This window comes from Pseudomonas sp. NPDC087817, assembly GCF_044742875.1.
Taxonomy (GTDB): Bacteria; Pseudomonadota; Gammaproteobacteria; order Pseudomonadales; family Pseudomonadaceae; genus Aquipseudomonas.
The window spans coordinates 1-57,671 of sequence record NZ_JBIUVJ010000017.1 but is presented as its reverse complement, the minus strand read 5'-3'; the positions used below and the strand labels follow the sequence as shown (position 1 = coordinate 57,671).

At 60.2% G+C, this 57,671-nt stretch carries 42 protein-coding genes (1 of these 42 running past the window's edge); 13 read left to right on the top strand and 29 right to left on the bottom strand.

All coding sequences use genetic code 11. The features are described from left to right. A protein-coding gene (locus tag ACIONG_RS14310) for a PsiF family protein (RefSeq protein WP_003221193.1) crosses the window boundary here: on the top strand, window positions 1-281 show its 3' portion. It extends 25 nt beyond the left edge of the window; the window shows 281 of its 306 coding nt (coding positions 26-306); its start codon lies beyond the left edge, outside the window; its stop codon occupies window positions 279-281. Between the two features lie 216 nt (window positions 282-497). Next, complete coding sequence (locus ACIONG_RS14305; RefSeq protein WP_103304706.1) at window positions 498-1,511, top strand: AI-2E family transporter; 1,014 nt, start codon at window positions 498-500, stop codon at window positions 1,509-1,511. A 134-nt stretch (window positions 1,512-1,645) separates the two neighbouring features. Here the strand turns inward: ACIONG_RS14305 and ACIONG_RS14300 are convergent, their stop codons facing one another. Further along, window positions 1,646-2,920, bottom strand: a complete 1,275-nt coding sequence (locus ACIONG_RS14300) for an Hsp70 family protein (RefSeq protein ID WP_401300333.1) — start codon at window positions 2,918-2,920, stop codon at window positions 1,646-1,648. Window positions 2,921-3,212: 292 nt separating this feature from the next. On the opposite strand from ACIONG_RS14300, the gene ACIONG_RS14295 reads away from it, so the two are divergent. Together ACIONG_RS14295 and ACIONG_RS14290 are read left to right on the top strand one after the other, a co-directional pair. Next, window positions 3,213-4,163: a DnaJ C-terminal domain-containing protein gene (locus ACIONG_RS14295; protein ID WP_315446348.1), complete on the top strand. Its 951-nt coding sequence runs from the start codon at window positions 3,213-3,215 to the stop codon at window positions 4,161-4,163. Window positions 4,164-4,186: 23 nt separating this feature from the next. Then, window positions 4,187-4,492 (top strand): chaperone modulator CbpM, encoded by a 306-nt coding sequence (locus ACIONG_RS14290; RefSeq protein ID WP_315446349.1) that lies wholly within the window; start codon window positions 4,187-4,189, stop codon window positions 4,490-4,492. 185 nt (window positions 4,493-4,677) lie between these two features. Here the strand turns inward: ACIONG_RS14290 and ACIONG_RS14285 are convergent, their stop codons facing one another. The 24 genes from ACIONG_RS14285 to cbiE form a co-directional block, all read right to left on the bottom strand. Then, window positions 4,678-6,105, bottom strand: coding sequence for an urease subunit alpha (locus ACIONG_RS14285; protein WP_401300329.1), 1,428 nt, complete (start codon window positions 6,103-6,105; stop codon window positions 4,678-4,680). Window positions 6,106-6,244: 139 nt separating this feature from the next. Then, entirely contained in the window at window positions 6,245-6,550 is a 306-nt protein-coding gene (locus ACIONG_RS14280; RefSeq protein WP_401300326.1) for an urease subunit beta, read from the bottom strand. Next, on the bottom strand, window positions 6,550-7,083 hold the full coding sequence (locus tag ACIONG_RS14275) for a GNAT family N-acetyltransferase (RefSeq protein WP_315446351.1): 534 nt from the start codon (window positions 7,081-7,083) through the stop codon (window positions 6,550-6,552). The genes ACIONG_RS14280 and ACIONG_RS14275 overlap by 1 nt, the downstream gene beginning before the upstream one ends. 5 nt (window positions 7,084-7,088) lie before the next feature. Further along, window positions 7,089-7,622, bottom strand: coding sequence for a GNAT family N-acetyltransferase (locus ACIONG_RS14270; protein WP_401300323.1), 534 nt, complete (start codon window positions 7,620-7,622; stop codon window positions 7,089-7,091). A gap of 9 nt (window positions 7,623-7,631) precedes the next feature. Then, window positions 7,632-7,934, bottom strand: a complete 303-nt coding sequence (ureA, locus tag ACIONG_RS14265) for an urease subunit gamma (protein ID WP_011332234.1) — start codon at window positions 7,932-7,934, stop codon at window positions 7,632-7,634. A gap of 226 nt (window positions 7,935-8,160) precedes the next feature. Then, on the bottom strand, window positions 8,161-9,000 hold the full coding sequence (locus ACIONG_RS14260) for an urease accessory protein UreD (protein WP_401300318.1): 840 nt from the start codon (window positions 8,998-9,000) through the stop codon (window positions 8,161-8,163). A 43-nt stretch (window positions 9,001-9,043) separates the two neighbouring features. Continuing rightward, window positions 9,044-9,742, bottom strand: coding sequence for an urea ABC transporter ATP-binding subunit UrtE (gene urtE, locus ACIONG_RS14255; protein WP_103306101.1), 699 nt, complete (start codon window positions 9,740-9,742; stop codon window positions 9,044-9,046). Window positions 9,743-9,884: 142 nt separating this feature from the next. Continuing rightward, a complete protein-coding gene (urtD, locus tag ACIONG_RS14250) occupies window positions 9,885-10,754 on the bottom strand; it encodes an urea ABC transporter ATP-binding protein UrtD (protein WP_103306102.1) in 870 nt (289 codons plus the stop codon). Beyond that, window positions 10,751-11,830 carry an urea ABC transporter permease subunit UrtC gene (urtC, locus tag ACIONG_RS14245; RefSeq protein WP_401300314.1) on the bottom strand — a complete coding sequence of 360 codons (1,080 nt, stop codon included), beginning with the start codon at window positions 11,828-11,830 and terminating at the stop codon, window positions 10,751-10,753. The genes urtD and urtC overlap by 4 nt, the downstream gene beginning before the upstream one ends. Continuing rightward, window positions 11,830-13,332 carry an urea ABC transporter permease subunit UrtB gene (gene urtB / locus ACIONG_RS14240; RefSeq protein ID WP_401300311.1) on the bottom strand — a complete coding sequence of 501 codons (1,503 nt, stop codon included), beginning with the start codon at window positions 13,330-13,332 and terminating at the stop codon, window positions 11,830-11,832. The genes urtC and urtB overlap by 1 nt, the downstream gene beginning before the upstream one ends. Before the next feature lie 159 nt (window positions 13,333-13,491). Beyond that, window positions 13,492-14,757: an urea ABC transporter substrate-binding protein gene (gene urtA, locus ACIONG_RS14235; RefSeq protein ID WP_401300308.1), complete on the bottom strand. Its 1,266-nt coding sequence runs from the start codon at window positions 14,755-14,757 to the stop codon at window positions 13,492-13,494. A 327-nt stretch (window positions 14,758-15,084) separates the two neighbouring features. Beyond that, a complete protein-coding gene (locus tag ACIONG_RS14230; RefSeq protein ID WP_103306106.1) occupies window positions 15,085-16,095 on the bottom strand; it encodes an iron ABC transporter permease in 1,011 nt (336 codons plus the stop codon). Continuing rightward, window positions 16,092-17,039, bottom strand: a complete 948-nt coding sequence (locus ACIONG_RS14225) for an ABC transporter substrate-binding protein (protein WP_401300304.1) — start codon at window positions 17,037-17,039, stop codon at window positions 16,092-16,094. Before ACIONG_RS14225 ends, ACIONG_RS14230 begins: the two co-directional genes overlap by 4 nt. Further along, window positions 17,036-17,824 carry an ABC transporter ATP-binding protein gene (locus tag ACIONG_RS14220; RefSeq protein WP_315446359.1) on the bottom strand — a complete coding sequence of 263 codons (789 nt, stop codon included), beginning with the start codon at window positions 17,822-17,824 and terminating at the stop codon, window positions 17,036-17,038. Before ACIONG_RS14220 ends, ACIONG_RS14225 begins: the two co-directional genes overlap by 4 nt. 169 nt (window positions 17,825-17,993) lie before the next feature. Continuing rightward, complete coding sequence (locus tag ACIONG_RS14215) at window positions 17,994-20,117, bottom strand: TonB-dependent receptor (RefSeq protein WP_401300300.1); 2,124 nt, start codon at window positions 20,115-20,117, stop codon at window positions 17,994-17,996. A gap of 150 nt (window positions 20,118-20,267) precedes the next feature. Continuing rightward, window positions 20,268-21,647: a PepSY-associated TM helix domain-containing protein gene (locus ACIONG_RS14210; protein ID WP_401300297.1), complete on the bottom strand. Its 1,380-nt coding sequence runs from the start codon at window positions 21,645-21,647 to the stop codon at window positions 20,268-20,270. Window positions 21,648-21,810: 163 nt separating this feature from the next. Further along, on the bottom strand, window positions 21,811-23,931 hold the full coding sequence (locus tag ACIONG_RS14205) for a TonB-dependent copper receptor (RefSeq protein ID WP_401300294.1): 2,121 nt from the start codon (window positions 23,929-23,931) through the stop codon (window positions 21,811-21,813). Window positions 23,932-24,015: 84 nt separating this feature from the next. Then, window positions 24,016-24,462, bottom strand: a complete 447-nt coding sequence (locus tag ACIONG_RS14200) for a DUF2946 domain-containing protein (protein WP_401300291.1) — start codon at window positions 24,460-24,462, stop codon at window positions 24,016-24,018. Window positions 24,463-24,483: 21 nt separating this feature from the next. Further along, entirely contained in the window at window positions 24,484-24,963 is a 480-nt protein-coding gene (locus ACIONG_RS14195; protein ID WP_401300288.1) for a copper chaperone PCu(A)C, read from the bottom strand. 48 nt (window positions 24,964-25,011) lie between these two features. Beyond that, window positions 25,012-25,410: a DUF2946 domain-containing protein gene (locus ACIONG_RS14190; RefSeq protein WP_103306114.1), complete on the bottom strand. Its 399-nt coding sequence runs from the start codon at window positions 25,408-25,410 to the stop codon at window positions 25,012-25,014. 47 nt (window positions 25,411-25,457) lie between these two features. Next, window positions 25,458-25,769 carry a hypothetical protein gene (locus ACIONG_RS14185; RefSeq protein ID WP_213027420.1) on the bottom strand — a complete coding sequence of 104 codons (312 nt, stop codon included), beginning with the start codon at window positions 25,767-25,769 and terminating at the stop codon, window positions 25,458-25,460. Window positions 25,770-26,030: 261 nt separating this feature from the next. Then, window positions 26,031-26,753 (bottom strand): cobalt-precorrin-6A reductase, encoded by a 723-nt coding sequence (locus ACIONG_RS14180; protein WP_401300283.1) that lies wholly within the window; start codon window positions 26,751-26,753, stop codon window positions 26,031-26,033. Continuing rightward, window positions 26,750-27,847, bottom strand: coding sequence for a cobalt-precorrin-5B (C(1))-methyltransferase (locus ACIONG_RS14175; protein WP_315446366.1), 1,098 nt, complete (start codon window positions 27,845-27,847; stop codon window positions 26,750-26,752). Before ACIONG_RS14175 ends, ACIONG_RS14180 begins: the two co-directional genes overlap by 4 nt. Further along, window positions 27,840-29,051 carry a precorrin-6y C5,15-methyltransferase (decarboxylating) subunit CbiE gene (cbiE, locus tag ACIONG_RS14170; RefSeq protein WP_401300280.1) on the bottom strand — a complete coding sequence of 404 codons (1,212 nt, stop codon included), beginning with the start codon at window positions 29,049-29,051 and terminating at the stop codon, window positions 27,840-27,842. Before cbiE ends, ACIONG_RS14175 begins: the two co-directional genes overlap by 8 nt. 240 nt (window positions 29,052-29,291) lie before the next feature. Between cbiE and ACIONG_RS14165 the strand changes: the two genes are divergently transcribed. From ACIONG_RS14165 to ACIONG_RS14125, 9 genes are all read left to right on the top strand, one after another. Continuing rightward, window positions 29,292-29,963, top strand: a complete 672-nt coding sequence (locus ACIONG_RS14165) for a hypothetical protein (RefSeq protein WP_213027424.1) — start codon at window positions 29,292-29,294, stop codon at window positions 29,961-29,963. 139 nt (window positions 29,964-30,102) lie between these two features. Then, window positions 30,103-30,927 carry a hypothetical protein gene (locus ACIONG_RS14160; RefSeq protein WP_401300278.1) on the top strand — a complete coding sequence of 275 codons (825 nt, stop codon included), beginning with the start codon at window positions 30,103-30,105 and terminating at the stop codon, window positions 30,925-30,927. Window positions 30,928-30,978: 51 nt separating this feature from the next. Next, the gene (locus ACIONG_RS14155; protein ID WP_401300275.1) at window positions 30,979-31,641 is read left to right on the top strand and encodes a hypothetical protein; all 663 of its coding nucleotides are present in this window, start codon (window positions 30,979-30,981) and stop codon (window positions 31,639-31,641) included. 148 nt (window positions 31,642-31,789) lie between these two features. Further along, window positions 31,790-33,088: a precorrin-3B synthase gene (gene cobG, locus ACIONG_RS14150; protein WP_401300272.1), complete on the top strand. Its 1,299-nt coding sequence runs from the start codon at window positions 31,790-31,792 to the stop codon at window positions 33,086-33,088. Further along, window positions 33,081-33,707 carry a precorrin-8X methylmutase gene (locus tag ACIONG_RS14145; protein ID WP_401300269.1) on the top strand — a complete coding sequence of 209 codons (627 nt, stop codon included), beginning with the start codon at window positions 33,081-33,083 and terminating at the stop codon, window positions 33,705-33,707. The genes cobG and ACIONG_RS14145 overlap by 8 nt, the downstream gene beginning before the upstream one ends. Next, entirely contained in the window at window positions 33,704-34,438 is a 735-nt protein-coding gene (locus ACIONG_RS14140) for a precorrin-2 C(20)-methyltransferase (RefSeq protein ID WP_371919331.1), read from the top strand. The genes ACIONG_RS14145 and ACIONG_RS14140 overlap by 4 nt, the downstream gene beginning before the upstream one ends. After that, on the top strand, window positions 34,438-36,138 hold the full coding sequence (gene cobJ / locus ACIONG_RS14135) for a precorrin-3B C(17)-methyltransferase (protein WP_401300264.1): 1,701 nt from the start codon (window positions 34,438-34,440) through the stop codon (window positions 36,136-36,138). The genes ACIONG_RS14140 and cobJ overlap by 1 nt, the downstream gene beginning before the upstream one ends. Window positions 36,139-36,448: 310 nt before the next feature. Continuing rightward, window positions 36,449-43,606: a TcdA/TcdB pore-forming domain-containing protein gene (locus ACIONG_RS14130; RefSeq protein WP_401300261.1), complete on the top strand. Its 7,158-nt coding sequence runs from the start codon at window positions 36,449-36,451 to the stop codon at window positions 43,604-43,606. Between the two features lie 279 nt (window positions 43,607-43,885). Then, window positions 43,886-50,938, top strand: coding sequence for a TcdA/TcdB pore-forming domain-containing protein (locus ACIONG_RS14125; RefSeq protein ID WP_401300258.1), 7,053 nt, complete (start codon window positions 43,886-43,888; stop codon window positions 50,936-50,938). Between the two features lie 78 nt (window positions 50,939-51,016). Here ACIONG_RS14125 and ACIONG_RS14120 read toward each other — a convergent pair whose 3' ends face one another. The 4 genes from ACIONG_RS14120 to purH form a co-directional block, all read right to left on the bottom strand. Continuing rightward, the gene (locus ACIONG_RS14120) at window positions 51,017-51,613 is read right to left on the bottom strand and encodes a MarC family protein (protein ID WP_064593220.1); all 597 of its coding nucleotides are present in this window, start codon (window positions 51,611-51,613) and stop codon (window positions 51,017-51,019) included. Between the two features lie 62 nt (window positions 51,614-51,675). Beyond that, a complete protein-coding gene (locus ACIONG_RS14115; RefSeq protein ID WP_213027432.1) occupies window positions 51,676-54,453 on the bottom strand; it encodes a hybrid sensor histidine kinase/response regulator in 2,778 nt (925 codons plus the stop codon). Window positions 54,454-54,552: 99 nt separating this feature from the next. Then, the gene (gene purD, locus ACIONG_RS14110) at window positions 54,553-55,848 is read right to left on the bottom strand and encodes a phosphoribosylamine--glycine ligase (protein ID WP_401300253.1); all 1,296 of its coding nucleotides are present in this window, start codon (window positions 55,846-55,848) and stop codon (window positions 54,553-54,555) included. A gap of 156 nt (window positions 55,849-56,004) precedes the next feature. After that, a complete protein-coding gene (gene purH, locus ACIONG_RS14105; protein WP_103306129.1) occupies window positions 56,005-57,612 on the bottom strand; it encodes a bifunctional phosphoribosylaminoimidazolecarboxamide formyltransferase/IMP cyclohydrolase in 1,608 nt (535 codons plus the stop codon). Between the last annotated feature and the right edge of the window lie 59 nt (window positions 57,613-57,671).

The window sequence follows — 57,671 nt, the reverse complement described above, 5'->3', positions numbered from 1 at the left end:
TGATGATTGGTTTGCTCCTGTGTTCTCAGGGTTTCGCCGCCACGGCGCAACAGAACAAGATGACCACCTGCAATGCTGATGCGACCGCCAAAAGCCTCAAGGGCGATGAGCGCAAAACCTTCATGAGCACCTGCCTGAAAGCGGCGCCAGCGGCCAACGACGCCAAGGTCCTGACCCCACAGCAGGAAAAGATGAAAACCTGTAACGCCGATGCGAAAACCAAAGCCCTGACCGGCGATGCGCGCAAGACGTTCATGAGTGATTGCCTGAAGAAAAAATAATCACTCTGGTCCTGTGGCGTCTGGGCTGGCCCCATCGCGGGCAAGCCCGCTCCCACAGGGTTTCGGTTGGGCCACAAAATTTTGTGTACGACCCTTAACCTGTGGGAGCTGGCTTGCCAGCGATGGGGCCCGTGGGGTTGGCCCGCATATTTCTAGTGCTCACCCCGGATCGCTGGCAGACTGCCAATCCTTTTACGCCGTTCGTTTTGAGGCTGTATGCCAACGTTTTCTGAGCGTCATGTAGTGTTCTGGGTCAGTTGCATCATCATTTTCGGCGGTTTGCTGCTGGTGCTGCCGCTGCGCTTGTTGCCCAGTCTGTTGGCCGGGTTGCTGGTGTTCGAGCTGGTCAACATGCTCACCCCACAACTGCAACGCCTGATCGAAGGGCGTCGCGCGCGTTGGCTGGCGGTAGCGTTGCTGGGCACGCTGGTGGTCAGCGTGCTGGCGCTGATCTTTGCCGGGGCGATCAGTTTCCTTCTGCACGAGGCGGAAAATCCCGGGGCTTCGCTCGACAAATTCATGGGCGTGGTCGATCGCGCACGCGGTCAGTTGCCGCCGTTCATTGACGCCTATCTGCCGGCCAGCGCCGCCGAATTTCGCGTCGCGATTGGCGAATGGGCGAGCAAGCACCTGGCCGACCTGCAACTGGTGGGCAAGGACGCGGCGCACATGTTTGTGACGTTGCTGATCGGTATGGTGCTCGGCGCGATCATCGCGTTGCAGCGGGTGCCGGACGTCACCAAGCGTAAACCGCTGGCCGCTGCGCTGTTCGACCGTCTGCACCTGCTGGTGCAAGCATTTCGCAATATTGTTTTCGCGCAAATCAAGATCTCCCTGCTCAATACCGTTTTCACCGGGATCTTCCTCGCGGTGATCCTGCCGATGTTCGGCATCAAGCTGCCGCTGACCAAGACCCTGATCGTGCTGACCTTCCTGCTGGGTCTGTTGCCGGTGATCGGCAACCTGATGTCGAACACGCTGATCACCATCGTCGGCCTGTCGCTGTCGATCTGGGTGGCGCTTGCCGCACTGGGCTATCTGATTTTTATCCACAAGCTCGAATACTTCCTCAACGCGCGCATTGTCGGCGGGCAGATCAGTGCCAAGTCGTGGGAGTTGCTGCTGGCGATGCTTGTGTTCGAGGCCGCGTTCGGCCTGCCGGGGGTGGTGGCGGGACCGATTTATTACGCGTATCTGAAGAGTGAGTTGAAGCTGGGCGGGATGGTTTGAACCGGTAGAGCTGTGTTGTCTGAACTGATGCTATCGCTGGCAAGCCAGCTCCCACAGGTTATGCGCCGCTTTTGAGTGCAGTATCAATTCTGTGGGAGCTGGCTTGCCAGCGATAGGCTCAACGCGGTCTCGGATCAGTTCATGGAGCCGTAGCGTTTCATCGCTTCAATCGCCAAGCCGCTGCCGATGCTGCCGAAGATATTCCCTTCAACATGCCGCGCATTCGGCAGCATCGCCGAAACGCTGTTGCGCAGCGCCGGAATCCCGCTCGAACCGCCGGTGAAGAACACCGTATCGACCTGTTCCACCGCCACGCCGGCATCGTTCAGCAACTGCGTGACGCTGCCGCGCACTCGCTCCAGCAGCGCATCGATGGCCGATTCAAACAGCGCCCGAGTCAGTTCCACGCTCAACCCGGCCTCGATCCGGTCCAGCGGCACATGACGGCTGTCGGTGTGGGTCAGCTGGATCTTGGTTTCTTCGACTTCCATCGCCAGCCAGTGCCCGGCGCGCTGTTCGATCAACTTGAACAGGCGATCAATGCCGCCAGTGTCCTCGATGTCGTAGCGCATGCTGCCCAGCGCCAGGCTGGATTTCTGCGAGTACACCGAGTTGATTGTGTGCCAGGTCGCCAGGTTCATGTGGTGGCTGGTCGGCATGTAGGCGCCGCTCTTCATGCGGCTGCCGTAGCCGAACAGTGGCATCAGGCCTTGCAGGCTCAGTTGTTTATCGAAGTCGGTCCCGCCGATGTGCACGCCGCCGGTGGCGAGGATGTCGTCGTGACGGTTATCGAGACCACGACGCTCGGGCGACAGGCGCACCAGCGAGAAGTCGGACGTACCACCGCCGATGTCGACGATCAGTACCAGCTCTTCCTTTTCGATGGTCGACTCGTAGTCGAAGGCTGCCGCAATCGGTTCGTACTGGAACGACACCTCTTTGAAACCGATCTTCTTCGCCACATCGACCAAGGTGTCTTCGGCTTCCTGGTCAGCCAGCGGATCGTCATCGACGAAGAACACCGGGCGGCCGAGCACTACTTGTTCGAATTCCCGACCGGCGGCCGTTTCGGCGCGGCTCTTCAACTGGCCGATAAACAGGCCGAGCAAGTCCTTGAACGGCATCGCCGTGCCGAGCACGCTGGTGTCGTGCTTGATCAGCTTGGAACCGAGCAGGCTCTTCAACGAGCGCATCAGGCGGCCTTCGTAGCCTTCCAGGTACTCGTGCAGCGCCAGACGACCGTACACCGGGCGGCGTTCCTCGATGTTGAAGAAGACCACCGACGGCAGAGTGATCTTGTCGTCTTCCAGCGCGATCATCGTTTCCATGCCGGGGCGCAGCCAGCCGACGGTGGAGTTGGACGTGCCGAAGTCGATGCCGCAGGCACGGGCTGGAGAGGCGTCTTTCATGTCTTTCGGTTCCGGTCAAAAAAACGGCCGCGCAGTGTATGTCAGTGCGCGGCAGAATCGAAGGCCGGTCATCAGCTATTTCGCGACTAGACTGGGTTGAAAGTCCAGGCTTTGCCCCAAACTTGCTGGCATGGGCCGGCAGAACCACCGGCGGTCGCAAGAACCGCCGTCCACTGCCGATAAACTTCTGCTGCGCCACCCGGTCACAAACTTGAGATCGGTCAACCTGGCACGCGCGAATCGGCGCATGCTGGCATCGGCGCGAAATCGATAACGGATGGTGATTCCTTCAATGGACTTCAAAGACTATTACAAGATACTCGGCGTGGAGCCGACGGCTGACGATAAGGCAATCAAGGCTGCCTATCGCAAGCTGGCGCGCAAATACCACCCCGATGTCAGCAAGGAAAAAGACGCCGAGGCCAAGTTCAAGGATGCCTCGGAGGCCTATGAAGCGCTGAAAAGCGCCGACAAACGCGCCGAATACGACGAACTGCGCCGCTACGGCCAGCACGGTCAACCGTTTCAGGGCCCACCGGGCTGGCAGAGCCGTGGCGGTTTTGGCGGCGGCGGTGGCGACACCGGTGACTTCTCGGACTTCTTCAGTTCGATCTTCGGCAATCGCGGCCCCGGTTTCGGTGGCGGTGAAGGTCGGCAACAACGCAGTACAGGGCGCCGAGGGCAAGACGTGGAAATGGAACTGCCAATCTTCCTCGAAGAGACGCTGTCGAACGAGTCGAAGAAGGTCACCTTCCAGGTGCCGCAATACAACGCCAACGGCCAGCACGTCAGCAACACCAGCAAGAGCCTGAACGTGAAGATCCCGGCGGGCGTGACCGACGGCGAGCGCATTCGCCTCAAGGGCCAGGGCGCACCGGGCGTCGGTGGCGGGGCGAATGGCGATCTGTACCTGACCATCCGTTTCGCGCCACACCCGAAATTCGATGTCGAAGGCGAGAACCTGATCATCACGCTGCCGCTGGCACCGTGGGAGCTGGCGCTGGGCGCTGAAGTGGCCGTACCGACCCTGACCGGCAAGATCAACCTCAAGGTCCCGGCCGGCAGCCAGAATGGCCAGCGCATGCGCGCCAAGGGTCATGGTCTGAAAAACAAGGCGGGTGAACGCGGATACCTGTTCGTGCAGCTCAAGGCCGTGATGCCGAAAGCGTCCGACGATGAGGTCAAGGCGCTGTGGCAGGAACTGGCGAAGAAAGCCGCCTTCAATCCGCGAGAGAACTTCTGAATCCGACGACGGAGTAGCCCATCATGAGCAGCCCCCTGATCGTTCAACTGGACATGGCAGAATTCTGTGAGGCGGCCGATTTGTCGGACGTCTACGTGATCGAAATCGTCGAACACGGCATCCTCGAACCTCAGGGCAAGCAGCCCCGGGAATGGCGTTTCACCGATTACGAACTGGCCCTGGCCAAGCGCGCCGCGAAGCTGCGGCGCGATCTGGACCTGGAGTGGGAAGGCGTCGCTCTCGCGCTGGATCTGCTCGAAGAGGTGCGCGAACTGCGTGCCGAGAACCGCATGTTGCGCCAGCGTCTGGGGCGGTTGGTGGGCGAGTAGGTTGTCTGAAGGTTTTGTGGGGCTGATCTGGCCTCATCGCTGGCAAGCCAGCTCCCACAAGTCCTGCGTCGAGTTTAAATCCCTGTTTCAACTCCAAACCCTGTGGGAGCTGGCTTGCCACCGATGAACGAAAACGCGGTGTAATTGATAGACAAGCAAAAGGCCCCGAAGGGCCTTTTTTGTTGTCAGAACAAAAAGTACCGCTGCGCCATCGGCAGCACATCTGCCGGCTCACACCACAGCAACACGCCGTCTGCCTTGACCTGATAAGTCTGCGGATCAACATCAATGTTCGGCAGATAGTCGTTGTGGATCAGGTCGGTTTTCTGCACCTCGCGGCAACCTTTGACCACGGCGATTTTCTTCTTCAGCCCCAGAGCTTGCGGCAATCCGGCTTCCTGCGCCGCTTGGCTGATGAAGGTCAGGCTGGTCGCATGCAACGAGCCACCATAGCTGGCGAACATCGGGCGGTAATGCACCGGTTGCGGCGTCGGAATCGAGGCATTGGCGTCACCCATCAAGCTCGCCGCAATGGCGCCGCCCTTGAGAATCAACGTCGGCTTCACGCCAAAAAACGCCGGACGCCAGAGCACCAGATCCGCCCATTTGCCCACTTCGATCGAACCGACTTCATGGCTGATGCCGTGGGTGATGGCCGGGTTGATCGTGTATTTGGCGATGTAGCGTTTGGCGCGGAAGTTGTCGTTGCCTTCGCCGTCCTGTGGTAGCGGGCCGCACTGCTTTTTCATCTTGTCGGCGGTCTGCCAGGTGCGCGTGATGACTTCGCCGACGCGGCCCATGGCCTGGCTGTCGGAGCTGATCATCGAGAAGGCGCCGAGGGTGGTCTCGACAAAGCCGGATTCGTTGAGGGTGTCGGTGTGGATCGCCACCTGCACGTCGTACTGGTCGGCGACGCTCAGGCAGTTGTCGATGCTCGCCGGCGTGGTGCCCCAGTCTTCGTGCAGCTTGAGGCCGATGGCGCCGGCCTTGACCTGCTCGATCAACGGCTCCGGCAGACTGGCGTTGCCCTTGCCGGTGAGGCCGATGTTCATCGGGAAGGCATCGGCGGCCTGCAGCATGCGCGCCAGGTGCCATGGGCCGGAAGTGCACGTGGTGGCGTTGGTGCCGGTGGCCGGTCCGGTGCCGCCGCCGATCATGGTGGTGACGCCGCTCATCAGCGCTTCTTCGATCTGCTGCGGGCAGATGAAGTGGATGTGCGTGTCGATGCCGCCGGCGGTGAGGATCATGCCTTCACCGGCGATCACTTCGGTGCCGGCGCCAATGGCGATGGTCACGTTCGGCTGCACGTCCGGATTACCGGCCTTGCCGATGGCGGCGATGCGCCCGTCCTTGAGACCGACGTCGGCTTTGACGATGCCCCAGTGGTCGATGATCAAAGCGTTGGTGATCAGCGTGTCGACGACTTCGGCGGCCAGCAACTGGCTTTGGCCCTGACCGTCGCGGATCACTTTGCCGCCGCCGAATTTCACTTCTTCGCCGTAGGTGGTGAAGTCTTTTTCAACTTCGATCCACAGTTCGGTGTCGGCCAGGCGCACCTTGTCGCCGACGGTGGGGCCGAACATGTCGGCGTAGGCCTGTTTAGAAATCTTCATGTGCTTGCCTTGGGATTCAATTGGATTTGAGATCGCTCGCATAGCTCGCTTTCGCGAGCAGGCTCGCTCCTACAGGGGATCGCGGTCTCATGTAGGAGTGAGCCTGCTCGCGATGGCTTTCTTGCAGTCACCCGATGATTTAGAGATCACCCATAACCCGCCCGGCAAAGCCGAACACCCGCCGATACCCGGCGTAATCGACCAGTTCCACCTCGCGGCTCTGCCCCGGTTCAAAGCGCACCGCCGTGCCCGCCGGAATGTTCAGGCGCATGCCGCGACTGGCCGCGCGATCAAAGGTCAGCGCGTCGTTGGTTTCGAAAAAGTGAAAGTGCGAGCCGACCTGGATCGGCCGGTCGCCGCTGTTGGCGACTTTCAGGCTGACGGTGCGGCGGCCGACATTGAGCTCGATGTCGCCGGGCTGGATCTGATACTCGCCAGGAATCATCACTGGGCTCCTTGCAGAATCTTGTAATAGAGGGCGGTCGGTCGATACGTGCCATTCGGGTCGCAGGCGTAATCGGGGATTTCCCCGGCGCGGGTGTAACCCAGGGCCTTGTAGAAATCTTCAGCCGGCGAACCCGCTTCTGTGTCGAGATAGAGCATGCCGCGCTTGTGCTTGGGGGCTTCCTGCTCCAGCGCCTGCATCAGTTGCTGACCGAGACCGCGACGCCGGGCGTGTTCACGCACCAGCAGTTTTTGCACCTCGGCGCGATTGAGGCCGTTGGCCTTCTGGCACAGGCCCAGTTGCACACTGGCCAGCACCTGCTCGTCCTTGACCACCACCCACAGCAACACGCTGCCCTTGTTCACTTGTTGTTGAACGTCATCGAAATAGGCGCGGGCCTGAGCGGCATCGAGGTCGGCCATGAAGCCGACGCTGGCGCCATAACCCACGGCATCCAGCAGCAGGTCAATCAGGCCCTGACGATAGTGCGCAAAACTTTCCGCATTGACGCGTCGCAGTTGGGCAGGGTTCATCGGTGTCACTCCTTGTTGGTATCGGGCGGCTCCGCGCCAGGGTTGAGGGTCAGTTGCATGAAGGTCAGGTCGAGCCAGCGGCCGAACTTGGTGCCGACTTGCGGCATCTGCCCGGTGGTGACGAATCCGGCGCGTTCATGCAGACGAATCGAGGCGGCGTTACCGCTTTCGATGGCGGCAACCATCACGTGTTTGCCGCCGCGTTTCGCGCGGTCGATCAATGCCGTCATCAGCTTGGGCCCCAGGCCATTGCCGCGCTGATCGCTGCGTACGTAGACCGAGTGTTCGACGGTGTGGCGGAAACCGTCAAATGGTCGCCAGTCACCGTAGGAAGCGTAGCCGAGCACGCTGTTGTCGCTGTCGACGATCACCAGGATCGGATAGGCCTGCGCCTGGCGGGCACTGAACCACGCCTGACGATTGCCGAGGTCGACGGCCGACTCGTTCCAGATCGCCGTGGTGTTGAGCACGGCATCGTTGTAGATGTCGCGGATCGCCGGCAGGTCGGCATGTAAAGCATCGCGAATGCTGTAAGTCATGGCGCGGCCTCAGACGATCGGTTGGTGGACGGTGACCAGTTTGGTGCCGTCGGGGAACGTCGCTTCGACCTGGATCTCCGGGATCATTTCCGGGATGCCTTCCATCACTTGCTCACGGGTCAGCAGGGTGGTGCCGTAGTGCATCAGCTCGGCCACGGTCTGACCATCACGGGCACCTTCGAGCAAGGCTGCGGAGATGTAGGCCATGGCTTCCGGGTAGTTGAGCTTCACACCACGGGCCAGGCGCCGCTCGGCGACGAGGCCGGCGGTGAAGATCAACAGCTTGTCTTTTTCGCGTGGGGTCAGGTCCATCGTTTGAAATCCATATGGGCAGATTTGTGTGGTTGTTGCGGTGAGCGCGGTGCCAGTTGGAACCACCCCTCACCCTAGCCCTCTCCCGGAGGGAGAGGGGACTGATCGCGGTTGATTGTGTTAGCCGGTCCAGTCAGCAAAGTTTTTTGAGATAACAAAATTCTTTTCATTCGACTCGGTCAGGCTCCCTCTCCCTCCGGGAGAGGGCGGGGGGTGAGGGTCGCTTTCAGGTGCTCCATATTCTCGGTGACACCGCCTCGCGAGCCAGCAGCACCGGGCGTAGCAATCGCCATAAATCGATGAGCCAGCCACGAGCCAACAGCGCTTCACTGGCCAGGCATCGGGCGACCAGCAAACCCGGCAACTGGGTCAGATCCCCGCGTACCTTGTGATTCAGCGAGCGACAGCGCTCTAGCAGCTCGGCATCGATTTCCCCGGTAACCAGCAGCGTCGCAAACACCGGGTTGCCATCCAGGCCAATCGGCGAATCAAGCAAACCGTCGTCGCCGACAATGCGCTGACGTTCATGCCAGAGCAATCGACCGTCGCGACGAATATCCAGATGCGCTTGAAAATGGCCAAGGTCGAAGCGCTCGCCACTGGCCGGGCGACCCAGCGCCACCACGTCCCAGTAGAACAGCCGGGCGTCGCCCTCCAGGTCAATCGAGGTGGTCAGTTCGGCCTGAGCGGCGCTGTAGACGATGGTCTCTTGCGGCAACCATTCCAGTGTCGCCCCGGCCGCTACCCGCAAGTCGAGCTTCTGATAAGCGGGTCCCCCGGCGCGATACCACTTGGCTGCGCCGGGGCTGGTGATCTGCGCCCAGGCGCCCTCGTCTACGCGCACACTGATATCCAGTCGGTCACCGCCGGCAATCCCGCCCGGTGGGTGGACGATGATGTGTTGGCAGACTTCGGGGCCTTCGGCGTACAGATGCTTTTGCACCCGTAGCGGGCCGAGGTGCCGACGCATGACCGGGCGCGTGCAGTCGTCGAAACGGGCGTAGGCCAGTTCCAGCTCGGCGTGCCAGCTCGGGGTAAACAGGGCAGGTGAAACAGTCGAATTCATGGTTTGTAATTATCGTTAGGAAGCTACAGATTAGTTCGTTGTACTAGATCGTTACCAGCCCGCGCACACCTTCGGCTTCCATATTTTCACCGCGACCCTGCTGCACGATCTCACCCCGGGACATCACCAGGTATTGATCGGCCAGCTCAGCGGCGAAATCGTAGAACTGCTCGACCAGCAGAATCGCCATGTCGCCGCGCGCCGCAAGCTTCTTGATCACCGCGCCGATCTCTTTGATCACCGAGGGTTGAATGCCTTCGGTGGGTTCGTCGAGGATCAGCAAACGCGGACGGCTGGCCAGTGCGCGGCCAATCGCCAATTGCTGTTGTTGCCCACCGGACAGATCGCCGCCGCGACGCTGCTTCATTTGTAGCAGCACCGGGAACAATTCGTAGATGAAACCTGGCACCTCTTTCGCTTCGCTGCCGGGAAAGCGTGATAAACCCATCAGCAGATTTTCTTCCACGGTCAGCCGACCGAAGATTTCCCGGCCTTGTGGCACATAGGCGATCCCGGCGTGCACACGCTGGTGCGGCTTGAACGTGGTGATCGGTTTGCCCTCCCAATTCACCGCGCCTTCCTTGGCCGGGAGCAAACCCATCAGGCATTTGAGCAGGGTGGTCTTGCCGACGCCGTTACGGCCGAGCAGGCAAGTGACTTCGCCGACTTTCACGTCGAAAGAGAGGCCACGGAGGATGTGGCTACCGCCGTAGTACTGATGCAGCTTGTCGACTTGCAGCATTCTCAAATTCCTTCTGTTGCACACAGAACCCTGTGGGAGCTGGCTTGCCAGCGATAGCGGTGGATCAGTCGGCATCAATGCTGGATGTGTCGACCTCATCGCTGGCAAGCCAGCTCCCACAGTTTTGATAAGTGTTTGCAGTTCAGCGGCCGAGGTAGACCTCGATCACGCGCTCGTTTTCCTGCACCTGCTCAAGCGAGCCTTCGGCCAGTACGCTGCCCTGGTGCAACACGGTGACGTGGTCGGCAATCGAGCCGACAAAGCCCATGTCGTGTTCCACCACCATCAACGAATGTTTGCCGGCCAGACTCTTGAACAACTCGGCGGTGAATTCGGTTTCGGCGTCGGTCATGCCGGCCACCGGTTCGTCGAGCAGCAACAGTTGTGGGTCCTGCATGAGCAACATGCCGATTTCCAGAAACTGCTTTTGGCCGTGGGACAACAGGCCCGCCGGGCGGTTGACCGAGGTGGTCAGGCGAATCGTCTCCAGCACTTCGCTGATGCGATCCTTCTGCTCGCCGCTCAGGCGCGCACGCAAACTGGCCCACACCGATTTGTCAGTCTTCTGCGCCAGTTCGAGGTTTTCAAACACGCTCAAGGCCTCGAACACGGTGGGTTTCTGAAACTTGCGACCGATGCCGGCCTGGGCGATCTGCACTTCGCTCATCTGCGTCAGGTCCAGCGTTTCGCCGAACCACGCCTTGCCGTGGCTGGGGCGAGTCTTGCCGGTGATCACGTCCATCAGCGTGGTTTTACCCGCGCCGTTGGGGCCGATGATGCAGCGCAATTCGCCGACGCCGATGTACAGGTTGAGATTGTTCAACGCGCGGAAACCGTCAAAGCTGACGCTGATGTCTTCCAGGGTCAGGATCGTGCCGTGGCGGGTGTCGAGCCCCGGGCCGGCGCTTTGGCCGAGGCCGATGGAGTCGCGGCTGGTGCCGGCATCCTTGTTCGGTTCGACGGGGAAAAAGGCGGGTTCCAGCATGAATTCGGCGCTCGCTGTCACTCTCATTGCTCACCTCGTTTCTTCAGCAGGCCAATCACGCCTTTGGGCAGGTACAGCGTCACGACGATGAACAGCGCGCCGAGGAAGAACAGCCAGTATTCGGGGAAGGCCACGGTGAACCAGCTCTTCATGCCGTTGACCACGCCGGCCCCGAGCAGGGGACCGATCAAGGTGCCGCGACCGCCGAGGGCGACCCAGACTGCCGCTTCGATGGAGTTGGTCGGTGACATTTCACTCGGGTTGATGATCCCGACCTGCGGCACGTACAGCGCCCCGGCCAAGCCGCACAGGACGGCGCTCAACACCCAGACGAACAGCTTGAAACCGCGCGGATCGTAGCCGCAGAACATCAAGCGGTTTTCCGCATCGCGCAGCGCGGTCAGCACCCGACCGAACTTGCTCTGCGCCAGACGCCAGCCGATGAACAGACTGGCCACCAGCAGCAATACCGTGGCGAGAAACAGCACCGCACGGGTCCCCGGTTCGGTGATGCCGAAACCAAGAATCGTGCGGAAATTGGTGAAGCCGTTGTTGCCGCCAAATCCGGTTTCGTTGCGGAAAAACAGGAGCATGCCGGCGAAGGTCAGGGCCTGGGTCATGATCGAGAAATACACGCCCTTGATCCGCGAGCGGAAGGCGAAAAAGCCAAACACCAGTGCGAGCAATCCCGGCGCCAGCACCACCAGACACATGGCCCAGACGAAGCTGCTGGTGCCGGTCCAGTACCACGGCAGCTCAGTCCACGACAGGAAGGTCATGAACGCCGGCAAACCATCACCGGCGGCCTGACGCATCAGGTACATGCCCATCGCATAACCGCCGAGCGCGAAGAACAACCCGTGGCCCAGGGACAGCAAACCGGCGTAACCCCAGACCAGATCCAGCGCCAGAGCGACGATGGCGTAGCAAAGAATCTTGCCGACCAGTGTCAGGGTGTAGGCCGAAATATGCAGGGCACTTTCTGCCGGTAGCAAGGACAACAACGGCAGGGCGATCAGCAGGGCAATAATCACCGCGCCGACCGCGATCGTGACTTTTGGCCCGGCCTTTTGCGTGGCCGTGACTAACAGAGGCTGGTTCATCAGTCGATCACCCGTCCTTTCAGTGCGAAGAGGCCTTGCGGACGTTTCTGGATAAACAGAATGATCAGCGCGAGGATCAGGATCTTGCCGAGCACCGCACCGATCTGCGGTTCAAGAATCTTGTTGGCGATACCGAGGCCGAACGCGGCGAGCACGCTGCCGGCCAGTTGACCGACCCCGCCCAGCACCACCACCAGAAACGAGTCGATGATGTAGCTCTGGCCCAGATCCGGGCCGACGTTGCCGATCTGGCTCAGCGCCACGCCGCCGAGGCCGGCGATGCCTGAACCGAGGCCGAAAGCGAGCATGTCGACGCGCCCGGTCGGCACGCCGCAGCAGGCGGCCATGTTGCGGTTCTGGGTGACGGCGCGAACGTTGAGGCCCAAGCGGGTCTTGTTCAGCAGCAACCAGGTCAGCACCACCACAAACAAGGCGAAGGCGATGATGACGATGCGGTTGTACGGCAGCACCAGGTTCGGCAACACCTGAATCCCGCCGGACAGCCACGCCGGGTTCGCCACTTCGACGTTCTGCGCGCCGAACAACAAGCGCACCAATTGAATCAGCATCAGGCTGATGCCCCACGTCGCGAGGAGGGTTTCCAGTGGTCGGCCGTAGAGGTGGCGAATCACCGTGCGCTCCAGCGCCATGCCAATGGCGGCGGTGACGAAGAACGCCACCGGCAAGGCGAGCAGCGGATAGAACTCGATGGCCTGCGGTGCATAACGCTGGAACATCAGCTGCACCACATACGTCGAGTAGGCGCCGAGCATCAGCATCTCGCCGTGGGCCATGTTGATCACCCCAAGCAGGCCAAAGGTGATGGCCAGACCGAGCGCCGCGAGCAGCAGAATCGAACCGAGCGACATGCCGCTGAAGGCTTGGCCGAGGATCTCGCCGATCAACAGTTTGCGTTTGACCTGGGCGAGGCTGGTTTCGGCGGCGGTACGCACATTGGCATCGGTTTCGACGCCGGGTTCGAGCAAGCCTTCGAGGCGCGTACGTGCCAGTGGATCGCCGGTTTCGCCGAGCAGACGCACGGCGGCGAGGCGCACGGTCGGGTCGCTGTCGACCAATTGCAGATTGGCCAGCGCCAAACTCAGGGCGGCGTGAACGCTCTCGTCTTTTTCGCCAGCCAGTTGCTGGTCAAGGAATTTCAGCTGCGCGGGTTTCGCGCTTTTCTGCAATTGCTGCGCGGCAGTCAGACGGATTTTGGCGTCGGCGGCGAGCAATTGGTGGCTGGCCATGGCAGTGTCGATCAGACCCCGCAGGCGATTGTTCAGGCGCAGGGTTTTCGCTTGGCCGTCGACAGTCAGTTCGCCTTGTTGCAGGGCGTTGATCAGTTCGATACGGGCCGGGTCGGGCTGCGCGGCCCAGGCTTCGAGCAGTTTGGCCTGTTGCACGGGATTGGCCGCGACGAAGTCTTTGGCGTCACTGGCGTAGGCGGCCATCGGCAACAAGAGTGCGATGGCGAGAAAAAAGCGGTAGATGGCAGTGGGCATAAAGAGTCGCCTTGCTTGGATTTTGTGGGAGCTGGCTTGCCAGCGATGCAGGCGACTCGGTGTACCTGTTGGACCGAGGTGAGGCCATCGCTGGCAAGCCAGCTCCCACAGGATTGGTGTCAGGCTCAAGCCCTTTGCTCAGGCCTGACAGCCAATGGCTCAGTTGCTCTTCACCGCATAATCCGGCTTCTTGTCGTTGCCATCGATAAACGGACTCCACGGCTGCGCACGGATCGGCCCTTCGGTCTGCCACACCACGTTGAACTGACCGTCGCTCTGAATCTCGCCGATCATCACCGGTTTGTGCAGGTGGTGATTGGTCTTGTCCATGGTCAGGGTGTAGCCGGACGGCGCGGCAAAGGTCTGCCCGGCGAGTGCTTCGCGAACCTTGTCGACGTCAGTGGATTTGGCTTTCTCTACCGCTTGCGCCCACATGTGGATACCGACATAAGTGGCCTCCATCGGGTCGTTGGTCACCGCTTTGTCGGCGCCCGGCAGGTTGTGTTTCTTCGCGTAGGCTTTCCAGTCAGCGACGAATTTCTTGTTCTGCGGGTTCTCCACCGACTCGAAGTAGTTCCACGCCGCGAGGTTGCCCACCAACGGTTTGGTGTCGATGCCGCGCAGTTCTTCTTCGCCGACCGAGAACGCCACGACCGGTACGTCGGTAGCTTTCAGACCCTGGTTGGCCAGCTCTTTATAGAACGGCACGTTGGAGTCACCGTTGACCGTGGAGATAACGGCCGTCTTGCCGCCAGCCGAGAATTTCTTGATGTTGGCGACGATGGTTTGGTAGTCGCTGTGACCGAACGGGGTGTAGACCTCTTCGATGTCCTTGTCGGCCACGCCTTTGGAATGCAGGAACGAGCGCAGAATCTTGTTGGTGGTGCGCGGGTAGACGTAGTCGGTGCCGAGCAGGAAGAAGCGTTTCGCCCCGCCGCCATCTTCACTCAGCAGGTATTCCACCGCCGGGATCGCCTGCTGGTTCGGCGCGGCGCCGGTGTAGAAGACGTTCGGCGACATCTCTTCGCCTTCGTACTGCACCGGGTAGAACAGCAGGCCGTTGAGTTCCTCGAACACCGGCAGTACCGATTTACGCGACACCGAGGTCCAGCAGCCGAATACCACGGCGACCTTGTCCTGGGTCAGCAACTGCCGGCCCTTTTCGGCGAACAGCGGCCAGTTGGATGCAGGGTCAACCACCACCGGTTCGAGCATCTTGCCGTTCACACCGCCCTTGGCGTTGATTTCGTCGATGGTCATCAGCGCCATGTCTTTGAGCGACGTTTCAGAGATCGCCATGGTGCCGGACAACGAATGCAGGATACCGACCTTGATGGTCTCGGCGGCCTGGATAGTCCAGGTCATGCCCATCGCGGCAATGGATGCCGTGAGTGTGAAAGCCTTGATCAAACTGCGACGCTTCATTGTGCGATCTCCATGAACGTTAAAGTTTTTTATGGTTGGCAGATGCGGACGACTGAAGGGTGTTTTGCAAGGGCTGTGCCCGGTCGGGGATGGGCAGGAAAACGTCGGTTTAGAGCGGTTGTGCGCGGTCGCGATGCACCATGAAGGAACGCGGAGGGAGCGTTGGTGCAGGCGGCCGCGCCAGATTGGGGCGCGATTTTATGCTCACTACAAATCAAATGTGGGAGCGAGCCTGCTCGCGAATAGATCGTGTCAGTCAACATCACTGGTGAATGACACACCGTATTCGCGAGCAGGCTCGCTCCCACATTTTTGATCTGTGTTGGTTCAGCGGCGGCGCATCAGACCGATGAAGAACAGCCCACCGATTGCGGCAGTGGCGACGCCGATGGGCAGGTCTTCGGGGGCGATCATCGTGCGGGCGGCGACGTCGACCCAGATCAGAAACACACTGCCCAGCAACACGCACGCCGGCAGCAATCGCCGGTGTTCGGCACCCACCAGACGGCGCGCAATGTGCGGCACCATCAGCCCGACAAAACCGATCGAGCCACTGATCGACACCAGCACACCGGTCATCAGCGAGGCGATGACAAAGACCCGCAAGCGCACCGAGCGAGCATTCAAACCGAGGGTGACGGCAGTCTGTTCGCCGGCCATCAGCGCGTTCAATGGGCGGGCCATGCCCAGCAGCAAGATCAACCCGAGCAGCACGCTCGCTGCCGGCACCGCCAGCAACTCCCAACGCGCCAGCCCGAGGCCGCCGAGCATCCAGAACATCACCGCTGAACTGGCGCGATGGTCGCCCATGAACAGCAGCAGATTGGCAATCGCCATCATCACAAACGACACCGCCACGCCGCACAACAGCAGGCGGTCACTGTCGAGCCGGCCCTGCCGACTGGCAATCGCCAGCACCACCAGCATGCTCAGCAGGGCGCCGATGAATGCGGCAATCGGCAAGGTCAGCAGGCCGATGATTTCACCGACATGCAGCACCACGATCACCGCGCCCAATGTCGCCCCTGATGTCACGCCAAGCAGATGAGGATCGGCCAGAGGATTGCGCGTCACCGCTTGCAACACCGCGCCGATCAGCGCCAGACCGGCGCCCACCAGCGCGCCGAGCAACATGCGCGGCACGCGGATCAGCCAGACGATGTGTTCCTGCCCGGCGCTCCAGTCCACCTCGCCAATACCAAGCGTCTTGTGCAGCAAAATACGCCACACCACGTCCACCGGCACCCGCGCGGGGCCGAAGCCGAGCGACACCACGCACGACACCAGCAACACGGCGCCGAGGGCGATCAGCAGCAGGGCGTAGCGACGGTTGATCATTCGCCGTGGAAACCTTTGGCCAGGGTTTCCACCGCCAGCACGTTGTCGATCCCCGGCGTGGCCTGCACATACGGAATGACGATGAAGCGCTGGTTCTTGATCGCGTCCACCGATTGCAGGGCTTTGTTGTTCAGCAGAAACTCAATCTTCTGCTCGGCAGTGATTTCGCTGTAGTCGACGATCACGATGACCTGCGGATTATGCTCGACCACGGTCTCCCAATTGACCCGCGTCCAGCTCGCTTCGACGTCATCGAGAATATTGTGCCCGCCCGCTGCATCGATCAGCGCTTGCGGCATGCCGAGGCGGCCGGAGGTCATGGCGCGGTCTTCGCCGCTGTCGTAGAGGAAAACCCGCGGTTTTTCGGCGGGCAGGTCTTTGCGCACGTCGGCGACTTGCGCCTGCATCCGGGCGATCAGCGCATTGGCGCGATCCTGCACGTCGAAGATTTTGCCGAGGTTGCGCAGATCGTTGTAAGTGTCTTCAAGCGATGCGGCCGGGCGCTTCATCACGAACGCGCAGGACTCGGTCAACTCATACACATTGATGCCCAGCGGTTGCAGGGTTTGCGGGGTGAGGTCGCCGCCGACGCGCATGCCGTAATCCCAGCCGGCGAAGAAAAAATCGACGTTGGCATTGAGCAGGGTTTCCACCGACGGATATTTCGCCGCCAGCTCTGGCAAACCGTCGAGCAACGACTGCATGTCGGGCGTCACTGACTTCCAGCCACTGACGCCGCTGTAACCGGCCATGCGCGACTTCAGGCCGAGGGCGAGCATCATCTGGGTCATGTTGATGTCGTGGCTGACCGCGTGTTGCGGCGCTTGCTTGAAGGTCACTTCGCGGTTGCAGCTCTGAATGGTCAGCGGGTACTTCGTGGCCTCGGCCAGCGCCTGGGCACTGCACAACAGAAGAGCGACGCAAAGCAGGGAACGCACAGTCATGGTCGGGTTATCCAGGTGATTCGCGGGTAGCCGTGAAGGGGGTGGGAGTCGATCAATGCCTCGACGCCGAAAACCTCGCGCAGCAGTTCGGTGGTGAGCACTTCTTGCGGCGTGCCGCTGGCGACGATGCGTCCGTGGTTGATCACATAGAGTCGGTCGCAGAAAGCGGCAGCGAGGTTCAGGTCGTGAATGCTGGCCAGCGTGCCGATTTGCAGACGTTTGACCAGTTGCAGCAGTTCCAGCTGATAACGCGGGTCGAGGTGGTTGGTCGGCTCGTCGAGGATCAGCAGTTGCGGTTGCTGGGTCAGGGCGCGGGCAAGAATCACCCGCTGTTTTTCACCGCCGGAAAGGGTGGCGAAGGCGTGGTCTTCGAAGCCTTCCAGGCCTACCGATTTGAGCGCCTGGGTGGCGAAGTTGCGATCCTCGAGGGTTTCGCCATCGAACAGACCCTTGTGCGGCGTGCGGCCCATGGCGACGACTTCTTCGACGGTCAGGCCGAAGGCGTCGGGAAATTCTTGCAGGACCACGGCGATGCGTTGCGCGCACCAGCGCGAGGACTGCTTCCACACGTTGTGGTGATCGAGACTGACCTCACCGCTTTCCGGTTGGCTGAAGCGGTAGGCGCAGCGCAACAGGCTGGTCTTGCCGCTGCCGTTGGGACCGATCAGCCCGACGAACTCACCGGCAGCCACTTGCAAGGAGGCGTCACGCAGTTGGAACTGGTGATGGCAGTGGCCGTGGCCCAGCGGTGTCCAGGCGAGGTTGGTGAGGGTCAGTGACGTCATTACTTTCCTGATTTCAGTAGCATTTGTGGCGAGGGGATTTATCCCCGATCGGCGTCGAAGCCGTCGTAAATCGATGAATACGGTCTTCTGATAAACCGTGATTACAGGTTTGGGACCGCTGTGCGGTCCATCGGGGATAAATCCCCTCGCCACAAGAGTGTTTCCGCTTTTAAAAGGTGTAATCAGCCGTGACAAAGAACGATCTCGGCTCGCCGAGTATCCACTGCTGGCCCTCATTGTATTGGCTTTGTGCGTACTGGCGGTCAAACAGATTGTTCACCTGCAAGCCCAGCGTGGTGTTGCGCAAGGCTTTCCACGACAGGGTCGCATCCACCACGGTGTAACTCGGCAGCTCATTGCGGTTGGCCATGTCGGCGTAACGCGCATCGACATAACGCAGACCCGCGCCGGCTTTCAGGTCATCGCTGAGGTTTTTGTTCAACCACAGATTGGCGGTACGACGTGGCACATCCACCGGACGGTTGCCGTTGTACGACAGGGTCTGACCATTAACCACCTCGGAAAAATCGTCGTACCTGGCCTTCACGATCGCCGCGTTGGCTTGCAGTTGCCAGGCGTAGGGCAATTGCAGATCGAGGCTCGCTTCCAGGCCGTTGGATGACTGCTGGCCGACCTGTTGCTTGAGCGTCGGGTTGCCCGGGTCGTCCGTCAGCAGTTTCTTTTTGACGATGCGATAGGCCGCCAGCGTGAACTCGCCGCGCTGATCCCAGAACAACTGCTTGAGGCCGATCTCGGTCTGGCGGGCGGTCGACAAATCGTACTGCTGCTGATTCGGACTAAGGGAAATCAAGCCACCGATGCCATCGGTGCTGGTCGCCATCTGACCGTAGAACGAAGTCTGCGGCGTCAACGCAAACACCAGGCCGGCCTTCCAGTTATTGCCGGTCAGGGTCCTGTCGCTCTGGCTGCCATCGGTCAGGCCGTTGCGATCCACGTGCACGTAATCACGGCGTACGCCGGTCACCAGCGACCAGCGCTCACTCAGCTGCGTGCGGTTTTCAGCGAACACCGACATTTGTCGGGTGGTGCTGTCGAACTGGTCGCGGTACGGATTGCTGCTCTCGAAATAACCCGATTGCGGGTGATGCAGATCCAGTGGCTGGCCATTCGGCAACACGTCGTTGAATGGCGAGTTGCTGTTGAGCTGGAAACGGATGCGGTTGTAATCGACACCGGTAACGGTCTGGCTGTCGAGACCGAACAGTGAGTGTTTGAAGGTGAAGGTCTGGCGATCACCGACCTGCTCCTGCTTGTGGCCGATGCCGAAGTAACCGCTGCGGCTCAAATGTTGTGTGTCGGTATTGAAGTTGTAGTTCTCGGCGTTCTGCCAGCGACGCTGGGCCTTGAGGTAGTACAGCTCGTTGCTGGCGCTGACCGAGTCATTGATCTGCCAGTCACTGGTCAGGCGCGTCCACTGATCGTTGTAGTGCTGCTTGTCGTCGCGCACGTTGTAGTTCTTGTCGCGCAGGCTTTCCTGCAACCGGCCGTTGATCAGTGGCGTGCCGAAATAGTTCTGCGGGCGCTGGTCGCCATAGTCATGGGCGAGGGTGAACGCCAGATCATCAGTGGCCTGCCAGCGCAGCGCGGCACTGATGAAGTCGCTGGAGGAATCGCCGCGATCGATCCAGCCGTTGCTGCGCAGACGATTGAGGTTGAGGCGGTAGCTCAGGGTATCGGTCAGCGAGCCGCCGCTGTCGAAGGCTTGCTGCTGGCGGTCGTATGAGCCGTAACCGACGCGCACATGGTTTTCGATCTCGCCCTCGAACGGCTTCTTCGGGATCACGTTGACCACCGCACCGGTCGCGCCTTCGCCGTACAGCACCGAGGCCGGGCCGCGCAGCACATCGACGCGCTCCACCGACCAGGTGTCGACCGGGAAGGTGACCGTGCCCATGCCGGTGTACATCCGGTTGCCGTCATACAACTGCATCACCGAACTCTGCCCGGTAAAACCCCGTGCCTGCAGCGACGTGCCGCCATCGCCCGGCGTACCGGTGCGGCTGATGCCGGTGCTGCGCGATACAGCGTCCTGCACGCTTTGATCGCCACGGGCGCGGACTTGCTCGCCGCTGAGGCTTTCGACGCTGGCCGGGGTTTCCATGGCCGTCAGGTTCAGGCGCGAACCGGCGGTGGTCGGCGTGGTTAGACTGACGTTTTCCTCGTCAACTGCCGGCGCAGTGATGCTGCCGGTGGGCAGGGTCAGCGCTTGGCTATCGGCATGGGCGCTGTTCATCACGAACAGGCAGAGGCTGGACAAGAGGTACTTGTTCATCGGGGCGGTGAATCACTTCTGCAAAAGAAAGCCCGCAGCTTTTGGCCGCGGGCAGAATGGCAAACAAGAGTTATACAGTAACACTAAGGGCTGCCGAATTATAAGCCTCGGCATTCTATAGAGCTGTCTAAAACGCGCATCTCGCCTGATTCATGATGAAGGTGAGGCAGATTCAGCTTGTCGACCAAATCGCGACAGCAACAGTCGATCCAGCAGCCACACCACCACCAGCGAAGCCCCCACCAGCGGAAAAATCACCGCCAGCGCCAGCATGATCACCACGCCGGTTTTCCACTTCGGCAAGTCATGCCGCAGCGGCGGCACGCCGAACTTGCCCTGTGGCCGGCGCTTCCACCAGATCACCACGCCGCTGACGGCGCTGAGCAGAATCATCAGGCAGATCAGCAGCACGACGATCTGGTTGAAGGTGCCGAACATCTTGCCTTCATGCAGCATCACGCCGATTTCCGTGGCGCGGGCCACCGTGCCGTACTGTTCGAAACGCACATCGGCGAGGACGTTGCCGGTGTACTGATCGACGTGAAGGGTTGCGTCGTTGCGCGGGTCATCGGCGAACACCGCGATGGTGAACACACCGGTGGCGGTGGTCGGCAAGGTGATGCTGTAACCCGGCTCGACCTTGCGCTGTATGGCGATGTTCTGCACGTCTTGCAGGCTGATGGTTGGCGCGGCAGGGCCGTGTTGCATGCCGCTGTGGGCCATGTGTTCGGCGTGGTCGCCGGACATCGGCATCGGCGTGTTTTCCATCGCCCATGGCACGGTCTGGCGCGTGGCGCTGTTGAGGCTGCGGGCTTCAACGTCGGAGGTCGGCACGTTGTCCCACATCGCTGCCGGGAACACGTTCCAGACCTGCGCGTATTGCTTGCCCCAGAAGCCGGTCCAGGTCATGCCGCTGAGTAGCATCACCAGCAGCAGCGTCGCGCCCCAGAACCCGGTGACGGCGTGCAGATCACGCCACAACACGCGGCCGCGACTGTTCAGGCGCGGCCAGAGAATCCCCGCTGCCTGACCGCGTGGCCACCAGAGGAACAGTCCCGACACCACCAGCACCACGCCCCAGCCGGCGGCCATTTCGATCAACCGGTCACCGACGGTGCCGATCATCAATTCGCCGTGGATGGCGCGGGCGATGGCTTGCAGATTCTGCTTGGCATCCTGCTCGCCGAGGATGTCGCCGTGGTACGGATCGACGAAGACATTCAGTTCGTGGCCGGCGTTGGTCACGACAAACTGCGCACTGCGTTCGGCGTTCACTGGCGGTAGATATTGCGTGACCTGGCCCTGTGGATAGGCGCTTTTTACCCGCTGCAGCAAGTCATCGGCGGGGACGGTGTGATGGCCGGCCGGGACGTTGAGCAGGCTGCTGTACATCAGCGAGTCGAGTTGGGGTTTGAACAGGTAGATGATGCCGGTCAGGGCCAGCATCACCATGAACGGCGCGACGAACAATCCGGCATAGAAATGCCAACGCCAGGCCAGGTTGTAGAAATTCGGTTTGGGCTTTTGCATCACGTTTGCTCCGCTTGGCTTGGATCTTCTAGTTGTTCATTCAGGTTGCTACACCGCATTCCCTCTGGGAGCGAGCCTGCTCGCGAAGGGGACGGCACATCCAACATTGATGTCGTCTGGCACGATGCCTTCGCGAGCAGGCTCGCTCCCACATGGGTGGGTGTCAGAAACTCATGTCCACCTTGGTCCAGAGCGTGCGCCCCGGTTCATTGATCGCTTGCGGGTCATTGGCCGGGTAGCCGAAACCGGCGTTGCCCGCCAGGTTCAGGTGTTCGGCGTACGCCTTGCCGAACAGGTTGTCGACGCCGCTGCTGACCTTCCAGTTTTTGTTGATCCGGTAGGCACCGTTGAGCGAGAACACGCCGAAGCCGGAACTCTTGTCGTAATCCTTGCCGACCACGTTGCCCTTGTTCTGGTCGATGCGGTTTTGCGCGGCAACCACCCTCCACAGCGCGCCGGCGCTCCAGTTGTTTTCGGTATAGGTCAGGCCGAAACGTGCATCCAGCGGCGGCATCTGCGGCAGTGCCTTGCCGTCACTGCTGTTCTTGCCCCAGGCGTAGGCCAGGGTCGCATCGGCTTTCCAGTTGTCGGTGAGGTTGTAAGCGGCACCGAGTTCACCGCCCATGATCCGCGCGTCGATGTTTTCCGCGCGCGAAGTGCTCATGCCCATCCTCGTCGGCGCGTAGTCGAACAGGATGTAGTCACGCACCACGCCGATGTAGCCCGAGGCCCAGGCTTCGAGGTCGGCGCTCTTGTAGTTCACGCCGAAGTCGAGTTGAGTGGTCTTTTCCGGTTTGATCGAATCGAAGGCATTGACCGAGCCCGCCGGGCCGGATTTCGGCGAGAACAGCTCCCAGTAATCCGGGAAGCGTTGCGCGTGACCGAGGCCGGCGTAGAGCGTGGTCGGGCTGTCGGCCAGGTCATGCTCGTAACGCACGAAGCCGCTTGGCAGGGGGTCGGCGCGGGTTTCATCGGCGGTGGGATTCGGCCGGGACATCATTCCGGAGCCGCTGCTCTGCCGATAATCCTTGGCCGAGGCGCGATCAACCCGGGCGCCAGTGATCAGCCGATCACGGTCGGCGGCGTACCAGGTCATTTCGCTGAACACGCCGTAGTTATGAAAGTCGGCGTCCTTGGTGTAGGGCTGATCCTTGTAGGTATCGATGCCCATGCCGCTGCGCTGACGGTGTTCGTTGGTCTGCGCATCGAGACCGGTGATCAGCTGGATATCAGCCCAGCGCCAGGTGGCTTTGATCCGTGCGCCTAGGGTGCGACGGTCAACGTTGGACGCCATCGGCCCGGCCATCATCCCGGTGCCGGATGGTTTGCGCAGGGTGTAGTTGTCCATCACATGATCGGCGTAGTTGTAGTAGACCTGCGCCTCCAGCTTCTCCAGCACGTCGCTGATGTTGGATTTCTCAACGCGCAGACCGAGGCTTTCGCGCAGGAACTGCGAGCCGTCCATACCCCGCCCGGCATAGCGTGCCTCGCCGTCGCCCTTGCCGGCGGTCAGTTCGATCAGGGTGTCAGCGTCCGGCGTCCAGCCGAGCGCAACGTCGCCGTTCCACTTGTCGTAACGCGAGCCGACGACGTCGTTGTTACCGTCGCGATAGTCGTCGGAATGCGCGGTGTTGCCGATCACCCGCACGTAGCCCAATGGCCCGCCGGCGGCGGCGTCGACGACTTTGTCGAAGCGCCCGTGGGAGCCGGCCAGAATGCTCGCATTCACTCGGGTGCCGAGTTCGCCGAAGCTCTCCGGTTCTCGGTCAAACAGCACCGTGCCCGCCGAGGCGCCGGGGCCGTAGAGCACGGTTTGCGGGCCTTTGATCACGGTGAGTTTGTCGTAGGTTTCCGGCGAGATGTACGAGGTCGGCGCGTCCATCCGGCCCGGGCAGGCGCCGAGCATCACGCCGCCGTTGGTGAGGATGTTCAGACGTGAGCCGAACATGCCGCGCAACACTGGATCGCCGTTGGTGCCGCCATTGCGCACCAGGGCAAAGCCCGGGATGGTTTTCAGATAATCACCCCCATCGCTGGCCGGCACCGGTTGGCGCGGGTCCTTGGGGTTGGTGACGATGGTCAGTGGCGAGCTCGGCGCGATGGCGGTGATCACCGTCGGGCTCAGTTCTTCCGAATGGCCGGTGTGCTCATCGGCCAGCACCAGCGGGGCCAGCAATACGCCGCAAAGGACGGCGGTAGCGTGCGAGAAACGAATCCGCGATTCGTTCAAGGCAAAGGTCGCCTGGGCAGCGCCCGAGCGTGGAACAGCAGAAAACCTGGACATGACAATTTCCATCAAACAGTCGTAAACGACACGGCCGGCAGCCTGAAGCTGTCTTCTCAACCGTGTGCAATCAGAGGCGGGTGATTACGCTGCGATGGGCGGTGCGCGGCTGCGGGCGCCGGGGAAGAAGGTTTGCCGGGCGTGGCCCAGGCGTGGAGAGGGCGCTGTGAAGGTGTTGACGTGGGCGATGCTGAACGTGGCAAAAGTACCGCCGCCCGTCAGCGCCGGACAGTTGAACAGCAGGCTGCAATAGCCGCACTTTTCCCACATCGCGTGATGTGAGGATTGCGGCGGACAGTGTTCGGCGACGGGTTTTGCAGCGTGCCCGGAGTGATCCATGCCGGGCATTTCCATCGACATGTCCATGCTCATTGGCATGGATGTCGAGGCGTGCTGATCCATCGGCATCGACTGAGAAATCAGTGGGCCGATGAAGATCATCAACATGGCGAACAGGGCGATCCAGCTGCCGCGGGTCAGGTGTTCAGCCTGACGGCGTGGCGCGGAGGGCCTGGCGCTCAACGGGCGCATGGGCGACGTCAACCGGATCGGTTATTGGGCGTGCGCGTGTTCCGGCATGTCTTGCGGCGGCTTCTTCTGCACGGCGACTTCGACGGTGACGTCACCGGCCTTTTCGAAATGCATCGTCAGGGGGAAGCGCTTGCCGTCGCTGAGCAGACTGCGATCGGTTGGGTTGAGCAGCATTACGTGATAAGCCATCGGCGCGAAGGTTACCTCGCTGCCGGCAGGGACTTCGACGCTCGGCACTTGCTGCATCTTCATCAGATCGCCCTGCATCACGTGCTCGTGCAGTTGCGCTTCAGGGGCGATTGGCGAATCAACGCTGAGCAGGCGATCAGCGGTTTTGCCGGCGTTGTGAATCACGAAATAGGCGGCAACCGTCGGCGCGTTGGGCGGCAGCTCTTGCGACCACGGATGAGCGATTTCCAGCTCGCCGGCCTTGTATTCGTGGGCATGGGCGAAGCACGCAGGCACCAGCAGCACAGCGATGACGATCAGTTTGTTCAACATGGCAGTTCTCCAGAATGATTTGAAACGCAGGTCAATTGCGCGAACAAATCAAACCAGAGGGGAAGCGCGGGGGTTGAGACTTGGCCATTGCTGGCGCGGTGTGGGAGTTTGCAGTGAGGCGGGCGCCACGCTGCGATTGCTGTCATAGCGGGCGAAATACAGCTGCGGCGTATGCCCCGGCAGCGCGACCAATGGCGCCGAGCCCGAGCAGCACCAGCAATGCTGCATGTTGGAATGGCTGTCGTTGGGCGGGGCTTGCTGATCGGTGGCGGCAATGTTGATCGCGACCATCTTCGTCCCGCTGCCGGTGCAGAAACTGCTCCAGAGCAATTGTTCGGCCGGTGAATTGGCCACCTGCGCCATCGCTCCCGTCATCGGCATGGCGAGCATGTTGAACAGCACTGCAAAGCAGGCGATCCAGGCAATTGCTAGCCGGTGTCGGTTCATGGGACAGATCCGTTGGGTGGGCGATCAGGCGCGGCTATTTAGCCTGATCAGGGCCGATAAGTAAAAAAGCGTCGTGCGGTTTGGTGTCGCAGTGCCTCTTGCAAGAGGTTGAGGAGTCTGCGCCCGAGTTCGATTTCGCCACTGTGAATGAGTGTAGCGGCTTCGATTCGCAATGCCTGGGCGAAATTCGGGTCGTTTTCTATTCGTTCACGAATGGTCTGCATGACGTCTCGGAATGCTAATCGGTTGAGTTGCCCATCGCCCGAGTCTTCGACTTCGCAACCCTTGACGTACTGGCCAAGATCGGCAGGTGTTTTGAGAAAGTCCTTGACGTCGAAACGGAGGAATTTTTCTGACATAGGATGTACACGCCTTAGGATTGAAAGACGGTGAGCGTAAGTGTGGACTCTGGATGCTGAAAGTCGGTGATTCGTTAAGTTGTTGTGGGCTGTGTCCTGCGTGGTTGTAGGATTAAAGGCATATGCAGGCAGAACAGACGTCATCGCGGGCAAGCCCGCTCCCACAGGTTGCGAGGCGTTCAAAAAATCTGGATACACCACCGATTACTGTGGGAGCGGGCTTGCCCGCGAAGGCGGACTTACGTTTTCGATGTTTCAGGGTTAACAAACAGTCGCGAGGGCGGCGAGGACTTCAGACGTTGATGCAAACTCCCGATCAACCGCCGGCAACCCCGGCCTCTTCAACACAATCACCGGCACCCCACGCTCGCGCGCCACTTCCAGCTTCGGCTCGGTCGCGGTGCTGCCGCTGTTCTTGCTGATCAGCACATCGATCTGCCGCCGCTCGAACAGCGCCCGTTCATCCTTGAGCAGAAACGGCCCGCGGGCGCCGATCACTTCGCAGCGCTCGTTGCCCGGATAAACATCCAGTGCGCGCAGGGTCCAGAACTGGTCAACAGGGATTTCGTCGAGGTGTTGCAGCGGCTCGCGACCGAGGGTGAACAACGGGCGGTGAAACGGTTTGAGTGCGGCGATCAGTTCGGCCCAATCGCTGACTTCGCGCCAGTCATCGCCCGGCTGTGGCTGCCACGCAGGACGACGCAAGGCCCAGCAGGGGATGCCAGTCAGTTGCGCGGCGGTGGCGGCGTTCAGACTGATTTGCGCGGCATAAGGATGAGTCGCATCGAGCAGCAGATCGATACCTTCGTCACGAACGAATTGCGCCAGACCTTCGGCACCGCCATAGCCACCGACGCGCACCTGACAGCTCAAATCAGTCGGCACTCGGCCAACCCCGGCCAAACTGTAAATGTGTTCCGGCCCCAGCGTGCGAGCAATCGCCAGCGCTTCGGTCACACCGCCCAGCAGCAGAATCCGCTTCATTGAAAACCTCCAGCATGGCCGACAATCCCGCCCTGACGATCAATCGCAAACACCTCGACCTGCACCTGCGCCGGCACCACGCTGCGAGCGAAATTCAACGCATGGCGACAGACCTCATCGCCCAGCGCGATCCCCGCCGCACTGGCCATGGCCAATGCCTGCTGACTGGTGTTCGCCTCACGAATACCTTGCTGTAAAACCTCATCAGCGCCAATCGCCGCCGCCCACTGCGCCAGTTGCGGCAGATCGATGCTCGAGTGACGGGAGTGCAGATCCATATGCCCGGCCGCGAGTTTGCTGATCTTGCCGAAGCCCCCGCACAGGCTGAGTTTATCCACAGGCACTTTGCGCAAATGCTTGAGCACTGCGCCGACGAAATCGCCCATTTCGATCAGGGCGATTTCCGGCAGGTCGTAGACCCTTCGCATGGTGTCTTCGCTGGCATTGCCGGTGCACGCGGCGATATGCAGGTAGCCGTTGGTCTTGGCGACATCAATGCCTTGATGGATCGACGCGATGTAAGCCGCGCAGGAAAATGGCCGGACGATGCCGCTGGTGCCGAGGATCGACAGGCCGCCGAGAATGCCCAGGCGCGGGTTCATGGTTTTCAGCGCCAGCGCTTCGCCGCCTTCGACGTTGACCGTGACATCGAAGCCGCCGGCATAACCGGTTTCGGTGGCGAGCAGGCTCAGGTGATCGCTGATCATCTTGCGCGGCACCGGATTGATCGCCGGTTCGCCGACGCCCAGCACCAGCCCGGGGCGGGTCACGGTGCCGACGCCAACACCGGCAATGAAACGGATTCCCGGTTCGTCTTTCAGCTGCACTCGCGAATAAAGCAGCGCGCCGTGGGTCACGTCCGGGTCGTCACCGGCATCCTTTATGGTCCCGGCTTCGGCGCCGTCAGCGGTCAGGCGACAGAACTCCAGACGCATCTGCACTTGCTTGCCCTTGGGCAACACAATCTGCACCGCGTCGGCCGAGATCCCGCCGAGCAACAGGCGAGCGGCGGCGAGGCTGGTGGCGGTGGCGCAACTGCCGGTGGTCAGGCCGCTGCGCAGCGGTGCGGGTTGTTCGGCGGTTTCGTCACGCATCGAGAGGTTTGACCAGATCGAGCAGGGTGATCGGCAGCGCCTGGCGCCAGGTGTCGAACTCGCCGAGCGGTTGCGCCTGGGCGACATGAATGCGCGTCAGCTCGCCGCCGTAGCGTTCGCGCCAGTTCATCAGGGTGACTTCGCTTTGCAGGGTGACCGCGTTGGCGACCAGTCGGCCGCCGGGTTTGAGTTGTTCCCAGCACGTCTCGAACACGCCTTCACGGGTCACGCCGCCACCAATGAATATCGCGTCCGGGCGCTCCAGCCCTGCGAGTGCCTGCGGGGCGCGACCACGGATCAATTGCAGGCCGGGCACGCCCAGCGCATCGCGGTTGTATTCGATCAATTGCTGGCGGCCGTCATCGGCCTCGATAGCGAGTGTTCGGCAACTCGGATGCGCGCGCATCCACTCGATGCCGATCGAGCCGCTGCCGGCGCCGACGTCCCACAGCAGTTCGCCGGGCGTCGGGGCGAGCCGGGCGAGGGTGATGGCACGCACGTCGCGTTTGGTCAGTTGGCCGTCATGCCGGAAAGCCGAGTCGGGCAGCCCGGCCAAACGCGACAGGCGCGGCGTATCGGCATCGGCCAGACATTCGAGGGCGATGACATTCAGATCGGCAATCGGTGAGTCGTTCCAGTCACTGGCCGTGCCATCGACGCGGCGTTCGGCGCTACCACCCAGATGCTCCAGCACGCTCATCCGACTCGGACCGAAGCCACGCTCACGGAGCAATTGCGCGACCGCCGCCGGACTCTGTCCGTCATTGCTCAGCAACAACAGGCGCACGCCGCTGAACAAATGCGCGTTGAGCGCTGCCAGCGGCCGGGCCACCAAGGACAGCGTCACCACCTCTTGCAACGGCCAGCCGAGACGGGCGGCAGCCAGCGAACAGGAAGACGGCGCCGGTAGGATCAGCATCTCGTCACTCGGTATCTGCCGCGCCAGGCTGGCGCCGACGCCGTAGAACATCGGGTCACCGCTGGCCAAGACGCACACCGCTTCGCCACGCTGTTCCAGCACGGGCGCCAGGGAGAAAGGACTCGGCCACAATTGCCGTTCACCACGAATGCACACCGGCAACAGGTCCAGTTGGCGCTGGCCGCCGACGATCCGCGAGGCGCCCATCAGAGCTCGCCGGGCATTTTTGCCCAAGCCCTTGAAGCCGTCTTCACCGATTCCCACAACCGTCAGCCAGGGTGTCATGCCGTTCCTCAATCGCGTGCTTAACCATTAATGGGCGACATGATAACGCGATGGCTGCGCACTGACTGCTATCGATTTTTAAAGAACTAGCGGAAATCAAATGTTTAGGTTGTTTTTCTAAAGGCTATTTATTTGTTGTTAAGTTGTTGTTGAGTGGCGCGCAACTTTATTAACGGATGTGCGCGCAGTATTAATCGTCAAGTGCCGCCAGGCCAATGAATGTTAAGGAGTAACTTGTATATGAGCACCGTTCAACAACCGTTCAATTCACTCTCTGATGAAAGCAGTTCAACGGTAATGGGCAGTAATGTACTGTCTTTTTTTGCCGGGCTGACGCACGCGGATAAGCAGTTCATCAAGAACAGCATGCGCTGGGCGGAATACCGGGCTGACCAACGCTTTAACAGAAAGCGGTCTTCTGCAGACTGGTTCGAGTTTTACTCAGGCGTCATGTGGTCCGTCGGTTGGGGTCTGGAGCATGCCCCGGTCATTGTCGCAGCTCGTGATTTTTCCGGTGATGTGCTGGAGGTGTGGGCGAATTCATTGTCCACTCAATTAAGCAGGGAAAAGGTCAGCCGGATGAAAGAGACGTTTCAGCGGCTTGAGTACAACCCGGGAGCTATTGAGTTGTTTACCGACAGCACACGCAAGTGGGGCGACTTCCGTTTTTCCCCAGCGCAATACAATTTTCACAAGGAGTTGGAGATTGTGATCAGTAACGTTCGTTTGCTGAGTTCCGAATGGGTATCAACTCATCTGTTCTGGAATCTCCGGCACACGACGTCGCAACTTGATATTCAGTCCCGACGCTTTGTGATCACGCCGCGGCAGATGGATCGATATCGGGATTCATTGGCAGAATCATTGCGTGAAATGCGCATGAAGGAAATAGAACTTTCGGCTGGCGTCTGACTTGCTGAAAATATGGCCGTATTAGTGTTCTGTTTTCTGAAACTAATTGAATGAAATGCAAGTTGCCTGGGCGCTGGATGACGGTTACTTTGCAACTACGCCATGACGGTGTTCTAACTAACTCGAAGGAATCGTATTTATGAATGAAGTTACTGATCACGTTCTTACCGCTGCGCAACGTATTGCGTTTATCAAGGAGAATAATGAAGTCATTGCTGCGCAATCCCAACCGGTACTGCAACCGCGTGTCGCCAGCTTCGGTGCCGTATTGCCAGTCGACAAGGATGAACTGAACGCCGCCATTATGGGATCGGGTGTTGCGGGTTTTGACGCAAGCATGTCCAAGCGCAGCAAACGGATTGTCAAAAATACCTATATGTATGCGGACCTGAGCGCCCTGCTCAAATTTCCGAACGCCAATCAGAGAGAGCAGCGCTACGCCGAGTTCATGCGAATCATGCAGCTGGCCGGTTGGTTTCCGTTTAGCCAACCCTATAACCGCTACACAGCGTCTTCGCAGAAACTGACCATGGATAACCTGGCGCTGTCTTTGATCCATACAGCGGTGGGTGCGGCAGTCAATCAAGGTCAAGCCGCATTAAAAGTGCTATCGACTGTAGCGGACGCCACTCTGGAAGCTCTCAAGAACGAGCCGGAAGCATTGAAGCTGTTTGAGAAAAACTCGAAAAGAGCTGAAGGTGGCAACTTCTGCATGACCAGTTCGCTGGAGGATGCTGATGGTGAAATCACCATGGCAGTCGCCGCGGTGCAGTACTTCGCCAAGGCTCAGCCCACCAAGGTCCTGTTTGTTGAATGGTCCAGTTCCAGTGTCGAAATCTACAACGGCGCCACCACCATGACTATCGAAGAACAAGACTATCTGGATGTCGAGCCATTGATCATCAAAACACTCGCCGAACAGCGTAAAAAAGCACTGAGCATAGAGTTTGGCAAAGCAGCCTGAATTTAAATAAAGCCAGAGGCGTAAGCCTCTGGTTTTCAGGAGATGGAAAAAATGGACTTTAACTCTGGATATAAACCGTTCATATGTGCGGGCGCTGTTATTTTGGTGGCGAATGACTTGTCGGAATCGAATACCCGCGACATTCTTGATGCGTTGCTTTACGCACAAACCGCTGCCGCTAATAACGTTACGGACTTTTCCCAAGCAGCGTCATGGACAAACGCCCACAAAATCGCGATGAGGGTGACCGGTGCAATGCTGCTGGACGATCCCGATGCAAGTCTTCCTGCCCCGATGCACGAAAGTTTCAGCTTGATCGAGTTGGTGCAAAAGGTTTTACGCAACTGGCCGCTTGGCACAACTGCGTTGCTATTGGATTCAACAGGGCAGAGTCGGCTTGATCTGCCATTTTCGACACCCGCGATTGAGACGCTTCAACAGCACGTTGTGCATCAGGGCAGATGGGTACGGTTTATGTTCAGCCTCATTTCCGCCGATTTGACCATCACGACGGTGATGATCGCTTTCGAGTTTGATGAGGTCATGGGCGGCAATGTTCTTCAGCACCGATTCAACACAGAAAAAGTACTGGGTAACTTATCTGTAGACGGTTATAGGGCGCAGGCAGATCCGGAGGACTATGAGTTTTCTCGCGCAACGATCATTTCGTTGTTGGGCGAACTTCGCAATGAACACATTATCGCTTTGGCTTAAGGGATTGCTCGTCGCTCGAGCGTTTTCAATTCAACTGCTGTCCGGTCAGTCAGACGATCCGACGGCAGACTTTTCATGCCGTCGGACAAAGCAGGCATAATACCGCGCCTTTCACACGCAACCGGTCAGCCCCTTGAACGAACGCCCGATGTCCACCGCCATACGCCCCTCGGCTTGCCCGGGGTTGCTGCGTATTGTCCAGGCATTGGACGGTGGCATCTGCCGGATCAAACTCAATGGCGGCTCAATCAGCGCCGACCAGGCAGATGCTGTGGCCAATGCCGCCGAGCAATTCGCGGGCGGGGCGATCGAGGCGACCAACCGCGCCAATCTGCAGATTCGCGGGATCGGCGAGCAAAGCAGTGCGCTGATCGACAGGCTGCTCGCCGCCGGGCTTGGGCCACGCAACGCAGCGGGCGACGACGTGCGCAACCTGATGCTCAGCCCGACCGCCGGGATTGACCGGCAGATGCGCTTCGACACCCGCGCACTCGCCGAGCAGATTCTCGACACGCTGCAAAGCCACCCCCGTTTCCACGAGTTGAGCGCCAAGTTCGCTGTGCAACTGGATGGCGGTGAAGCACTGGCGATGCTCGAACACCCGCATGATCTGTGGTTGTCGGCTTTCGAACGCGACGGCGAAGCGTTGCTCGCGTTCGGTCTGGCTGGGTGCCCGACGGATCGTGCGGTCGGCGCCGTGACGCTGGAAAACGCACATGCGCTGGTGGTGGTGGTGCTGGAGTTGTTCCTGGATCTGGCTCGACCCGAGCAGACGCGGATGCGTCATTTGCTCGATGAGTTGCCGATGCTGGCGTTTCTTGAACAACTCAGGGCACGCCTGCCGATCAAGGCGAACAGCGGTTGGCAGCGCACCCCGGCAACAGGCGATCTGCATATCGGCGCTCACCAACAAAACGCGGACAACCTTGTTTACGTCGGCGCGGTGCCGCCCCTCGGTCGCCTCGACCCGATCATGCTGCGCGGTGCCGCTCGACTGGCCCGCCAGTTTGGCGACGGCAGCCTGCGTTTCACGCCGTGGCAGAGTCTGTTGCTGCCCAACGTAAAAGCGAGCGATGCCGCTCAATTGCTCGAAAGCCTCAAGAGCCTGAACTTGTTGACCGAGGCCGTTGAGCCCTTGTCGAGAATCATTGCCTGCACCGGCTCAAACGGCTGCGGCAAAGGTCTGGCCGACACCAAGCACGATGCCCGACGACTGGCGACGCTGTTGCCCCAGGCGCAGAGCGTGCACTTGTCCGGTTGCACGCGTTCATGCGCAGCCGCTCACTGTGCCCCGGCGACGTTGCTGGCCGTCAGTGCCGGTCATTACGACCTCTATTTTCGCGATGCAGGGCTGCCGGGTTTCGGCGCGTTGCACGCACGCAATCTTACTATTGAAGCGGCCGCGACCCTGCTCGCCGCCCGCTCCCGGAGCCCCCTTGATGCTTGATTACATCCGCGACGGTCAGGAGATCTATCGCAACTCCTTCGCGATCATTCGCAGCGAGGCCAATCTGGCGCGCATCCCGGCCGATCTGGAAAAACTCGCGGTGCGGGTGATCCACGCCTGCGGCATGGTCGAGGCGGTCGACGGCCTGCAATTCTCTGAAGGTGCGGGCAAGGCCGGGCGCGATGCGCTGGCCGCCGGTGCACCGATCCTCTGTGATGCGCGCATGGTCTCCGAAGGCGTCACCCGTGCACGCCTGCCGGCGAACAACCAAGTGATCTGTACTTTGCGCGACGACAGCGTGCCGGAGTTGGCCCGCGAGTTGGGCAACACCCGCTCTGCTGCCGCACTGGAACTGTGGCGCCCGCATCTGGCAGGCAGCGTGGTGGTGATCGGCAATGCGCCGACCGCGCTGTTCTATCTGCTGGAAATGCTCGACGCCGGCGCGCCGAAACCGGCGCTGATCCTCGGCTTCCCCGTGGGCTTCGTCGGTGCCGCCGAATCGAAAGCAGCGCTGGCCGCTGACAGTCGCGGCGTGCCGTTCGTAATCATGCAAGGTCGGCTCGGCGGCAGCGCCATGGCCGCCGCTGCGGTCAACGCCCTCGCCACGGAGATCGAATGATGCAGGCAAAAGGACGTTTGATTGGCCTGGGCGTCGGCCCCGGTGATCCGGAGCTGATTACCGTCAAGGCCCTGCGCCTGCTGCGCGAATCGCCGGTGGTGGCGTACTTCGTCGCCAAGGGTAAAAAGGGCAACGCTTTCGGCATCATCGAAGCACACCTGCAAGACGCGCAAAATCTGCTGCCGCTGGTGTATCCGGTGACCACTGAAGTCCTGCCGGCACCGCTGTCCTATGAGCAGGTCATCAGCGATTTCTACGACGAAGCCGCCGAGACCGTGGCCGCGCATCTGGATGCCGGTCGTGACGTGGCAGTGATCTGTGAGGGTGATCCGTTCTTCTACGGTTCCTACATGTATCTGCATGATCGGCTGGCCAGCCGCTACGAAGCGCAAGTGGTGCCGGGTGTGTGCTCGATGCTCGGTGGCGCTTCGGTGCTGGGTGCGCCGCTGGTGTATCGCAATCAGAGTCTGTCGGTGCTCTCCGGCGTGTTGCCCCACGAAGAACTGAAACGTCGTCTGGCCGATGCCGACGCAGCGGTGATCATGAAATTGGGGCGCAATTTCCCCAAGGTGCGTCAGGTGCTGGAAGAACTCGGTCTGGCCGAGCGCGCGCTGTACGTCGAGCGCGCGACCATGGCCAATCAGAAAATTGTGCCGATGGATCAGGTCGAGCCGATGTCGTCGCCGTACTTCTCGCTGATCATTGTGCCCGGCGAACGGTGGCAAGGCTGATGACTGCATCCACCCCCGCCATCGTCATACTCGGCCAAGGCAGCCTGGCCACGGCCCGCCGGATTCAGCAGGTGTACCCGGCCGCGCAGATCCACGGCCTCGCCGGACGGGTTGAAGGCGCCGACTGCACCTATCAGGAATTCGGCGCGACCCTGCGTGAGCTGTATCAGCAGGACACGCCGATCATTGCCTTGTGCGCTGCCGGGATTGTCATTCGGACACTGGCGCCACTGCTGCTGGAAAAAGGCGCCGAACCAGCGGTGCTGGCCGTCGCCGAAGACGGCAGCGCTGTGGTGCCACTGCTCGGAGGCCTCGGTGGCGTGAATGTCATGGCGCGGGAAATCGCGGCCGGACTGCACGTCGCCGCAGCGATCACCACCAGTGGCGAATTGCGTTTTGGCACCTGCCTGCTCAACCCGCCGAGCGGTTATGCGCTGGCCGATCTGGAGCTGGGCAAGCGCTTTGTTTCCGATCTCCTGGCCGGGCACAGTGTGCGCATCGAAGGTGCGGCGCCGTGGCTGGAGCAAGCGCAATTACCGGAAGATCCGCAGGCGCAGCGCTCGATTCATGTTGGCAGCGCCGAGCGTGCAGCGAGTGCCAATGAGTTGCTGATTTACCCGCGCAGTGTCGCGGTGGCGGTGAGCAGCGCAGTGGCGGACCTGCCGAATGTCGTTCGCTCAGCGTTGCAGCAGGCGAAAGTCGCGATGCAGGCTTTGGCCTGTCTGGTGGCGGCCGATACTGAAATGGCTGCGGCGAATCTGCGCGAAGCAGCGCTTGAACTGGGTGTGCCGTTACGCTTTGTCGCGGCACAGGATGGCATCGAGGCACTGGCGCTTGCTGCCGTGCCGGAGGCGCAAGTCGTCACGGCGAACGCCATGGCAATCGCGATCACCGAACAGCCCTTGGACGTCGAGAAAGTCGGCCGCCCACGCGGTCGTCTGGCCGTGATCGGCCTCGGCCCCGGCGCGGCCGAATTGATGGTGCCAGCGGTGAAAGCCGAACTGGCCCGCGCCACCGATGTGCTCGGCTACGAAACCTACGTGCGCATGGCCGGCCCGTTCCGCGACGATCAAGTGCAGCACTGCACCGACAACCGCGAAGAAATGCAGCGCGCCCGCCACGCCTTCAGATTGGCCGCTCAGGGTCGTTCGGTGATTGTCGTATCGTCCGGTGACCCGGGCGTGTTCGCCATGGCGGCGGCGGTGCTCGAAGCGTTGCACGAATCGGATGATCCGGCCTGGCACAGCGTCGATCTGGAAATCCTCCCGGGCGTCTCGGCCTCGCTGGCCACCGCCGCGCAGGCCGGGGCACCGCTGGGTCACGACTTCTGCGTGATGTCGCTGTCGGACAACCTCAAGCCGTGGTCGATCATCGAAAAGCGTCTGGATCTGGCCGCCGAGGCGGATCTGGCGCTGGCGTTCTACAATCCGATCTCCCGCGCCCGTCCATGGCAGCTGGGTCGGGCGCTGGAAATCGTCGCGCAGCACCGCACGCCTGAAACGCCAGTCGTGCTGGGGCGTGACATTGGCCGGCCGGGACAAACCTTGCGGACCACGACGTTGGGCGCGCTGACCCCGGATCAAGTGGACATGCGCACGATGGTGCTGATTGGTTCGTCCACCACCTGCACGTTTCCTCGGGCGACGGGTGGTGACTGGGTCTATACACCGCGTTGGTATGGTGAAAAGCCGAATACCTGATCGCAGTTCTCTGCGGCACAGAGGTATTTGTAAGCAACTTCGATTGCGGTGAGATCTGGTCAAGACTTTTGGCTTTAATAATCACTGCAAACAACAAAGCCGCGAACCTCCGGGTTCGCGGCTTTGTGCGTTAATGCAACGGGCAATCTTTGAATGCAATTGTCGCCGGAGTATTCGGCGGAACAGTTTGAATGTCGTCTGATGTTTCGATGGTCATCACTTGAATCGCTTCGCGTTTGAATACGCGGCCCTTGCGCAATAACTTTCCGCCAAAGCGCATGGCTGCATATTCATTCAAGGACGGAAAGTGATGAGAAATTTTGAAAGTCAGACAGAGCACCCCGAGTTTATTTCGCCAGAAGAGTTTTCAGACGTATCCCGGGCAGTGAAGAAGTACGCCAGCTCGATGCAATACGATGCACTTATCCAGCACTACCAGTCATCGATTGAAACGGTCGAGCTGGATGAAAAGCTGTTGGCGGTGAAACTCTTTCAAGAGGTCATGACAGCAATACGCCGTAACCGCAAAACACCCGCGTCAGCATTGATTGATAGGATCAGTACGCGGGTGGAACACTATGTTTCGCGGCTGACCAATACGCTGACGCTGTTGTCCGGGGCCAGTTCACCGGTGCCGAATATCATGCATTTCGTCTGGGTAGGAGGCAGTGAAGTCGGGGTCAATCAGCGCGACTACATGAACATCTGGCGCGAAGTGCTGAAACCGCAGGATTACACCTTCAACCTCTGGTACGACAGTGACGCGCTGCTGGCCTTCGAGATGAACCGGGTCATTCTCGACAGCGCCAGGGTTCATGCGATGGAAACTGGAGGGGATCAAGTCACAAAACCCAGCATCCTGGCCCAAATGATCGAAGACCGCGCCCGCGTCCTCAAGCACCAGATGTTTGCGTATCTCAACCAGCCACAGTGGGCCGGGCGCGCGGACGAAGCGCGGATTGACCTGATGGTGCGCGCCTACGGCAACGATCGCGCAACGCTCGAAGCCTTTCGCCAGAAGTGTCTGGACACGCACCTGAACATGGTCGGGCCGGACCTGCATTTGCGTGACGTTCGCCACGAATTTGCCGGGCACTTTTTGCAGGATGTCTACCAGCGGGAAGTCGCCATGCGCGGCAATTTCGCGGCGGCCAGTGATGTCGTGCGGTTGCAGGCCGAGTATCTGGAAGGTGGCCGTTACAGCGACATAGACTACTTGCCGCCGCTGGCCGAGAAGTTGGGCGGCGTCGATATAACAGGTTTCCATCCAGACGAACGACTCTGGGTATTGAAACTGTTGCTGGATCACAACCAGGAGTTGATGCCAGGGCGGGACCCCCTTCGGTACAAGAACGAAACAGGCGCAATTCCCGCAGGTCATGAAGAGGCATTAACCGCGTTTGCACGTAGTAAGCCCGCTCTTCAGGACATTTTCGTTCCCCCGCCAGTCAGTCGGGTTCCCCAAGACGCTATTCGATTGGGTACTGCGTTTAGCGATCCTTCAAGAGGGGAAATGAACGCTCATATGCTGGCGCATCCCGGCGCGGACATGACCCTGTCCATTATGGAAGTCATCCGGTTCAACTATGACTGCCTTTATGAGGTTGACCGCCGGATGGTTGCAACAGGGGCTGATTGGGCAAACGCTCGTCGCGTGGAGGACATCATTGTTGAGGTGCTGGAGGAGAGAAAGTCCCAGGGCATCACACTTTCCCACGCGGATATGCGCTACATGGGGCTCTTGGGTGCTGCAATTCACAAGTACTACTCGGACGGGATTCGCCCCGAAGCGCGCGGCACGATTGTATTGACCGGTCCGTCTGCGGCGAGTGCAGGCGTCGGTAAGTACACCGAAACACATCTATTGCTTGAGCAGTGGGCAGCCGTTCGCAAAGAACTCAAGTTGACTGAAGGCTTTAACTTATCCACAGAGGAAGAAAACATCACCGGCTGGACCGTGAATGATGAGCCCGAACAATGGCTGAAAAAAGAACAGGAAAAGTGGCAGTCCGGCAAGCTCAAATCCCGTTACGCCGGCAATCTCGCCGAGTTATTGAAAGGACAAACCCTGACCTTCAAACAAGGCTGGCCGGTAATCGAAGGCAAACCGGTGTTGTTGACGGCCGTGCTGCAACAACTGATGGACGACCTCGGCGAACCGTTCATCCGTGCGATGAAGGACAAGTTGAGCGGCGATATCACCTTCGATAAAGCGTTTTCCATCGGTTTCGACAGCCGTCAGCAGATTCTTGCGCAACCCGTCAGTGACCTCCCCGTTTCGCTGGGCGCCGAGTCCACCAGTAACCTCAACGAACTGTTCACTCGCGTTGCTCATGGCTCGCTCGGTGTCGAGCACCTGAGCCCGTTGTTGCGCGTCATGCTGGGGGGCGTGTTCGGCGCCACGACTCTGGATGCCGAAGGATTCGGCAAGGTGTGGCAGGAGGTGTCGAACATCGCCCGGGACACCACAGAGGCTGGCGTGTTCGCCCGTTACCACGCCATCGAAACAGCCCTGCATCAGCGGCAGGCGCCAGTACTTGAGAGCGGCGTTACGCGCCTTGCCCAACCTGACCCGCACACCGCGCAAGAGCTCAAGGTGCTCGCGTTGAACGAAGCGCTGACGCTGACCCAATGGCGCGAGCGTATCGGGCAGATAAACAGCACTGCACAGCGCGAATATCACACGCAAATCCTCCAGCGCGGCGGGCAGGTACGAGACGTGTTTTTCAAGGCCGGCGCGGTGTCCGCGCGGCAGGTGCCGCAGGATCTGCTGATGCGCACCGGTGGCGATCCGGGTCGTCGCTGCTATCCGTTGGCGTTGCTGATGGCCTCGGCATTGGGGCTGGGCGAGTCGGCCGAGCGTGCGCTGATCGGTCGGGTGGCCAATGCCGGCCTGTCGCCGGACGACCCTGATTCGCGGGCATTACTGCTGGCGCTGGATGAGTTGCACGAAGCCACCGCGACCGAGGTGGGTACGCCGCAGGGCGTGCATGGCCTGGAGAGTATCGTGCAGACGCTGGAGGCGAAAACCGCGCCGGCGATACTGCTGCTCAATACCGGTGATCATGCGCTGTTGTTGGCCAAGGTTTTGCTCAGGGGGGAGGTTGTCTATCGTTTTTACGATCCCAACTTTGCGATCTTCGGCTTTGCCGGGGTACGCGAGCTGCAATTGGGCATGGAACGCTACTTGGGTGATGGTGACGGAGCGATAGCGCGTCTTTATGGCCTGGGTGAGCTCGACACGGCGCAGTTCAAGGTGACCGAGTTGAATGCGGCGAGGATTGCCGACAAGGTGCTGTCGTCGAACGTGAAGATCGGTCGTTTTCTGCAAAACGGCGTGATCACTGATGCTCAAGGCGCTTCGGTCTGGGAAAAGCAAGCTGTCGGACGCACGCGCTCGCTGGGTGACAACTCGCGCATGGGTGCCAGCCTCGCGCAACTTGATGCCCGCTACTGGGCGCAGGCACTCGATGAGGCGACCACACGGTTGCGCAGCGAGTACAAGCTGGGGCGTGAATACCTGCCCTTGCTGGAGACAGTGGAAAAAGCCCCCGGGGCAGGGTATTCGCTGACCTTGGTCAACGCGCGCCAGCCGAAAAATACCTTCAAGGTCACCACCGTCGATGTGCGCTTCAGCAAGATCAAACAGCACCTGCAGCGCCTGGTAAAAACACTGGCCGGCAGGGACAGCGGCGCGAGCGAAGCCGACGGCGGCAGTCGCTTGAGTTTTGCCTTTGCGATCCAGACGCTGATCACGGAGATGCGCCATCGCGACTACCTGGCCGGCGACGCGCAAGTACCGGCGTTGTCGATCGCCCTGCAAGTGCAGGTCTACGTCAACTATGCCCAACTGGGCTATGGCGTATTGAGTGACACGGCGCAGATCATCGGTTTGGTGCGACAGGTGGCGGCGAGCGAGCAGGCACTGGCGCTGCGTCAGTCGTCTATGTCTGGACGACTGTTGGGGCGTGTGTCGACGGGGGTTGGGGTCGGATTTTCCCTGGTCAATATCGGTTTCGACATCTATGGACTGAGCGTCGCGCAAAACCAGGAGCAGCGTTCGCGATTCGCTACGCAACTGGCGTTTGATGTCGCGGCATTGGGGCTGGATATTTTCGCCTTGGCCGTCGGTGGAGCCGCAGGCGCTGCGGCAACGTTTCTGTCGGTGCCGTTGCTCGGTGTCGGCATTGGTGCGACGGCCATCGCCAGCAACCTCGGGCAGATCAGCGACAAGGCGCAGGCTGTGGGCGCGCATCTGCGCAAGATTCAGGACGCTTACGGGCAAGGCGCTTATACGCGCAAGGATGGTGTGCTGAGTTTCGAGCCGGAGGCTGTGATCACTCATCTCGATTTGCACGGCAATCAGATCCGCTTCGACAGTCAGAAGTTTTACCCAATGACTCGCGGTGGCCTGGAACTGCCGCAGATCGACCCGAGTCCGCAGCGGTTGGGTCAGGCGATCAATATCCGTGAGGCGCTGGAGTTGCCGCAGGTCATCGGCCTGATCCGCCCCTCGCCCGATGAGCTGCACACCGTGGTACTGCCCTGCACGCCGGGCTGTTATTACGCTTATGAGTATCAGGTTGGCACAGCCGGTTACCCGTATCAGCCCAGCACCGGAGAGTTGGAGCGCGAGCCGCTGACATCAAGTGAGATCAGCTCGCCGGATCTTTTATCGGTTGTTAACCCCGGCGCGTTGATCCAGCACTTGTTGAATCCGCGTATCGAAACCCAATACCCCCATTTGCGTAACAGCGCCGTGGATAAGCTGGAACTCGACAAACAGGGCAACCGACGTTTCTATTTCTTTGCCAATACGCCGATTCCGCACATTCTTTACAAGCTGACGCCGGTCTGCCAGCCGACGAAAATAGTCGTGACACTGGATGCCCTGGTTCGCCAGTTGGTGGTGCCACAACTGCCACCGGAGTGGCACACATTCATCAGTTACGAAATCACTGCCCGCTCGACGGGAGTGTCTCAGCTCAGGCTGACCCCGGGATTGGTGACCGTTGCACTGAAAGCGGCAGAGCCTGGTCAATGGGCGGTCAACGCACCGTGGGTCAAAGACACGCAGATTCACTTTGAGGGCGACTCCCTGCTGATCGACGGCATACGGCTGGATGGGCGCGTGGACTTTCTCAGTCTGGCCGGTGGCGAGCTGTTTCAGGTTGATCGCACAGGCAAGCGCTTGAGTCTGCTGTCCATCACGGTCGAGGACAACAGCGTGGCGCCGGGCGATGGCGCCTTTGGGGTGACCCTTGAAGACCGTGGCAGTCTGCCGAAAGCCCTGGCGCGGATCCGTCAACTGGCCAAGGTGCAGCGATTGGCCGCGGCCTACCTTCCGCTGTACAAGTTCAAGGTGCCTTTCACGCCGGCAGCTCAACCGGTGTTCACCACGGCTTACTTCGACACCGCGAATGATCGGGTGCTGTATGCCCGGGATTTGCCGAAGGCGGTCAATGAAGGCCTTCTGCTCGGCGGCGTCAGCGGTCAACACGCCTGGTTCTACCACCCTGACCATCCCACCCTCTGGCGTGTCGACACCGTCACCGGCACGGTCAATCACCGCTATCGGCTGATGAACGCGGACGGCGGTTCAACGATCAGCGCTGTCGAGCAATTCGCTGACGGGCAACTGCGGGTGACGCAACACATCAGCAAAAGGACAACGTTCGGCGCCAACATGACCATGGATTATGTGATCACCGCCCAGAGCCTGACACTCGTCGGCATCAACACTTGGGAAACCTGGCGCCACGATCGGGTGTTTGCCAATGACGAACAGGACTGGAGCCTGTGGATCGAGCGCTTGCAGCCAGAGCAAACCTTCGATGACGGAACGCCAGCCATGGCTGAGTCGATCAGCACCTGGAAACCCACTCCGTTTGTGAACGGGCGTGTGCATCTGCTTAGTGAGTTCCAGTATTCGGTGTGGATTCGTTTGCACGACAACGCGTTCTATCGCGATGACAGTGGTTCGCCCGAACGTGCCATGCTGATGTGGGATCAGGTCGATGCATCAAGCCAGCTGTTTTTCGACAAGCACCGGACAGTGCTGATTCGCAGTTACGGCGACCCGAACGACCCGGGCGGTTTTATCGATGACATTCTCGAGACGGATGTCGTTGAAGTCGCTTCGCTTGGCGGTCGGTACATCGCCACCCGAACGGACGGACGACTGTTCGAAGTCGACCGCGATGCCTCGCTGAAATTCGTCGGTGTCGGCCAGCGCTGGCTCGCCAGCCACCCGGACTGGCTGGCGGCACTTCCCGCGTTGATGAAAACCACGCAAGAGGCGCCGTTCCCGATTATCGGTTTGCGCAATCTATCTGGCAGTGGCGTTCTCGCGGCGTGGTGCGTCGGTGAGCGGCTTCTGTTGGCGGACATCGGCCACGGCAGGGAACTGTCGCTGCTGGGGCTGACCCCTGATCAACAGGCTGCCTGGCTGCTGGATGTTTCGGCGGGGCAACTCTACCGTCAGACGCTGGTCCGGATCGACGCATTGCATTCTGCGTTTGCCGGCGAGCAACTGCTGCGTCCCGAACGCTTGCCAGTGGCACAGAAGGTCTGGGCGCAATGGACGTTTGCCGAGGTGACGGCACACGGACAAGGCCTGCTCGGGTGCACTCGCGATGGGGTGAATCTGCAACTGCTGGATCAGCAGCCCGCGCTTGTCATCAGCGTGGAAAATCAGTGGTCGTATCTTCCGGGGCAAACGCCGACACAGTTGCAGGCACGTTTGAAAACACTGCTGCAGGGCCAAACCCACGCGCCGGTGCTGACCGTGGAAAACGCCGGAAATCGTTACAAATACTACGTGCCGCAACTGGATCGTCTGTTCGACGTCGCCGGGCGTGCGGATGGCCAATGGGCGGTTTTTCTGGGGACGCGCAACGCGTCGGTACCGATGCTCTTCGACCCGGTGGATGGGCTGATCTTCAGTCGTGGTGCGGCGCCTGACATCTGGCTTGGGAACAGCTATGCCCAGCGTGAAAAAGAGGTGCTGACCCTGGAAATGAACGGCGTGGTCAGCGATGTCGTGGCGATGCTGCCCGATGGCGTCGACAAATTGCTACTGACGTTCGGTGCGCAGGCATCGACCTATCGGATCTCGGACGAAGCCTGGCAGCGGCTGGACTGTATCGTGCTCGATCCCCGACAGCCGGAGGGCGCTGAAGAGTCGGTCATCGGTACGCTGGTTCTGGACATGGCCGACTGCCGACATCTACTGGTGTCGCTGGTCGACGGGCACTTGCTGTTCAGCGATCCGGACAATGCGCACACGCTGATTGTGCGTGACGTCAAACCCGAAGACGGTGCATCGGGCGTGCCGGTGCAAATCAGCATTAACGTCGCCGGTCAGTACGAGAGGTTACTGCTGGATCACTGGCTGAATGTTTTGGAACAGCGTCAGGGTAATAATGGGGAGGTCACAATCGCGGAGTTCTTTAATAACGGCATCTGACATATAAAGGAGAATTAAAAGTGTAAGGTCGTGAGCAATAAGCTCACGGCCTTTTTTATTTTAAATGATGATGAAGTGTGTGCGGTTGCTCCGTATTTGTTGGGGTTCAAGTGGCCTGGGTGCCGGAGTGAAATATAAAGTTCCAAAAAGGCGAAGTTACCGGATTTTGCCGGTGCGAGCTTTTCAAGTGCCGGAAAATAATTGAATCTTTTGCGGTTTGAATTCGCTGTTTTCAATCGTTAGCGTGTCCTCTTTGGTTAATCTGATGAGTTGGAACTTATGCGCAATGTTCAAGGCGTTAATGGTGAAGTCGAATTCGTAAAACTTTTCAAGCTGGCGGATCTTGAAGCGGCGCTAGTCGCTCATAAAGGCAACAAAAGTTATGAGGCGATGTTGCGTTATTACTTCGCTTGCGTGGCCGCAACAGATTCGTCGCAACTACCTGAACCGTTGGGATTGTTCCGTCAGACACTTGAACAAATGCTCGGCAAGGGGCGGGTCCGCCGCGATGGCGAACTGTCTTCGGCGGCAGGGCAAATCTACGACAAAGTGCAAGGGTTCGAATCACGTGTTCAATCGGGCATTGCGTTGCTGAAAACCCCGACGAGCGCCGTACCCAAAAACCTGCATTTTGCCTGGTTGGGTGGTGGCCTGGGCGCCATTCAGTGCGATTACCTCAATATCTGGAAACAGGTGCTGGCGGATCACGGTTACACGTTCAATCTCTGGTACGACAGTGATGCCCTGCTGGCGCATCAAACCAACAAGCTGATTGTCGAAGCCGCCAAGGCCGATGCCTTGGGTCAATTCGCAGGCCAGGATCTTACGCCAACAGAACTGGCTGACCATTACGAGGCACGGGCGATTGTTCTGAAGCAACAAATGTACGCCCACATCAATGCCGCCGTGGCAAACGGCGGCACCGCCGATGATGCGCGAATCGACTTGCTGGTTCGCGCCTATGGCCAGGATGCCGATGCGCTCGAAGCACTCCGTGAACGTAATCGCGGCAGCATGCAGGAAATGGCCAAGGCCGGCTTCAATTTGCGTGATCTGGACACGCGCGAAGTACCGTTGCAACTCCAGGATATCTACGAGCGTGAAATGCGCTTGCGCGGCAATCTTGCGGCGGCATCCGACGTCGTTCGTCTTGAAGCCCTGTATACCGAGAGTGGCAGTTATGCCGATGTGGATAACCTGCCACCCCTGGTGGAAAAAATGGGCGGTGTCGATGTTCAGGCAATGGGGACGAGTGAGCGCCTCGGCGTCTTGCAGTTGTTGCTGAATGAAAACCCTGGCTGGATGCCGGGGCGTAAAAACTCCGAAGGTCACTTGATGCGCATTCCGGAAGAGCATTTGCCGGCGCTGCGGACATTCGCGAAAAGTTCTCCTGCACTGAGTCAGGTGTTTCAGGCACCGACCGATTTGCAGGCCCGCCCATTCATGCTGCGTGCCGTATCCGAAGGCCAGAAGATCAATAACGCGTTCCTGATGGCTCACGCCGGCTCTGCCACGTTGCAAACGGTTATTCAACGTATCCGGTTCAACTATCAACTGATCGATGCCACGATGCTGCTGGCGACGCAGCGCGGTATCGCATTGACCGATGGTCAAACCAGGTGGAAGCTGGCCGAGTCTATTCTGGAGAAATTCTACGGTTCACTGGGCGCACTGCCGGATATTCAGGAGATTCCTGCAAGATTTCTGGCATTTTCCGCCGCAACTTACTTCAGTGATGGCATCCGTCCTGGCAGCGAGGGCACCATCTATCTGACCGGCCCCGGTGCGGTCATTGATGGCATGGCCGATTACGCCATGGTGCATTTCAGTGATTCGCAGGCCGCCATGATCAACGCAGAGTCGGCCATTGCCCGTTATGCCTCGGTCAACCGGTCCACCGAAGAGGAACTGGATCACTCCTGGAAAGACAACACGGAAAACGACGCGGACTGGCTGAAAATAGAGAAGGAAAGCTGGAGCGCCGGCGATTATACGACCCGCTACAACGGTGATCTCGGCGAACTGCTCAAGGGCTCGACCCTTGAGTTTGAACACGGCTGGCCGTTGATCGAAGGACGCGCGGTGTTGCTCACTGATGTCTTGCAGCGCCTGGTCGATGGACTTGGCGAACCCTTCATCAACGCGATGCGCGAAGGGCATAACGGTGCAATCACCTTTGAGCAACCGCTGCCGCTGAGCTTCGCCGATCGTCAGTCGATCAAGCAGCAACCTGCCAGTGCACGGCCTCCCGTGTTTCCAAACGATGCAAAATTCCAGACGCTGGGGCTGGACGAAGTGCTGGCCGGGCTGGGGCATGGAGAACTGGACATTGTCCAGACGACTCCGCTGCAGCGTCTGGCACTGGGCGCGTTGTTGGGGATGGATTCACTGCATAACCAGAACTTCGCGACATTCAGCGGTGCTCTGGATAACCTCGCCAACGGTGTTCGCGACCTCGGCGCATCGAGTCGTTACGCGGCTATCGAGCGACATCTTTATCAACGCAAGGACTCTGCCTTTCTTCACGGTCTGGCCGCTGACTTCATCGACGCTTCAACGTCATCGACCAGTGCGCTGGAGCTGAAGAAGGGCGCGCTGACGAAGGCACATACCCTGCAACAGTGGGGCCGTTATGTGGCGCAGATCCAGCAGGTCGCCACCCTCGAGCATCGCTTGCAGATCGGTGAGCGGGTGGATCAGGTCTTTGCTCAGATGAATGCCAGCAGCGTCCAGCCGGTACCGCAGGATTTGATGCGCAACGGTCTCGGCGAGACCATCGGCGGGCGCTGCTACCCCCTGGCGTTGATGATGAGCGCCGCCCTGACCCAAGGCGAGAAGGCGTCCCATCGTCTGCGCGAACGTTGTTATCTGGCCATTCTCGAGCCGCAGCAGAGTGATTCGATTGCCTTTGTAGAAGCGTTGGAAGAAATGCGAGGAACACCACTGGGCGAGGTCGGCACGTCCTTGAGTCGGGGTGATCTGGCGCAGATCACCACTGCGCTGGAAAACCACGCGACCAACCGCACGCTGATGCTCAACTCTGACAATCATTCGATGCTGGTGGCAAAAACGGTGTTGGACAAGGTCAGCACCTATCACTTTTATGACCCTAATTTCGGCGTCTTCGAGTTCACCGACCCCGTCATGTTCAAGACGGCGCTCGAGCATTTTTTCCTGAAGATGGGCATGGCGAAATACTATGCCGCGTACGGTGCCGGTACCCGGCCGACCTTCGATCTGGTCGAACTGGACGGTGAACGAATAGCGGCCTTGCCGCTGTCGGCCGGGTATGAAGTGGCCAAAGTCCTGACAGCGGACCCGTTGCCGGGACAACCGGCACAAAAGCTGCGCCAGCGTTTGAATAGCGCACATGGGCGGTCGTTGGCCGACAATGCGCATCTGGGGCGAAGCCTGCTGGGGCTGGACAGCCATTGGTGGGGCCAGCAAATGGCTGAGGCGACGACGGCTCTGCAAGAGCTGCATCCTTCGGCAAGCACGCTGGTGCCGTTGTTCGACACCCTTGAGGTCACGCCCGAAGGCAAGTATCGACTGAGCCTGATTGATCCGTCGAAGCCTGAACACGTGGTTGAAGTGCTCAGCGAAGACCATCGACTGCTGCGGATCAAGACCTGGTTGTCCGAGCAGTTTTCCAATCTGGCGCGCAAACCGCAGCCGACGGCGGGCGTGATCGATCCGACCGAGGCCGGCAGCGTGCATACCCTTAATGCCGGTTTCACCATTCAAGCGTTGATGAACGCGTTGCGCAGCCGCGAAGGCGAGGGCCGCACGCTGACCACAGCCGTGCGCCTGCACGCTTACGTCAACTATGCACAGTTGGTGCATGGCAACGTGGTGGACGTGGTCGGACTGATTCGTCTGGTGCGCACGGCACTCAATGAAGAAAAGGTTATCGCTCGCACCGTGGCGCCGGTGGTCAGCGAAGCGCTGGGCCACGCCGCCAATGAGGGTGTCGGCGCTGTGCTGGGGCTGGCCAACGTCGGCTTTGATATCTATCAGTTGGCGACTGCCGAGGACGATGTCGAAAAGGCTCAGTTCGGCACTCAATTGGCTTTTGACTCGGCCAGCCTGGCATTGACAGGGGCGGGTGTGGGTGCGGCATTGACCGGAGCCTCGACGGCGGCGGCGGTTTTGGGCGGGGTCGGCGTGATCGTCGGCGGCCTTGCTGTCGGTGTCGCGGCACTCGCTCAGGGCTTTGCCGGCATTGCGCGTGATGCGCAGGCCGTCGGCAAATTCTTCGCTGACCTGGAGCACGCTTATCGCGGAGTCGGATACCGCTTCGATGCCACTCTTGGGGTCTGGACTGTGCAGCCTTCGCTGCTGGTCAAACGCATTGATCTGGGCAAGGGTAAATTGCACCTCGACAGCCCGAAGCTGTACCCGTTACGTGACCACTTCGGTGTACCGGACTACGACGTCGACTATGCCCGGGCGATTGATATCCGCCAGCAGTTGCACCTGCCGGGAGAGATCGCCTTTACGCCATCCGCCGGGCAGACCATCGTGCTGCCGTGCACACCGCAGACTTGCTACGGCTACGAGTACAAGGCGTTGCCGTTTGCCAACTGGCGCCACGACAGTGGATTCGATACGGCTCGGCGTCTGGAAAAAATTCAGGCGGACGGTACATGGCTGTTCCGGTTTTCGTTTTATTCGTTTCCTTCCGATTACATCGTGCAGCGACTGTTTGCCGATTATCGCGAGACCACCCTCGAAGTGCAGTTGGACGCGGTCGAACGCACGCTCGTGGTGCCGTCGCTGCCAAGTGCCTGGAAAGGCAAAGTCTCCTACAAAATTTCCAGCGCCGGGGCGTCCTGCACACTGGTGCTCAATCGCGGCGCCAACGTCGAGTTGCAGTCGCCGAGTCTGAAAAGTTGCCGCTGGGTGCTGGAGGCGGGCTGGGCCGGTGAAGCGGATATCCGCATCGAACGGGGTGATCTGTACATCGGCGATGTTCACGTGAAATTGTCCGGTCATGGGGCTCATGCCGTGCTGATCCGCACGGCCGGTCAGCAACTGTTTTACGTTGATCAGGTCAAGCGTCAGCTGGACATCCTCGAACAGAGTGCGCCCGCCGGGCTCGATGAGCAGGCGTTGCTCGAGCACTACAAAGCGTTGGCTGGCGAGCATCGTCTGCTGCTGCCCTACACACCGATTCATGACTGGCTGATCCCGTTCGAATCACCGCAGCAGCCCCGTCACGTCACAGCCTGGTATGACGCCCACGAAGAGCGCTTTCTGTACATCCGCACCGAGGACGCCGGGGACACCGAGGAGGCGCAACTGGCGCTGGTCGCCGGTGGCTATGCGTACTTCTGCGTAACGGACAGCTACGACATCTGGCAGGTGGATGCACTCAGCGGCCTGCTCAAGTATCGATACCGTCTACTGCTCGCCGAAGGCGACAGCACGATTGGCAAGTTCCAGACCGATGCCCACGGCGTGATTCATTTTGTGCAAACCGTCAGCGATGTCGATGGCCCGCGCGAGTTGAGTTATCTGATCCATGACGGTCAGTTGCTGCTCAGTTCGGTGACTTACGATCTGCACCGTGAGCTGCAGTCCATCGCGTTTGCCAGTGATACGCTGGCCGACTGGTCATTGTTATTGGGCCAGTATCTGACCGCCCCTGTGTTACCCGAGAAGGAAGAGTTCACGGTTGTGGACTGGCAGCCGGCGGCCTATGTTTCGGTCAGTTGGGCATTCGCTACGGACAAGCGCGACCTGGTATGGATCCGCAGTGCAGATCGACTGCTGATCCATCCACAGCCGCTGGCTCGTCATGCTCGCGGTTGGAAAAATTCGATCAGGAACCTCAACGATCTGGTACTGATGCCGATGCCGGACGACGCTGATGTGTTCTTCGTTTACAACCGGATCGACCAGACCCTGTGCCGCCAGCAGCGAGCCGTTACGCAGGGCCAGGCGCAATGGTCCAACCGCTGGATCGAGCCCGAAGGGTTGACGCAGGTGGTGGCCGTCGACGGGGGGTATCTGGTAATCGACGATGCTGGACGCTTCTTCAATCTGACCGTCCAGGGCGATCTGCTCTTGGGCGGCCTCGGTGAACAATGGTTCAAGGATCGGTCGCAATGGTGGCTTGCGCTGGCGTCGGTCGCCAAGCGCTATCCAGTCGACAGTTTCGCCATTGTCGGGTTACGCAACGTCGCCGGTAACGGCAACCTCAACGCCTGGTTTGTGAATGACCGCCTACTGTTGTGTGACCTGGGGCGCGACCAGGAAGTGCGCCTGCTGGGCCTGACGCCGGATAACAAGGCCGGTTGGCTGTTCAATCTGTCCAGTGGCGAGATCTGGAGCCAGGAACTGATTGAGCCGCAGAACCTCGACCGTGCTTTCGGCAAGGGTTCGCAGCTGTTAGAGGCAGACGCACTGCCGACCCCGAGCCAGGAGTGGGCCGAGTGGCAGTTTGCTGAAGTGCGTGTTGATGGCTCCGGGTTATATGGCACAACACGCGAGGGCGTGTCGATGAAGCTGCGCTATCAGGCGCCGGAGGTGGTCTGTGCGGTCAATCGGCACTGGGTGATGTCGCAGGACGGCCCTCTGGTCGCACGGTTGCAAGGGTTGTTGAGCGAGGTGGATCACGAAGATTTCGTTTCCGTCGAGTCCGCGCCTGACAACCTGCAATGGTATGACGTGCAAAGCGCCAGGCTGCTGCACATCACCAGTAACACCCTGCCCACTGACTTCGCGTTGCTCGGCACGCAAAACCCGTCACAGAGCGAGGCGCCAACCAAGGTGTTGCTGCACCAGCCTCGGGACGGCACGGTGCAGGTTTACCCGGGTATGCACAGCCTCGGGAAGTTCGACTACCTGGAGCGCGATGCTCACGTGGTGACCGTGGCGGGGCAGAACAGGCTGGATGATCTGCTGCCGTTGATTCCCGATGACGTCAACACGATGGTGCTGCGGCTGGGACAGGGTAACGTCACCTGCAAGCTGTCGAAGGCCGCCTGGTTGCGACTCGACTCGCTGATCATCGACTGCCGGCATGCGCTGGGTGAAGTGCCGGCGGTGCCGGGCAAGTTGATCTGGGATTTTGATTCGCCGGAAAAACTGCTGTTCGAGATCATCGGGGATCATCTGCTGATCGTTGACCCGGACAGTGAGCACAGCCTGATCTTCCGGGATGTCTGTGCCGCTGACGTGACGTTGCGTGGCGAGGTCTTCCTCGCGTTCAAAAAACAGCAATCCCATGCCATATCGACATGGGTGCAGCGCTTGCAGGCCGGCAACGTGCGCACGAAAAACGTGACGTTGCAGGCGCTGATGGCAGAGCCGGCGAGCGCCGGTTAAGTCAGGCCGACAGCAAAACGCCGCGAACGATAGCGTTCGCGGCGTTCTGCTGTGCGGTCATTACCCCGGTGTCAGCTCTCAGGGCACCAGATAGCCTTTGACCCCGGTGAAGATGATCTGCGCCGCCAGGGCGCAGACAAACAATCCCATCAGACGGCTGACAATCTGCAAGCCCTGATCACCGAGAATCCGCTCGATGCGGTTCGACAGATACAGCACCACGCCGACCGTGAAACTGGCCAGGGCAATACTCATGATCGCTGTGAGTTTGTCGTCCCAGTGCGGCTGGCTGACGCCCATCACCAGCAGCGCACCGATGGTGCCGGGGCCGACGGTCAGCGGAATGGTCAGCGGCACGATGGTCACGTCTTGCTGCACATTGTCGGTTTGCACCACTGACTTGCCTTGGGCCATGCCCAGCGCCGAAATGAACAGCACGCTGCCGGCGCCGATCCGGAAGGCATCCACTGTGATGCCGAACACATCGAAAATCACCCGCCCGAACAGATACAGCAAGACACTGGAGACCAGGGTGGCGATGGCTACTTTCCAGGCCAGGCGTCGTTGCTCCTTGCGCGAATAACCCCGGGTCAGGCTGATAAAGCAGGACAACACGAAGAACGGGCTGTAGAGCACCAGCATCTTCAGGTAAACGCTGAATAACACGTGGAGCATTGGGCAAGCTCACTGGCGAGGGAAGTCGAGGGAGTCTATCAGGCGCCAAACAGTCTGTCGGCTCAGGACGGTAGTGGGGTGGCCCGGTTCTGCTGATCACGCTGGGCAACCCAGTGCTCGATCAATTCGCGCAACTGCGACAGCTCGACGGGTTTGGACATGTGCCCATCCATCCCCGCTTGTCGCGCGCGCTCCTTGTGCTCGGCGAGGATGTGCGCCGTCAGCGCGACGATCGGCGTGCGGATCCGTTGGTTGCTGACTTCCCACGCACGCAATTGCTGGGTCGCGGAGAAACCGTCCAATACCGGCATTTCACAATCCATCAACACCAGATCGTAACGCTGGGCTTTCATCGCTTGCAGCGCTTCTTCGCCGTTGCTGGCGGTATCCGGTTGCAGGTTGAGTTTGCCGAGCATGCCGCGAATCACTTTGGTGGAAATCGTATTGTCTTCGGCGACGAGGATGCGGAAGTCGCTGGGCACTTTCGCCGCTGTGGCCGGGGTGACCACTTGTGGCTGAAACACTACCTGACCTTTGTTGCGCTGGTTGAGTTCGTCCGCCAGGGTGGTCTTGAGGGTGTAGCCGGCCACCGGTTTGGCAAGGATGCGTTTGATCCCCGAATTGCGCGCAATGATCTTGCTCGGCGCGTTGCTGATGCCGGTGAGCATGATCAGCAGAATGTCGTGGTTCAGGCTCGGGTCTTCCTTGATCTTGGCCGCCAGTTGCATGCCGGTCATACCGGGCATGTTCTGATCGAGCAGGACCACATCAAAGTAATCGCGCAGGTGCGCCTTGGTACGCAGCAACGCCAGCGCTTCCTTGCCCGATGGCACGGCGCTGACGTTGAGGCCCCAGGCGCTGCATTGCTGCACGAGGACTTTGCGGCAGGTATCGTTGTCGTCGACCACCAGCACCCGTGCGCCTTGCAGCGGACTGTCGAGATCGGACGTTGGATGTTCGAGGCGGTCAGGGTCCAGCGGCAGGGTCAGCCACAGGGTGCTGCCCTGATTGGTGCCGCTCTTGATGCCGAATTCACCTTGCATCAAACGGATCAGTTGCCGCGCGATCACCAGCCCCAGATTGCCGCCCAGTCGATTGGCCGAGAGAAAGTGCTTGCTGTGCAGTTCGGCGTGCATCAGCGCGTCGCGCTCTTCTTGTTCCATCGGTGCGCCACTGTCCTGCACGGCGATGCGCAGGCGCGGTTTGCTGCTGCGCTCGTCGAGGGCGACCACAATCAGCACCTCGCCTTCTTCGGTTTTCTTCAGGGCGTTTTCCAACAGGCTCAGCAGGGTCTGGCGCAGACGCGTCGGGTCGCCGCTGATCACCCGTGGCACTTGCGGCTGAATGAAGCTGATCAGCTCGACATTCTGTTGTTCGGCCTTGGCGCGGTAGATGCTCAGGCAATCGTCGATCAAGGCGTTGAGGTCGAACTGCACGTCGTCGAGTTCGATCTGCCCGGATTCGAGCTTGGAGATGTCGAGGATCTCGTTGATCAGGGTCAGCAGTTCGTTGCCGGCGCTGTGGATGGTCTGCACGTAGTCACGTTGCTTGACCGACAGCGGCGTACCGAGCAGCAGTTCGGTCATGCCCAGCACACCGTTCATCGGGGTGCGGATCTCATGGCTGATCTTGGCGAGGAATTCGGCCTTGGCGTTGATCTCGGCATTGCTGGCGGCGAGGTCGCGGCTGATGCTGAAACGGCTTTCGGTGATACTGCGCTGACGCTCGCCCAGCGCAATGCTCATCAGCAGGCCACTGACGCAGATGAATGCCATCAACGTCATGATCAAGCCTTGCGGTGCGACCAGCGTCAGCCCCAGCAGCGCCGGAAGAATGATCAGCGTACCGATGTTGAACACCACCATCGCGGCCACGAACAGGCGTGCCGGGCGGTAGCCTTTCTGCCAGTGATAGGAGGCGACCAGCAACATGCTCAGGCCGGCCAGCGCCACCAGCGCGTAAGTGATGATGTTCAGCGGCAGGGTGTTGACGAACAACAGCAGCAAGCTACAGGTCACGATGAACAGGATGTCGCCCAGCAGCAGTTTGTTCAGCGGGTGCGGGCCGAGTGGAGCGAAGAAGCGCAAGGCGAACATCAACCCGGCCGGGGCGGTCAGCAGCAAGGCCAGATAGGCGCCCGGGGTCTGGATCGCGTGCCAGTTCGGCAGCCACGGGCCGGCGAGGTTGAGCAACAACAACAGACTGAGACCCAGCAGGCCTTCGCACACCGCCAGCCACAGGCTGCTGCGCGAACGGGAATAGGCGTAACGCACCAGATTATGCAGCAGCAGCATGCCGAGACAGCCGAACAGCAAACCGAAGATCAGCGTCTGATTATGATTGGCCGCGCTCATCACCGCCGATTGCAGGGTGATGTGCGGGCGCAACTGATGGTCGGAAACCATCCGCAGATAAACGTCGAGGGGTTTGTCGCTTTGCGGCAGCGGCAGCATGAAGTCGCTGCTCGGCAACGGCCGTTCGGCCTGGGGCTGGTCGGTGCCGGTGTTGCGTTGCTCGATCAGCTGGTCGCCGTCGAGTACGTATAGATTGAGGTGTGACAGGTCGGGGGCGAAGACGCGCAGCACTTGTTCGTGCTTGCCCGGCGCCAGCCGGAAGCGCAGCCACAAGGCGCCATCGGGCTCGGCCGCGGTGAGGCGATCAAGGTCGATGGGGCTGAATTGATTGGTGTAGCGAGCGGAACGGATGTCGCTTAATTGCAGATTGCCCTGATCATCAAGCAATACCGACCAGCCACTGCCTTGCGCGGCCTGGGCCGGAAGCATGCAGAGCAAGGTCAGCAGCGTGACGGTGAAGCTTATGGCAATCCTGAGCCAGCGCACGGCGAAATCCCTTCGTAGGTTGATGCCAGAATATAACGATGCGCGACGGCGGAACAGCCCGGCGAGGAAGGGCATCCTTCGCCGGACTTGGTGTGCAGCTTATTCCTGGGTTTCGCCACGTTCACGGGCAATGGCGCGGTAGCCAATGTCCTTGCGATAGAAGCAGCCTTCCCAGTCGATGGCCGCTGCCAGCTTGTACGCCTGCTGTTGCGCGTCGCTGACGCTGGCGCCCATGGCAGTGGCGCAAAGCACGCGGCCACCGGCGGTGACAACCTGACCGTCCTTCAGCGCAGTACCGGCGTGGAAGACTTTGCCTTCCAGCTTCGCCGCTGCGTCCAGACCGTTGATCGCCGCGCCTTTGGCGTAGTCGCCCGGGTAACCGCCAGCGGCCAGCACGATGCCGACGCTTGGACGCGGATCCCACTGCGCTTCAACCTTGTCCAGCGCCTGCGCCAGTGCAGCTTCAACCAGCAGCACCAGGCTCGATTGCAGGCGCAGCATCACCGGTTGGGTTTCCGGGTCACCGAAACGGCAGTTGAACTCGATGACTTTCGGGTTACCGGCCTTGTCGATCATCAGACCTGCGTAGAGGAAGCCGGTGTAGACGTTGCCTTCTTCAGCCATGCCGCGCACGGTCGGCCAGATCACCAGATCCATCACGCGTTTGTGCACGTCGGCGGTGACCACCGGGGCAGGGGAGTAAGCGCCCATGCCGCCAGTGTTTGGGCCGCTGTCGCCGTCGCCAACACGTTTGTGGTCCTGGCTGGTGGCCATCGGCAGAACGTTTTTGCCGTCGACCATGACGATGAATGAAGCTTCTTCACCGTCGAGGAACTCTTCGATCACCACACGCGAACCGGCGTCACCGAAAGCGTTGCCGGCGAGCATGTCGCGTACCGCGTCTTCGGCTTCAGCCAGGGTCATGGCGACGATCACGCCTTTACCGGCAGCGAGGCCATCGGCCTTGATCACGATCGGTGCGCCTTTTTCACGCAGATAAGCCAGGGCCGGCTCGATCTCGGTGAAGTTCTGGTAGTCGGCGGTCGGGATCTTGTGGCGTGCGAGGAAGTCTTTGGTGAAGGCTTTCGAGCCTTCCAGCTGCGCAGCACCGGCGGTCGGGCCGAAGCAGTCCAGGCCACGGGAGCGGAACAGATCAACGACGCCAGCGACCAGCGGCACTTCCGGGCCGACGATGGTCAGGGAAACGTTTTTCTCGGCGAAGTCTGCGAGCTGCTCGAGGGCCAGCACGTCGATGGCGACGTTCTCGCACTTGGCTTCAATCGCAGTACCGGCGTTGCCCGGCGCGACAAAAACCTTTTGCACGCGCGGATCCTGAGCCACTTTCCAGGCCAGGGCGTGTTCACGGCCACCGCTGCCAATGATCAAAACATTCATTTCAAAAACCTCGGATGACGCTAATTCTGTTGAGCGCCGCTGGGACGCTTTTCTGTGGGAGCTGGCTTGCCAGCGATGCAGGCGACTCGGTTCATCAGTCAGACCGAGGAGATGCTATCGCTGGCAAGCCAGCTCCCACATTTGGATCGAGTTGAATCAGTGACGGAAGTGGCGCATGCCGGTGAAGACCATGGCGATGCCGGCCTCATCAGCAGCAGCAATCACTTCAGCATCACGCATCGAGCCGCCCGGCTGGATCACTGCAGTGATACCCACCTTGGCCGCGTTGTCGAGGCCGTCGCGGAACGGGAAGAACGCATCCGACGCCATCACCGAACCGGCAACTTGCAGGCCGGCGTGCTCAGCCTTGATCGCGGCGATACGCGCCGAGTTTACGCGGCTCATCTGGCCGGCGCCGACACCGATGGTCTGACGGTTCTTGGCGTAGACGATGGCGTTGGATTTAACGTACTTGGCGACTTTCCAGGCGAAGATCAGGTCGTTGATTTCCTGTTCGGTCGGTGCACGCTTGGTCACGACTTTCAGGTCTTCGCTGCCGATCATGCCGATGTCACGGCTCTGCACCAGCAGGCCACCGTTGACACGCTTGTAGTCCCAGGCCGCTGCGCGGTCAGCCGACCACTCGCCGCAGGCCAGCAGGCGTACGTTGGCTTTGGCCGCGACAATGGCGCGAGCTTCTTCGCTGACGCTCGGGGCGATGATCACTTCAACGAACTGACGCTCGACGATCGCCTTGGCGGTCTCGGCATCCAGTTCACGGTTGAAGGCGATGATGCCGCCGAATGCCGACTCGGTGTCGGTGGCGTAAGCCAGTTCGTAGGCCTGACGAATGCCGCCTTCAGCGTCCGGGCTCACGGCCACGCCGCACGGGTTGGCGTGCTTGACGATCACACAGGCCGGTTTGACGAAGCTCTTCACGCATTCCAGCGCGGCGTCGGTGTCGGCCACGTTGTTGTACGACAGTTCTTTGCCTTGCAGCTGGGTCGCGGTGGCGATACCGACTTCGGCAGGCTTGGCCTCAACATAGAACGCCGCGCTCTGGTGCGGGTTCTCGCCGTAACGCATTTCCTGCGCCTTGATGAACTGGCTGTTGAAGGTGCGCGGGAATTCGCTGCGGCCTTCGGTGCTGAGTGTCTCGGCAGCCTGGTTCACGGTGCCCATGTAGTTGGCGATCATGCCGTCGTAGGCGGCAGTGTGTTCGAACGCCTTGAGCATCAGGTCGAAACGCTGAGCGTAGGTCAGGCCACCGGCCTTGAGGTTTTCCAAAACGTTGGCGTAATCGCTGGCATTCACCACGATGGCCACGTCTTTATGGTTTTTCGCCGCCGAACGGACCATGGTCGGGCCGCCGATGTCGATATTCTCGATGGCGGTCGGCAGGTCGCAGCCTGGCTTGTTGATGGTGGCTTCGAACGGGTACAGGTTGACCGCCACCAGATCGATCGGCTTGATGCCGTGTTCGTTCATGATTGCGTCGTCGATACCGCGACGACCGAGGATCCCGCCGTGGATTTTCGGGTGCAGGGTTTTCACCCGGCCGTCCATCATTTCCGCGAAGCCGGTGTAGTCCGCGACTTCCACTGCGGCAACGCCGTTGTCGCGCAGCAGCTTGAACGTTCCGCCGGTGGAGAGGATCTCGACGCCCAGAGCTTCAAGCTCCTTGGCGAATTCGAGGATCCCGGTCTTGTCGGAAACGCTGATCAAGGCGCGGCGGATCGGCAGGCGGGTAGTCTGGTCGGTCATCTCAATTTCCATCAAAAGCAAAGGAAGTCAGCAAAAAAGGCGACCGGTTTTACGCGGGC

Bases quoted from the DNA above. Each gene is read 5' to 3' on its own strand.
- ACIONG_RS14195 (WP_401300288.1), bottom strand. From the start codon at position 24,963: ATGTTGAACAAACTGATCGTCATCGCTGTGCTGCTGGTGCCTGCGTGC.
- purD (WP_401300253.1), bottom strand. From the start codon at position 55,848: ATGAATGTTTTGATCATTGGCAGCGGTGGCCGTGAACACGCCCTGGCC.
- ACIONG_RS14125 (WP_401300258.1), top strand. From the start codon at position 43,886: ATGCGCAATGTTCAAGGCGTTAATGGTGAAGTCGAATTCGTAAAACTT.
- ACIONG_RS14175 (WP_315446366.1), bottom strand. From the start codon at position 27,847: ATGCGTGACGAAACCGCCGAACAACCCGCACCGCTGCGCAGCGGCCTG.
- ACIONG_RS14205 (WP_401300294.1), bottom strand. From the start codon at position 23,931: ATGTCCAGGTTTTCTGCTGTTCCACGCTCGGGCGCTGCCCAGGCGACC.
- ACIONG_RS14275 (WP_315446351.1), bottom strand. From the start codon at position 7,083: ATGAACCCTGCCCAACTGCGACGCGTCAATGCGGAAAGTTTTGCGCAC.
- ACIONG_RS14145 (WP_401300269.1), top strand. From the start codon at position 33,081: ATGCTTGATTACATCCGCGACGGTCAGGAGATCTATCGCAACTCCTTC.
- ACIONG_RS14160 (WP_401300278.1), top strand. From the start codon at position 30,103: ATGAATGAAGTTACTGATCACGTTCTTACCGCTGCGCAACGTATTGCG.
- ACIONG_RS14190 (WP_103306114.1), bottom strand. From the start codon at position 25,410: ATGAACCGACACCGGCTAGCAATTGCCTGGATCGCCTGCTTTGCAGTG.
- urtE (WP_103306101.1), bottom strand. From the start codon at position 9,742: ATGCTGCAAGTCGACAAGCTGCATCAGTACTACGGCGGTAGCCACATC.
- ACIONG_RS14230 (WP_103306106.1), bottom strand. From the start codon at position 16,095: ATGATCAACCGTCGCTACGCCCTGCTGCTGATCGCCCTCGGCGCCGTG.
- ACIONG_RS14200 (WP_401300291.1), bottom strand. From the start codon at position 24,462: ATGCGCCCGTTGAGCGCCAGGCCCTCCGCGCCACGCCGTCAGGCTGAA.
- urtA (WP_401300308.1), bottom strand. From the start codon at position 14,757: ATGAAGCGTCGCAGTTTGATCAAGGCTTTCACACTCACGGCATCCATT.
- ACIONG_RS14295 (WP_315446348.1), top strand. From the start codon at position 3,213: ATGGACTTCAAAGACTATTACAAGATACTCGGCGTGGAGCCGACGGCT.
- purH (WP_103306129.1), bottom strand. From the start codon at position 57,612: ATGACCGACCAGACTACCCGCCTGCCGATCCGCCGCGCCTTGATCAGC.
- ACIONG_RS14270 (WP_401300323.1), bottom strand. From the start codon at position 7,622: ATGACTTACAGCATTCGCGATGCTTTACATGCCGACCTGCCGGCGATC.
- ACIONG_RS14285 (WP_401300329.1), bottom strand. From the start codon at position 6,105: ATGAAGATTTCTAAACAGGCCTACGCCGACATGTTCGGCCCCACCGTC.
- ACIONG_RS14305 (WP_103304706.1), top strand. From the start codon at position 498: ATGCCAACGTTTTCTGAGCGTCATGTAGTGTTCTGGGTCAGTTGCATC.
- ACIONG_RS14215 (WP_401300300.1), bottom strand. From the start codon at position 20,117: ATGAACAAGTACCTCTTGTCCAGCCTCTGCCTGTTCGTGATGAACAGC.
- cbiE (WP_401300280.1), bottom strand. From the start codon at position 29,051: ATGACACCCTGGCTGACGGTTGTGGGAATCGGTGAAGACGGCTTCAAG.
- ACIONG_RS14225 (WP_401300304.1), bottom strand. From the start codon at position 17,039: ATGACTGTGCGTTCCCTGCTTTGCGTCGCTCTTCTGTTGTGCAGTGCC.
- ACIONG_RS14130 (WP_401300261.1), top strand. From the start codon at position 36,449: ATGAGAAATTTTGAAAGTCAGACAGAGCACCCCGAGTTTATTTCGCCA.
- cobG (WP_401300272.1), top strand. From the start codon at position 31,790: ATGTCCACCGCCATACGCCCCTCGGCTTGCCCGGGGTTGCTGCGTATT.
- ACIONG_RS14280 (WP_401300326.1), bottom strand. From the start codon at position 6,550: ATGATTCCTGGCGAGTATCAGATCCAGCCCGGCGACATCGAGCTCAAT.
- cobJ (WP_401300264.1), top strand. From the start codon at position 34,438: ATGACTGCATCCACCCCCGCCATCGTCATACTCGGCCAAGGCAGCCTG.
- urtB (WP_401300311.1), bottom strand. From the start codon at position 13,332: ATGCCCACTGCCATCTACCGCTTTTTTCTCGCCATCGCACTCTTGTTG.
- urtC (WP_401300314.1), bottom strand. From the start codon at position 11,830: ATGAACCAGCCTCTGTTAGTCACGGCCACGCAAAAGGCCGGGCCAAAA.
- ACIONG_RS14165 (WP_213027424.1), top strand. From the start codon at position 29,292: ATGAGCACCGTTCAACAACCGTTCAATTCACTCTCTGATGAAAGCAGT.
- ACIONG_RS14185 (WP_213027420.1), bottom strand. From the start codon at position 25,769: ATGTCAGAAAAATTCCTCCGTTTCGACGTCAAGGACTTTCTCAAAACA.
- ACIONG_RS14300 (WP_401300333.1), bottom strand. From the start codon at position 2,920: ATGAAAGACGCCTCTCCAGCCCGTGCCTGCGGCATCGACTTCGGCACG.
- ureA (WP_011332234.1), bottom strand. From the start codon at position 7,934: ATGGACCTGACCCCACGCGAAAAAGACAAGCTGTTGATCTTCACCGCC.
- urtD (WP_103306102.1), bottom strand. From the start codon at position 10,754: ATGAGAGTGACAGCGAGCGCCGAATTCATGCTGGAACCCGCCTTTTTC.
- ACIONG_RS14220 (WP_315446359.1), bottom strand. From the start codon at position 17,824: ATGACGTCACTGACCCTCACCAACCTCGCCTGGACACCGCTGGGCCAC.
- ACIONG_RS14290 (WP_315446349.1), top strand. From the start codon at position 4,187: ATGAGCAGCCCCCTGATCGTTCAACTGGACATGGCAGAATTCTGTGAG.
- ACIONG_RS14210 (WP_401300297.1), bottom strand. From the start codon at position 21,647: ATGCAAAAGCCCAAACCGAATTTCTACAACCTGGCCTGGCGTTGGCAT.
- ACIONG_RS14140 (WP_371919331.1), top strand. From the start codon at position 33,704: ATGATGCAGGCAAAAGGACGTTTGATTGGCCTGGGCGTCGGCCCCGGT.
- ACIONG_RS14155 (WP_401300275.1), top strand. From the start codon at position 30,979: ATGGACTTTAACTCTGGATATAAACCGTTCATATGTGCGGGCGCTGTT.
- ACIONG_RS14180 (WP_401300283.1), bottom strand. From the start codon at position 26,753: ATGAAGCGGATTCTGCTGCTGGGCGGTGTGACCGAAGCGCTGGCGATT.
- ACIONG_RS14120 (WP_064593220.1), bottom strand. From the start codon at position 51,613: ATGCTCCACGTGTTATTCAGCGTTTACCTGAAGATGCTGGTGCTCTAC.
- ACIONG_RS14260 (WP_401300318.1), bottom strand. From the start codon at position 9,000: ATGAATTCGACTGTTTCACCTGCCCTGTTTACCCCGAGCTGGCACGCC.